We start from the raw sequence: 56,525 nt of genomic DNA, 5'->3' as shown, positions 1-56,525 counted from the left end.
GGAGCAACAGCGCCATGAGCAACAATCTCGTCACCGGCAACGCCAACAGCGTCGTGACCAATACCAGCCCGCTGCCGCCCGGCTCCGCGCAGGACGCCTATCTGAAGGCCGTCACGACGGAGATTGAGGATAAGGGCTTCATCGTCGCCAAGATGGATGATCTGCTGACCTGGGCGCGCACCGGTTCGCTGTGGCCGATGACCTTCGGTCTGGCCTGCTGCGCGGTGGAGATGATCCATTCCTACATGTCGCGGTACGATCTGGACCGGTTTGGCGTGATCCCGCGCCCCAGCCCGCGCCAGTCGGACGTGATGATCGTTGCCGGCACGCTCTGTAACAAGATGGCCCCCGCTCTGCGCAAGGTCTATGACCAGATGGCGGAGCCGCGCTGGGTGATCTCCATGGGTAGCTGCGCCAATGGCGGCGGCTATTACCATTATTCCTATTCCGTCGTGCGCGGCTGCGACCGCATCGTGCCGGTGGATATCTATGTTCCCGGCTGCCCGCCGACCGCCGAGGCGCTGGTCTACGGCATTCTGCAATTGCAGAAGAAGATCAAGGGCGGCAATCGCCTGATCCGCGCCTGAGTTTGGCTTAAGACGGTTTGTAGGACGCTTGGCTATGAGCGATGAGGCCCTGAAGGAACTCGGTGATTACATCAGTGGCGCCCTGGGCGCTGCTGTGTTGAAGGCCGAGGTGGCGCATGGTGAATTGATGGTGACGCTGACGCGCGAAGGTGCGTTGCGCGGCATCCAGTTCCTGCGCGACGACTCGACGACCCGCTGCGAGATGCTGGCCGACATCGCCGGCGTGGATTACCCGAGCCGCCCGGAGCGGTTCGAGGTGGTCTACAACCTGCTGAGCGTCAAGCATAACCACCGTATCCGGGTGAAGGTGTCGACGGATGAGGACACGCCCGTGGCCTCCATCGTGTCGCTCTACCCGGTGGCCGGCTGGTTTGAGCGTGAAGCCTGGGATCTGTACGGCATCTTCTTTGCCGATAATCCGGATCTGCGCCGCATCCTCACCGATTACGGTTTCGAGGGGCATCCGCTGCGCAAGGACTTCCCGCTGACCGGCTATGTCGAGCTGCGCTATGACGAAGAGCAGAAGCGCGTCGTCTATGAGCCGGTGACCCTGCGGCAGGATTTCCGCAGCTTCGATTTCCTCTCTCCCTGGGAAGGCATGACGGACGTGCAGTTGCCGGGTGATGAGAAGGCTGTCATTCCGCTGGGCGCGCCGACGCCCGCGGCCAAGCGTTAAGGGGGCCATCCCAATGGCAACGACCAACGTCGCAACCCAGACGGGCGCCGGGATCGCTGTCGCCGGCCAGCCCGGCGAAGTGCAGATCAAGCCGCTGACGATGAATTTCGGGCCCCAGCACCCGGCAGCGCACGGTGTGCTGCGCCTGGTGATGGAGATGGACGGCGAAATCGTCGAACGCGCCGATCCGCATATCGGGCTGCTGCATCGCGGCACCGAAAAGCTGATCGAATACAAGACCTATACCCAGGCCACGCCTTATTTCGACCGGCTGGACTATGTGTCCCCGATGTCGATGGAGCACACCTGGGTTCTCTCGGTGGAAAAGCTGCTGGGCATCGTCCCGCCCAAGCGGGGCCAGTATATCCGCGTGCTCTATGCCGAGCTGACGCGTGTGCTGAACCATCTGCTGAACCTGACGACCTTCGCTCTGGACGTTGGCGCCCTGACGCCGGCACTTTGGGGCTTTGAAGAGCGCGAAAAGCTGATGGAATTCTACGAGCGCGTCTCCGGCGCCCGTATGCACGCTAATTATTTCCGTCCCGGTGGCGTCAATCTGGACCTGCCGGCCGGTCTGGCCGACGATATCTTCGAATATACGGAGCGGTTCCCCAAGTTCTATAACGACCTGGAGACCCTGCTGACCGAGAACCGCGTGTTCAAGCAGCGCACGGTCGATATCGGCGTCGTCAGCGCCGCCGATGCGCTGGCCTGGGGTTTCAGCGGCCCGATGCTGCGCGGTTCCAATGTGGCGTGGGATTTGCGCAAGGCGCAGCCCTATGACAGCTACGAAGAATTTGATTTCGACATTCCGGTTGGCCTGACCGGCGATTGCTATGCCCGCTATCTGGTGCGTATGGAGGAGATGAAGCAATCCATCTCCATCATGCGTCAGGCGCTGGACAAGCTGTCCAAGACGCCGGGCCCGGTGAAGGTGAATGACCGCAAGGTGACCCCGCCGTCGCGTGGCGAAATGAAGCGGTCGATGGAATCACTGATCCATCATTTCAAGCTGTATACCGAAGGCTATCACGTGCCGGCCGGTGAGACCTATACGGCGACGGAGTCGCCGAAGGGCGAGCTGGGTGTGTATCTGGTGTCCGACGGCACCAACCGCCCGTATCGCTGCAAGATCCGCCCGACCGGCTTCTCGCATCTGCAGGCGATGGATTTCATGTCCAAGGGCCATATGCTCGCCGACGCCGTGGCGATCATCGGTTCCATGGACATCGTGTTCGGAGAGATTGACCGATGAGTGCCGCCCATTCCCATGGTCCCGCCGTGGCGGAGCCGACCAGCTTCGAATTCTCTGCGGAGAATCTGGAGCACGCCAAGCGCATCATCGCCAAATATCCCGAAGGCCGACAACAGAGCGCGGTGATGCCGCTGCTCGATCTGGCGCAACGCCAGTGCGGTGGCTGGTTGCCGAAGGTTGCCATCGATTATGTCGCCCATTTCCTGTCCATGGCGCCGATCCGGGCGCTGGAAGTGGCCAGCTTCTATACGATGTATAATCTGAAGCCGGTGGGTAAGCATTTCGTCCAGGTCTGCACCACCACGCCTTGCTGGCTGCGCGGCTCGGATGAGGTTCTGCACGCTTGTGAGAAAAAGCTGGGCATCAAGGCCGGTCAGACGACGCCGGATGGTCAGTTTACCGTGATCGAGGTGGAATGCCTCGGCGCCTGCGTGAACGCCCCGATGATGCAGATCGGCGACGATTTCTATGAAGACCTGACGGCGGAGACGACGGAAAAGGTTCTCGACGCGCTGGCCCGTGGCGAGAAGCCGACGGTCGGTCCGCAGAATGGTCGTATCCGGTCTTGCCCGGCGGGCGGTCCGACCACGCTCACCCAGTCGGCGTTGGCCGCTGGCGTGAAGCCGCAGAACTGAGGGGGGGGAGAGATCATGCTTCGCGATGAAGACCGTATCTTCACCAACCTTTATGGCTTCGAAAGCCCGTTCCTGGACGGGGCCAAGGTGCGTGGCGACTGGTCCGGCACCAAGGAGATCCTGGATCTCGGCCGTGAGAAGATCATTGAGCTGGTGAAGGAATCAGGCCTGCGTGGTCGTGGCGGCGCTGGCTTCTCCACGGGCATGAAGTGGTCCTTCATGCCCAAGACCAGCAATGGTCCGGTATATCTGGTCGTGAACGCCGACGAAGGCGAGCCCGGTACCTGTAAGGACCGGGAGATCATGCGCCATGATCCGCATAAGCTGATCGAAGGCTGCCTGATCGCCGGTTTCGCCATTGGGGCCACCGCCACCTATATTTATATCCGTGGTGAATTCTACTACGAAGCCGCCAACGTTCAGCGCGCCATCGACGAGGCTTACGCCTCGGGCCTGATCGGCAAGAACGCCTGTGGCTCTGGCTATGATCACGACGTCTATCTGCATCTGGGCGCCGGCGCCTATATTTGCGGTGAAGAGACGGCGCTGATCGAAAGCATCGAGGGCAAGAAGGGGCAGCCGCGTAACAAGCCGCCCTTCCCGGCTATGGCCGGTCTCTATTCCCGTCCGACGACGGTGAATAACGTTGAATCCATCGCCGTGGTTCCCACCATTCTGCGTCGGGGCGCTTCCTGGTTCGCCGGTTTGGGCCGTCCGAAGAACAGCGGCACCAAGCTGTTCTGCATTTCCGGTCACGTCAATCAGCCGGCAACCGTCGAAGAAGAGATGGGTATCCCGCTGAAGGAACTGATCGAAAAGCATTGCGGCGGCGTGCGTGGCGGCTGGGATAATCTGCTGGCCATCATCCCCGGCGGTTCTTCGGTGCCGCTGCTGCCCAAGGAAATCTGCGACACAGTGCTGATGGATTTCGACAGCCTGCGGGAGGTCCGTTCGGGCCTCGGCACGGCGGCCGTCATCGTCATGGACAAGTCGACCGACATTGTCCGTGCCATCGCCCGCCTGTCGAAATTCTACATGCATGAAAGCTGCGGCCAGTGCACGCCGTGCCGCGAAGGGACCGGCTGGATGTGGCGCGTGATGGAGCGTCTGGTGAAGGGCAATGCCCGTGTCGAGGAAATCGACATGCTGCTGGACGTGACCAAGCAGGTGGAAGGTCACACGATCTGCGCGCTGGGTGATGCCGCCGCGTGGCCGATCCAGGGTTTGATGCGTCATTTCCGCCCCGAGGTGGAACGCCGCATTCTTGAATACCGCACGCACGCCGAACGCGGCGCGCGCGTGGCCGCAGAGTAAGTCGGGGCCCGAGAGGATACCATGCCCAAGCTCACCATCGACGGTATCGAGGTCGAAGTCGCCCCCGGCACCTCCGTGCTTCAGGCTTGCGAGCAGCTCGGCATCGAGGTGCCGCGCTTCTGCTACCACGAGCGCCTGTCCGTTCCCGCCAACTGCCGCATGTGCCTCGTCGAGGTGGAGCGCAGCCCCAAGCCGGTGGCATCCTGTGCCATGCCGGCGGGGGAGGGGATGGTCGTCAAGACCAATACCGACACTGTCCATAAGGCCCGCAAGGGCGTGATGGAATTCCTGCTGATCAACCACCCGCTGGATTGCCCAATCTGCGACCAGGGCGGTGAGTGTGATCTGCAGGACCAGGCGGTCTCCTACGGCTATGATCGTGGCCGCTATGAGGAGAACAAGCGGGCGGTGAAGGATAAATATATGGGTCCGCTGATCCGGACCTATATGACCCGCTGTATCCAGTGCACCCGTTGCATCCGCTTCGTGGATGAGATTGCCGGCGTGCCGGCCCTGGGCGGTCTGGCCCGTGGCGAGCATCTGGAAATCACCCCGGCGTTGGAAGCCGGTGTGAATTCGGAAATGTCGGGCAACCTTGTCGATGTCTGCCCGGTTGGCGCGCTGACCTCCAAGCCCTACGCCTACAATGCGCGTCCCTGGGAGCTGCGCAAGACCGAAAGCATCGATGTGATGGATGCTGTCGGTTCCAACATCCGCGTCGATGCTCGTGGCGGCGAGGTGCTGCGTGTGCTGCCCCGCCTGCACGAGGATGTGAACGAGGAATGGATCAGCGACAAGACCCGCTATGCCATTGACGGTCTGAAGCGTCAGCGTCTGGACCGCCCCTATGTGCGCGGCGCCGACGGCAAGCTGAAGCCGGCGACCTGGGCTGAAGCCTTTGCGGCTATCAAGGCCCGCGTGGCCCCGCTGCCGGGCAACAAGGTGGCCGGTATCGCCGGCGATCTGGTTGATGTCGAAAGCGTTGTGGCGCTGAAGGATCTGCTGACCAAGCTGGGTTCGGCGAACATGGATTGCCGTCAGGACGGCGCCCTGTTCGATGCCAGCAACCGCGCCGGCTATATCTTCAATACCGGCATTGCCGGTATTGAGAATGCCGATGTCGTGCTGCTGATCGGCACCAACCCGCGGTGGGAAGCCCCGCTGGTCAATGCCCGCATCCGTAAGACCTACCTGACCGGCAAGCTGAAGAAGGTTGCCGTTGTCGGCCAGAATTTCGATCTGACGTATCCGACCGAATTCCTGGGCAATAGCGGTTCGGTCCTGTCGGCCCTGGCTGACGGCTCGCATCCGTTTGTCGAAACGCTGAAGGCCGCCATGAACCCGCTGATCATTCTGGGTGCCGGCGCGCTGCGCCGTGGCGATGGGCTGGCCGTTCAGGCCGCTGCTCGCGCCATTGCCGAGAATGTTGGTGCTGTACGGGAAGGCTGGAACGGTTTCAACGTGCTGCATCTGGCCGCCGGCCGGGTTGGCGCGCTGGATGCCGGCTTCCTGCCGGGCACCGGTGGGCGCGATCTGGCCGGTATCCTGGCCGGTGCGCAATCGGGTGAGATCGAGGCGGTCTATCTGCTGGGTGCTGACGAGATCGATGGTGCCAAGCTGGGCAAGGCCTTCGTGATCTATCAGGGCCATCATGGCGATCGCGGCGCTCACCGCGCCGACGTGATCCTGCCGGGTGCCGCCTATACCGAGAAGAACGCCACCTACGTCAATACCGAAGGCCGCGTGCAGCACGCCCGCTTCGCCACCTTCCCGCTGGGCGAGGCGCGCGAGGATTGGAAGATCCTGCGCGCCCTGTCGACGGAGTTGGGGCGGCCCTTGCCTTATGACACCTTGGCCCAGTTGCGCCAGCGGCTGGTGCAGGTCAACCCGGTATTCGGTTCACTGGATCGCTTGGTGCCGGCCGTTTGGGCCCCGTTCGGTCAGGCCGGTGTCATTGCCGATGCGCATTTCGCCTCGCCGATCGAGAATTTCTATATGACGGACCCGATCAGCCGCGCCTCGCAGACGATGGCGCAATGTACGGAAGCTTTCCTGAAGCCGGCTCTGCCGGCCGCCGCTGCGGAGTAAGCGACGATGTTCGAGAATGTGGCTCAACTGTGGGATCAGTTGCCGCTGATAATCCGGATCGTCGCATCGATCCTGGTCATCACCGTGCCATTGCTGATCGGCATGGCTATGCTGACCTATTTCGAGCGCAAGGTGATGGCGGCGATGCAGCTTCGCCAAGGTCCGGCCCTGGTCGGTCCCTGGGGGTTGCTGCAGGCATTCGCCGACGGCCTGAAGCTGCTCGGTAAGGAAGTCATCATTCCGGCCGGTGCCAACCGCGTCGTCTTCGTTGCAGCACCGATGCTCACCTTCCTGCTGGCGCTGGTCGCCTGGGCGGTGATCCCGTTCGGCAAGGGGCTGGTGCTGGCAGATATCAATGTCGGCGTCCTCTACCTCTTCGCCATCAGTTCGCTGGGTGTCTATGGCATCATCATGGCGGGCTGGGCGTCGAACTCGAAATACGCTTTCCTGGGTGGTTTGCGCGCCGCGGCGCAGATGGTGTCGTATGAGGTCTCCATCGGCCTCGTCATTATCACCGTGCTGCTCTGTGTCGGTTCGCTGAACCTGTCCAAGATTGTGGAAGCGCAGAAGGGCCTCTGGTTCTTCATCCCGCTGTTCCCGATGTTCATCATCTTCTTCATCTCGGCGCTGGCGGAAACCAACCGCGCACCGTTCGACTTGCCGGAAGGTGAATCTGAACTGTCCGGCGGTTTCAACGTCGAATATTCGTCGATGGCCTTCGCCCTGTTCTTCCTGGGCGAATACATCAACATGATCCTGATGAGCGGGATGACCTCCATCCTGTTCCTGGGGGGCTGGCTTCCGCCGCTGGATATTGCGCCGCTGAACTGGATACCGGGTCCGCTCTGGTTCATCTTGAAGATCTGCTTCTGCCTGTTCTGCTTCATCTGGGTGCGTGCGACGCTGCCGCGTTACCGCTATGACCAGTTGATGCGGCTGGGCTGGAAGGTCTTCCTGCCGTTCTCGTTGATCTGGGTCGTCCTGACCGCCGGTGTCCTGGTCTATTTCGACCTGCTGCCGAAATGATATCGCTTGTAAAGGGTAGGGGGCATCGTTCCCCCGCCCGGTTATGGAGGTGATCATGGCCCTGCTCGACCGTACCGCGCGCGGCCTGTTCCTGGTGGAGCTTGTGAAGGGCATGGCGCTGACATTCAGCTACATGTTCCGCCCACGCGCGACCATCAACTATCCGTATGAGCGCGGGCCGACCAGCCCGCGCTTCCGCGGTGAACATGCCCTGCGCCGTTACCCGAACGGTGAGGAACGCTGCATCGCCTGCAAGCTTTGCGAGGCGATCTGCCCGGCCCTGGCCATCACCATCGAAGCCGAACCGCGTGAGGATGGCAGCCGCCGGACCACGCGTTACGACATCGATATGACGAAGTGCATCTATTGCGGTTTGTGTCAGGAGGCCTGCCCTGTGGATGCCATCGTCGAGGGGCCGAACCTGGAATTTGCCACGGAAACCCGCGAGGAGCTTTTCTATAACAAGGAAAAGCTGCTGGCGAATGGCGACCGCTGGGAAGCCCTGATCGCTGCCAATCTTGCGGCAGATGCGCCGTACCGATAAAAACCCTTGGCGTTCCGGCGATCCCGCCGGAACGTCCGCCTGCCCTTCGCCCGGAGTATCCTCCGTGACCTGTTTCAGCAAACGACCCGCGCCGGAGGCGGCGTAACCATGGTGAATATCGCATTCTTCGTGTTCGCCGCGATCCTGCTGGCTTCGGCCGTGCGGGTGATCACCGCCAAGAACCCCGTTCACTCGGTGTTGTTCCTCATCCTTGCCTTCTTCAGCGCAGCAGCCCTGTTCGTGCTGATCGGCGCCGAATTCGTGGCCATGATCCTGGTCATCGTTTATGTCGGCGCGGTGGCGGTGCTGTTCCTGTTCGTGGTGATGATGCTCGACATCAACTTCCAGGAACTGCGCCAGGGTTTCCTGCGCTATCTGCCGGTCGGCCTTGTGGTCGGCGGCATCCTGGCGGTGGAACTGGGCTTTCTGGCCGCCACGCAGTTGATTGGCCCGGTGGAGGCCGCGGGCGGCCCCACGGCCATCCCGCCGGCGTCGGAACTGACCAATACACAGGCCATCGGCCATATCCTCTATACCGACTACGTATACGCCTTCCAGGCTTCCGGCCTGATCCTGCTGGTCGCGATGATTGGCGCCATCGTGCTGACCCTTCGGTCGCGCAAGGGTGTCCGTCGCCAGCAGATCGGCCAGCAGCTTGACCGCAAACGCGACCAGGTTGTCGCGGTGCGGAAGGTGCCGACGCGGGGGGGCGTCTGATCATGTTGGAAGTTGGACTTTCGCATTACCTGATCCTGTCGGCGGTGCTGTTCACCATCGGCGTGTTCGGCATCTTCCTGAACCGGAAGAACGTGATCATCATCCTGATGTCCGTGGAAATGATCCTGCTGGCGGTCAACATCAATCTGGTGTCCTTCTCGGTCTATCTCAATGACCTGGTGGGCCAGATTTTCACCATGTTCATTCTGACCGTGGCCGCCGCGGAAGCGGCGATCGGTCTGGCGATCCTGGTGGTGTATTTCCGCAACCGCGGCACGATCGCGGTTGAAGACATCAACATGATGAAGGGTTGAGGCGGGCATCATGGAAATCGCTGCCATCTTCCTGCCCCTGTTGGGCGCCTTCATCGCCGGGTTCTTCGGGCGCCTGATCGGCGACCGGGGTGCCCAGATCGTCACCTGCGCCGGCGTGCTGACCGCCGCTGTCCTGTCCGTGCTGCTGTTCACCGAAATCGGTTTCGGCGGTCACGAGGCGGCGCGCACCATTCACCTGTTTACCTGGATCGACAGCGGCACCTTTGAGGTGTCCTGGTCGCTGCGGATTGACACGCTCACGGCCGTCATGCTGGTTGTGGTGAACGGCGTGTCGTCCATGGTGCATGTCTACTCGGTTGGCTATATGAGCCATGACCCGAGCCGGGCGCGCTTCATGGCTTACCTGTCGCTGTTCACCTTCATGATGCTGATGCTGGTGACCGCTGATAACCTGTTGCAGATGTTCTTTGGCTGGGAAGGCGTGGGCGTTGCCTCCTACCTGCTGATCAACTTCTGGTACGAGAAGAAGAGCGCCAACGACGCCTCCATGAAGGCGTTCCTGGTCAACCGCGTGGGTGACTTTGGCTTCGCGCTGGGCATCATGGCGATCTTCGTCATCTTCGGCAGCGTGCAGTTCGATACGATCTTCGCGCAGGCTGCCTCCAAGGCTGATGCCACTTTCAACTTCCTGGGCTTCCAGGTCCATGCGCTGACCTGCGCCTGCCTGCTGCTGTTTGTCGGTGCCATGGGCAAGTCGGCCCAGCTGGGCCTGCACACTTGGCTGCCGGACGCGATGGAAGGCCCGACCCCGGTGTCGGCCCTGATCCACGCGGCCACCATGGTGACCGCCGGCGTCTTCATGCTGTCCCGCATGAGCCCGGTGTTCGAATATGCGCCGGCGGCGCTGGAAGTGGTGACGGTGCTGGGTGCGCTGACGGCGTTCGTCGCAGCCACGATTGGCCTGACCCAGTTCGACATCAAGCGCGTCATCGCCTATTCGACGATGAGCCAGCTTGGTTACATGTTCTTCGCCATCGGTGTCGGCGCGTATCCGGCCGCCGTGTTCCACCTGATGACCCACGCCTTCTTTAAGGCGCTGCTTTTCCTGGGCGCTGGCTCGGTGATCCATGCCATGTCCGATGAACAGGACATGCGCAATATGGGTGGCATCTGGAAGCAGATCCCCGTCACCTATGCGATGATGTGGATCGGTAATCTGGCGCTGGCCGGTATCCCGATTTTCGCCGGCTTCTACTCCAAGGACATGATCCTGGAAGTGGCGTTTGCCAAGCATACCGCCATCGGCACCTTTGCCTTCTGGATGGGTATCGCCGCGGCCTTCATGACCGCCTTCTATAGCTGGCGTCTGCTGATCATGACCTTCCATGGCAAGCCGCGCGCTTCCGAAAAGGTGATGGCGCATGTGCATGAAAGCCCGCTGGTGATGCTGGCGCCGCTGTTCGTGCTGGCTGTCGGTGCGGTTCTGGCCGGTATCGTCGCCAAGGATTGGTTCGTCGGCCATGAGCTGGCGGAATTCTGGTCCGGCAGCATCTTCATGCTGGCGGGTGAGCATGGCACGATCATCGATGCCGCCCACCATGTCCCGAGCTGGGTGCCCTATGCCCCGCTGGCGGCGGGTCTGACCGGTATCGCGCTGGCCTATGTCTTCTACATGTTTGTACCGGGCCTGCCGGGCGCCTTTGTCGGCACCTTCAAGGCCATCCATGCCTTCGTGTTCCGCAAGTACATGTTTGATGAGCTGTACAATGCCCTGTTCGTCCGTCCGGCCATGAAGCTTGGCTTCGGCCTGTGGAAGGTGGGTGATGTGGCCATCATCGACGGTCTGGGCCCCGATGGGGCGGCCAAGGTGACGCGCGGCTTGTCCGTGATCGCCGGTCGGCTGCAGTCCGGTTATGTGTACCATTATGCTTTCGTGATGGTGATCGGCGTGGTCGCGTTGGCCGGCTGGTTCTTCCTGGCGCGCTGAGGTAGGGAGTCTTTCGAAATGGCCGATGTGCCGATCCTTTCGCTGACGACGTTCCTGCCCCTTGTCGGCGCGTTGTTCATCCTGCTGATCCGTGGGGAGGAGCAGAATGTCGCGCGCAACGCCAAGAGTGTGGCGCTGTGGACGTCGATTATCACCTTCATTGTTTCGCTGTTCATCCTGACTGGCTTCGACCCTTCCAATCCGGGCTTCCAGCTCGTGGAGGAGGTGCAGTGGCTGCCGGCCTTCAACATTGCCTATATCAAGGGCATTGACGGCGTGTCGGTCTGGTTTGTTCTGGCCTCCACCCTGTTGACCCCGATCTGCGTGCTGGCCTCCTGGGATGCGGTTGAAAAGCGCGTCAAGGAATTCATGATCGCCCTGCTGGTTCTGGAAACCATGCTGGTCGGCATGTTCACGGCGCTGGACTTCGTGCTGTTCTACTTCTTCTTCGAAGGGGTGCTGCTGCCGATGTTCCTGATGATCGGCGTCTGGGGCGGTCCCAACCGCGTCTATGCTTCCTACAAGTTCTTCATCTACACGTTCGTGGGTTCGGTGCTGATGCTGCTGGCCATCCTGGCCATGTATCTGACCGCCGGCACCATGGATATGCGGGTGATGGTGGACTATCCGTTCAGCAGCAACATGCAGATCTGGCTGTGGTTGGCCTTCTTCATCGCCTTTGCGGTAAAGACGCCGATCTGGCCGGCCCATACCTGGCTGCCGTTCGCCCACGTGGAAGCGCCGACCGCCGGTTCGGTCATGCTGGCCGGCGTGATGCTGAAGATGGGTGGCTATGGTCTGATCCGCGCCAATATCCAGATGCTGCCGGAAGCCAGCTTCTACTTCCAGAATCTGGTCTTCGTGATGTCGATCGGCGCCATCATCTACACCTCCCTGGTGGCGCTGGCGCAGACCGACATGAAGAAGATGATCGCCTACAGCTCTGTGGCCCATATGGGTTACGTGTCGATGGGCATCTTCACCATGAACCAGCAGGGTCTGGACGGCGCGATGTTCCAGATGCTGAGCCACACCTTCGTGTCGGCCGCGCTGTTCCTCTGCATCGGCGTTGCCTATAACCGTCTGCATACCCGTGAAATGGCCGCCTATGGCGGCATGGCCAAGAACATGCCGCGCTATGCGGTGGTGTTCGCCATCTTCATGTTCGCCTCGGTTGGTCTGCCGGGCACCTCTGGTTTCGTCGGTGAATTCCTGACCATGCTGGGTGCGTTTGAAGCGAACACCTGGGTCGGTCTGTTCTCCGCCACCGGTCTGGTGCTGGGTGCCGCCTACATGCTGCTGCTGTTCCGCAAGCTGTTCTTCGGCAAGCTGGACAAGCCGGAAGTGAAGGCGATGCAAGATCTGAACTGGAAGGAAGTCAGCTTCTTCGCCCCGCTGGTCGCCATCGTGATCATCATGGGCGTCTATCCGGCCAGCTTCCAGAATGTCTATAACCCGACGCTGGAGAAGATCCTGGCGGATCATCAGGCGTCCCTGCGTTCGGCCGGGCTGATCGAAGCCCAGCCGACCCAGACCGCACACGTCACCCAAGAGACCGCGTCGACTGCCACCCAAGGGCAGTCGGTGGCCGACAAGGCGAGCGAGAACTGAGCCATGGCAACCTTTCCCGACCTGATCCCTGCCTTGCCGGAGATCTTTCTGGCCGTTGCCGCCATGGCGCTGCTGTTGATCGGCGTCTTCCGGGGTGAAGGCTCCCTGCGTCTGGTCTCCTGGCTGGCCGTGGCGTCCCTCATCGGTGCCGGCTTCCTGGCCGTCACCGGTGTGGGGCTGACCGGCCGCGTCGTCACCTTCAACGGCCTGTTCGTCACCGACCCGTTCGCGGTGTTCGCCAAGCTGCTGATCCTGACGGCCTCTGGCCTGTCGATCATCCTGTCGATCAATTATCTGGAAAAGGAGCGGGTGGCCCGCTTCGAATATCCGGTGCTGGCTGTCCTGGCGACGCTCGGCATGATGGGCATGGTGTCGGCCAACAACCTGATTTCGCTCTATATCGGGTTGGAACTGCAGTCTCTGGCGCTCTATGTGCTAGCGGCCTTCAAGCGTGATACTGCCAAGTCCTCCGAAGCGGGCCTGAAGTATTTCGTGTTGGGGGCGCTGTCATCTGGTCTGCTGCTCTACGGTTCCAGCCTGATCTATGGCTTTACCGGCAGCGTCAGCTTTGAGCGTCTGGCCGAGGTGCTGACCGGTGCCCCGTCGCTGGGCGTGATTGTTGGCATGGTGTTTGTGGCTGCCGGTCTGGCCTTCAAGATTTCCGCCGTGCCGTTCCATATGTGGACGCCGGACGTCTATGAAGGGGCGCCGACGTCGGTGACGTCGTTCTTCGCCGTGGCGCCGAAGGTGGCGGCCATGACCCTGTTCATCCGCGTGCTGGTCGGTCCCTTTGGCGATCTGACGGCGCAGTGGCATCAGGTGATCTGGTTCTGCGCTGCCGCATCGATGATTGTCGGTGCGCTGGGGGCCATTCAGCAGAAGAACATCAAGCGTCTGATGGCCTACAGCTCCATCGGCCATATTGGTTACGCGCTGGTCGGTCTGTCTGCAGGCAGCCAAGAAGGCGTGCGCGGCGTGCTGATTTATCTGGCGATCTATCTCGCCATGAATGTCGGTGTGTTCGCCATCATCCTGTCGATGCGCCAAAATGGCCGCGCCGTGGAAGAAATCGCCGATCTGGCGGGCCTGTCCAAGACCCATCCGCTGCTGGCCTTTGCCATGGCGCTGTTCATGTGGTCCCTGGCCGGTGTACCGCCGGCGGCGGGCTTCTGGGGCAAGTGGGCGGTCTTCCTGCCGGCCATCCAGTCCCAGCTCTATGGGCTGGCCATTGTCGGCGTCGTCGCTTCCGGTATCAGCTGTTACTATTACCTGCGCGTTATCAAGGTGATGTATTTTGATGACGTGACGGAACAGCTCGACCGGCCGGCCCTGTTGACGGGTGTGGTTGCCACCGGAGCCGCCCTGTTCGTCTTCCCGGTCTATATCTTCTTCCTGGCGCCCATCACCTCCGGTGCGGCTGCTGCTGCGGCTTCTCTGTTCGGTGCCCGTTGACGGCATCGGCATGAACCAGCCTGAAGAGATGAGTGAAGCAACGCGGGCAGCTCGGCTGCCCGCGTTCTTTTATTTGGTGGAACTGGAAAGCTGCGGCAGCACCAACGACGAGGCCAAGGAACTGGCGCGCCAAGGTGCCCCGGAAGGCACCATGATCTTTGCCCACCGCCAGACAGGAGGACGGGGGCGCCGGGGCCGCGCCTGGAACTCGCCGGAAGGAAACTTGGCCTGTTCCCTGGTTTTGCGGCCGGCCCTGCCGCCGGCCGATGCGGCTCTGCTTTCCTTCGTGGCGGCCTTGGCTGTGGCGGAGACGGTGGCAGCGTTGACGCCAGCACGCCCGACATTAAAATGGCCCAATGATGTGTTGGCCGGCGGTGCGAAAATTTCCGGCATCCTGCTGGAATCAGAGCCCGGCCCTACGGGACTGGTCGATTGGTTGGTGCTGGGCACTGGCATCAATGTTTCCGCCTTCCCGGATGACACACCCTATCCCGCGACCTGCTTAAGGGCGGTGGGTGCCGTGGCGGATATCACCCCGCGCCTTGTCCTGGCCCATTACAGCCGCCATTTTGAACGATGGTATCAGCATCTGCTGCGCCAGGGCTTCGCCCCCATCCGCGCCGCGTGGTTGAATGCGGCGCAAGGGCTGGGGGCGCCGGTCACGGTGCGGTTGGCGCATGAAAATTTCTCCGGCATCTTGCTGGATCTTGATATGGATGGCGCTCTGCTGGTTGATTGTGACGGGTTCATTCGTCGTGTGACGGCGGGTGACGTGTTTTTCGGTAGGGAAGGGTAGGGCCGATGCTGTTGGCCATTGATGCCGGTAACACCAATGTGGTTTTCGCCGTATTCGAGGGTACGGCGATACGGGGTCATTGGCGCATCTCCACCAACAGCCAGCGTACTGCCGATGAATATGCCGTCTGGTTGATCAGCCTGATGGCAATGAAGGGCCTGAAAGTCGCCGATATCACCGATACCATCCTGTCGTCGGTGGTCCCCGCCCAGACCTATGCCTTGACCAAGCTGTGCGAGGAACATTTCGGTTGCGAACCGAAACGCGTCGGCGACCCGCGTGTCGATCTGGGGATTGAGATCAAGCTGGATAACCCGCGTGAGGCGGGGGCGGATCGGTTGGTGAATGCCATATCCGCCCGTGCCTCCTATCCAGTGCCGCTGGTGGTTATTGATATCGGTACCGGCACTACCTTTGATGTGGTGGATGAGACGGGGGCCTTTTTGGGCGGTGTCATCGCACCGGGCCCGGCGCTTTCCCTGGATGCCCTGCATAAGGTGGCCGCCCAATTGCCCAAGGTGGATATCCTGCGACCCGCCAGCGCCATCGGGCGCGGCACGGTGGGGGCCATGCAATCGGGCATGTTCTGGGGCTATACCGGCCTGATTGAAGGTATTTTGAAACGGATTATCGCGGAACTTTCGCCTGACGGTTCGCGCAAGGTGACGGTCATCGGTACCGGCGGGCTGGTGCGCCTGTTCGCCGAGGAAAGCGACCTGATCCACCATATTGATGGAGACCTGACGTTGCGGGGTCTCCGGTTGATCCATGAACGCAACAGCCCCCGGACTGAAAACAGGACCGAATGAGCGATAGCAAGCACTTGACGACAAAAGATTTCGATCCCGCCGCCCTGTATTTCCTGCCGCTAGGCGGTTCCGGCGAAATCGGCATGAATCTCAATCTCTACCATCATGCCGGGAAATGGCTGATGGTTGATCTGGGGGTCAGTTTCGCTGACGAAACGACCCCCGGTATCGAGATTATTTTGCCCGATACCAGCTTTATCGAGGAGCGTCTGGGCGATCTGGTCGGCATCCTGGTCACCCACGCGCATGAGGATCATCTGGGCGCCATCCCCTATCTATGGGAGGATTTGCGCGTCCCGGTCTGGTGTACCCCCTTTGCCGCCAGCTTCCTGAAGGCGAAGCTGGTGGAGAAGGGATTGCAGAACAAGGTGCCGATCCATGTGCTGCCCCTTGGCGGTCGCAGCCATATCGGTCCTTTCGATATCGAATTGATCAGCCTGACCCATTCCATCCCCGAGCCCAATGCTGTGGTGATCCGCACCCCGGCGGGTACGGTGCTGCATACGGGCGACTGGAAGCTGGACCCCGACCCGGTGATCGGCCTGCTGTCGAACGAGACAGCCTTGCAGAATCTGGGGCGCGAAGGTGTCACCGCCATGGTGTGCGACAGCACCAACGCGCTGATCCCCGGTCGTTCCGGTTCCGAATCAGAAGTCCGCGACAGTTTCATGGACTTGTTCGGGCAATATAAGGACACGCGGATAGCCGTCACCTGCTTTGCCAGCAATGTGGCGCGTCTGCATTCCATCACCCAGGCGGCCCATGCGCATGACCGGCAGGTGGCGCTGGTCGGCCGTTCCCTCTGGCGCATCAATGAGGCCGCGCGAGAGAATGGCTATCTGACCGATCTGCCGCCTTTCCTGACGGAAAAGGAAGCAGGCTTCCTGCCGCGCGAAAAGGTGTTGTTGATCTGCACCGGCAGCCAGGGGGAGGCGCGCGCCGCCTTGTCACGTATGGCCACCGGCGAGCACCCGGATGTGACGCTGGAACGCGGCGATGTGGTGATTTTCTCCGCCCGTGAAATTCCCGGTAATGAGAAGTCGATCGGCAAGATCCAGAATGGCCTGCTGCGGCGGGGCATCAAGATCATCACCGCCGATGACGCCTTCGTGCATGTCTCCGGCCATCCGGCGCGCGAAGAGCTGGTGCAGATGTATCAATGGGTTCGGCCCAAGATCGCCATACCGGTCCATGGCGAAGGGCGCCATCTGGCGGCCCATGCCGAACTGGCGCGGGATTGCCAGGTGCCGGAGGTGCTGGTGCCGGAGGATGGCGGGGCCATCCGCTTGGCCCCCGGACCAGCGGCGCTGGTGGGGCATGTCCATGCCGGCCGGCTATGCATTGATGGCAAGCGCATTGTCCCGATGAATAACCAGGCCCTGCGCGGCCGTACCCGCATGGCCCAGAGCGGGGCGGTGGTGGTGACGCTGGTGATGACGCCGCGTGGCGACCTTCTGGCCGATCCTAAAGTCTCCATCATGGGGCTGCTGGAAGAGGATGAATATGAGGAGGAGACGGCGGATTTGATCAGCCGCATCCGCGGGGCTGTGGACCAGCTGTCGCGTACCGCCCGGCTGGAGGATTCTTCGGTGAAGGAAGCAGCGCGCGTGGCAGTGCGGCGCAATTTCTCCGCCATGCAGGGGCGCAAGCCAATGACGGAAATCCATCTGGTCCGGATTTAGCTTTCCGTGCGCGCCACCATGTCGCAAGGGCCGGGGCTTTCGGTACCCGGCCCTTGTGTCTATCTGTCGATAAAAGAATGAACAGGGGGAAGAAATGATCGGTCGTTTGAACCATGTCGCCATTGTGGTGCCCGATCTGGCGGCGGCCACCGCCACCTATCGGGATACGTTGGGGGCCAAGGTCAGCGCGGCACTGCACCTGCCGGACCATGGCGTGACCACGGTGTTCGTGGAACTGCCCAACACCAAGATTGAATTGCTGCACCCGTTCGGGGAGGGCAGCCCCATTGCCAAGTTCCTGGCCAGCAACCCGTCCGGTGGCATTCACCATGTCTGTTATGAGGTGGAGGATATTCTGGCTGCCCGCGACAAGCTGAAGGCCGACGGGTTGCGCGTGCTGGGGGATGGGGAGCCGAAGATCGGGGCCCATGGCAAACCTGTGCTGTTTCTGCACCCGAAGGATCTCTACGGCACCCTGGTTGAAATCGAACAGGTCTGATGGGGGCACGCGATGGGCTGGGCGACCTGGGCGGCGATCTATTTCACGGTCTGGTGGACGGTTCTGTTCGCCGTGCTGCCGTTCGGCGTGAAGCGCGAGGCGGCTGAACAGGTGGGGCACCAGCCCGGTGCCCCCGCCAACCCGCTGTTGATCAAGAAATTTATCTGGACCAGCCTGATCTCCGCCCTTCTGGTGCTGGCCGCCTGGTCCACCAGTTATTTCGGCTGGATCGACTGGCGGGCGCTGCTGCGCGAGTAACGCTGTGCCCGATTCGCGGCATTTCTATCGTCTTTTGCTACCTTGAGGGGTGGGGTGCGTCTGCAGAGGGTACGGCGCGCCCGCTCTCGTCATTTCCGTACTTTGAGCGTAGATCATTGATTTTTATCGCGTAAAATTCTGCGACAGAAATATTGCAACCCAATTGGGTTGGGAAATATAATTTTTTCCATCAAAAACTGAAAATGTGATGGATAGCAACCAGGAGTCGTGGCCACATATCAACCTGTCGCTGCACAGGAGGTTTTCCATGACGACGCGTCCCAATATCATCTTCATCACCGTCGACGAACTTCGCTTTCCGATGAATTTCCCGAATGGTGTCGTGAACGCTGATGAGTTCATGCGCCGCTTCATGCCTAACACCTTTGAGTTCCTTTGGAATAAAGGTGTAAAATTTTATAATCATCAGATTGCCGCCTGCGACTGTACCCCTTCGCGTGGTGCCTTCGTCACCGGTCTTTATTCTCATCAAACCTACATGATGTTGACACGTGCCAATAAGACGGGCACGGATCTTCCAGCGCCGCAGCCTTCGTTGAATACGGCTTTCCCCACCTATGGTAAGTTGTTGCGCCAGCGCGGCTACCGCACGCCGTACATCGGCAAATGGCATCTCAGCGACGCGCCCCTGGTGCTGAATGCGCCACTGGATTATCTCAATGCCTATGGATTTGAAGGGCTGACGACGCCCGATCCCATTGGGATGCCGGGGGAAGGGCTGGGCGGGCGTCCGCCGGCCATCGCCCATGGTTCGGTCATTCCCAACGATGCCTATATTGCGGCCCAGGCCATCGCCTGGATCGAACAGAATGCCCGGAAAGAGCAGGTTACGGGTAAGGAGCTGCCTCCCTTCTGTCTCTCCGTCGGCTTCGTCAATCCGCACGACAAGCAGTTCTTCTGGGGTGGCATTGAATGGCAGCGCTATTCTGCCCTATTTGATCAGGCGGATCAGAAGCCGAAGCCAAAGCCGATGCAACCGTGGAACACCACGGTGCTGGAACAATGTTTTCCGCCGGAATTGGGCTATGGTGTTCCCGATAATTGGGAAACCAGTGAAGAGCTGGCGAAGAAGCCCAAGCTGCAGACCTATTTCCAATCCTTCACCAACTGCTGGGTCGGCGGTATCAGTGAAGACCCAGCCGAGAAGAAATTCCGCCTGGAGCCTTCCAAGTTACAAGACCAGTATCAGGCGTTGGCACCGTTCCATTACTGGGCCAAGTGCCAGGACATGTATACGCAGGCCATCCGGGAGGTTGACCGCCAGATTGGTCAGTTCCTCTGCAACATCCCGGAAGATGTGGTGAAGGAGACGGTCTTCGTCTTCATGTCCGACCATGGCGAATATGCCGGTTCCCACGGGTTGCAGGGCAAGGGTGCGGCTGTCTATCGGGAAAGTGTGCAGGTGCCGCTGATCGTGGCCGACTATTCCGGCCGCTTTACCGCGGCCACGGACATTCCCCGCCAGCAATTGACCAGCACGGTTGATATCCTGCCGCTGTTCCTGTCGCTGGCGGATGATGGCAATGGCTGGAAGAATGATCCTTGGCTGAATGATCTGTATGGCCACCGGGCCGATCTGCTTGCCATTCTGCGCGACCCAGCGGCCCCCGGTCGGCAGTTCGCCGTGACGGCGACGGATGAGAGCTTCCCCTTGAATGGTGTGCCGGTGCCAGAACATGTGCTGGGCGCCATCGGGCCGGCGGGAAAGCTGGGCGCCTATTCGATTTGGAAGGATGCGTCACAGGAGATCGTCACGGATTCGTTGGAGTATGAATATTACAACTACGCGACCCCGCGCGGCCTGCTGGAGCTGGACAGCACACCAGATACGGCAGAAGCCGACGCCATGAAGGAAGTGCTGTTCAAGGAGCTGATCCCGAATGAGCTGCAAAAGCCGCTGCCGCCGGACCTGCGGGCCGCCCAGCGGGAGGCCGAGCAGGCTTATTGGGCCTATATCGATAATCTCCAGAACCGTCGGGAACTGCCGACGGTGTTTAACGGCTGATCCGGTATAGTTGTTGCTGTGCCCGGCCATTCCCGAGGATGGTCGGGCATTTTATTGCGTACAAAACATGAACATTTTTGGCGACATGGCTGCGTGACTGGGTTACGCTGCGGCACCATCTCAGCAAATGCAGGAACTGCCGCCATGTCCGGCTATTGCGATATTGCCCCCGGCCACGAATGGCACGGCCCTTATCACGACCATGAATATGGCCAGCCCCTGACCGGGGAAGCGGAGCTGTTTGAACGGCTGATCCTTGAGATCAATCAGGCCGGCCTGTCCTGGCTGACCATTCTGAAAAAGCGGGAGAGCTTCCGCGCCGCCTATGATCAGTTCAATGTCGACAAGGTGGCTGCCTATGGGGAGGCGGATGTTGCCCGTCTGCTGGCCGATCCCGGCATCATCCGCAACCGGCTGAAGGTACAGGCTGCCATCCATAATGCCCAGGTGATCCAGCGCCTGCGCGACAGCCATGGCGGGTTCCATGGCTGGATCGCTGCCCATCATCCCCGCGCCAAGGCGGATTGGGTGAAGCTGTTCGCCAAGACTTTCCGTTTCACCGGTGGGGAGATCGTGGGCGAGTTCCTCATGAGCATTGGCTACCTGCCCGGTGCCCACCGGCCGGATTGCCCGGCGCATCTGCGCCTGACGAATCAGGAAATCCCCTGGATCACGGCTCAACAGGCGGGTTTTGCCGGATATGCCGCTTAATAAAGCGGCATTTTTCTGCCCCTGCCTATGCAGTTGCCAAGTGTTTATGCAAAACGGGCAAAAAATGTACAAACAAAAAGGCAAGCCGAATTTTCGGCTTGCCTTCGATCAGTAAAAAGAAAAAACTAAATCTTGTCGAGCGGGGTTGGATCCCTTCTTGACACGCCTGGTGGCGATTCCTCCCTAAACTCAGGCCGCGCTGCCTTTCGGCGCGGTCTTTCTTTTTGTGGGGTGGAGTATAGAGGCGCTCTTCCCGCCCGTCCATCCCCAAAATCATATTTTGTCAAAAAAACGCACAAAAAAGGTGCGAGCCTTGATCGTGGCAGCACCACTGACAGGGGTATACCGTATCAGGGGCGCCGCAACCGATTTCAGCCCAGCAGGACGAATTTCGCAAGGAAAAGAGCCGCTAAGCCGATTACCACCGGCCCCGCCTCCCGCCACTTCCCCGCGAGGATCTTGATGCCAGCATAGGCGATAAAGCCGAAGCCTATTCCGTGTGCAATTGAGTAAGTAAGTGGCATTGTTAGCGCTGACACGACGGCGGGTGCATATTCCGTAACCTCTTCCCAGTCGATTTCCGTCAAGCCGCGGGCCATGACGCAGGCTATATAGAGCAGGGCAGGGGCGGTGGCATAAGTGGGTATGTTGGCGGCGAGTGGTGCCAGGAACAGGCAGGCCAGGAACAGCAGCGCCACGGTCACTGCCGTCAGTCCGGTACGCCCGCCGACATTGGTGCCCGCCGCGCTCTCAATGTAAGAGGTGACGGTGGAGGTGCCGAGGGCGGCCCCCACGGTGGTGGCCGCCGCATCAGCAAACAGGGCGCGTTTCAGCCGGGGCAGGCGGCCCTGTTCATCCAGCAGGCCCGCCCGATGGGCCACGCCCACCAGCGTGCCGGCCGTATCGAACAGATCAACAAAGAAGAAGGCGAAGACCACGGTGATCAGGCCGATATTCAAGGCCCCCTTGATATCCATGGCCAGCAGGGTGGGGGTTGGGTCTGGCGGCAGCGAGAAGATCTGGCCGCTGAAGGGCGTCACCCCCAACGCCATGCCCAGCCCGGCCACCGCCAGAATGGTGATGATCACCGCCCCGGTCACCCGCCGTGCCACCAGGGCGCAGAGCAGCAGGAACCCGACAGCGGCCAGAATGGCTGGCGGCTTCGACATGTCACCCAAGGTCACCAGCGTCACGGGATGCGCCTTGATGATGCCGGCATTTTCCAGCGCAATGATGGCCAGGAACAGGCCGATCCCGGCAGAGATGGCCAGCTTCAGGCTTTTGGGGATGGCGTTCACCACCGCCTCCCGCACCGGCAGCACGGAGAGGATGATGAACAGGATGCCGGAAATGAACACGGCCCCCAGCGCCACCTGCCAGCTGTAGCCCATCTGCCCGACGACGGTGAACGCGAAATAGGCGTTCAGCCCCATGCCGGGTGCCTGGGCGATGGGGTAATTGGCATAAAGCCCCATAATGGCCGAGCCGATGGCGGCGGCGACACAGGTGGCCACGAACACAGCCCCCTGATCCATCCCCGCCGCCGCCAGTACCTGTGGGTTGACGAAGATAATGTAGGCCATGGTTAAAAAGGTGGTGAATCCGGCCAGCAGCTCGGTGCGGACATCGCTGCCCAACGCCTTCAGTTTGAAGTAGGATTCCAGCAAGGTTTCGGCTCCCCAGGGCAGACGGGAAAAGGCGGGATGGATATGCCAGTATTCAACGGAAAATCATGGGGCGCCATAGGTTTGCTGCTGTGCAGCATGCTGGCAGCCCCGGCTTTGGCCCAAACCCCGCCGCAGCCAGCGCCCGGCCGCGAACCCACCATCCGCATTGATCCCGCCGCCTGCCAATGGGTGACGCGCCATCACCCGTCCGCCGATGTGGAGTACAAGCCGGGGGTGGATGTGAATGGGAATGCGGTGGCCCCGGCCGATCTGCCGGGCAGCGGGAGCATCGACCTGCCCCAGGATATCAATATCGCCATTACGGTGAACACGGCCAAGCGCTTAGGTATCCCCGCCAATGACCTCTATAAGGGGGAGGTGCAGGTGGGCATGGTGACGGTGCGCGGCAATCAGGTGCTGTTCAACGGCAAACCCATCCAGCCGGAGGCCGAACAGGAACTGCTGGTCCTGTGTCGGGAGAAGGGGCAGTAACACCGGCTTGTTGCGCCGCATAGCCGGTTCGGCGCAGGATAGGGCATCATTATCGCCCGTACCCGCCGGAGTAGGCTTCATGGACCGCGCCACTGCCAAGACCATCCTGAAACAGCGCATTGATCAGGCCATGGGCCGGTCGCGCGCCGATCTGGTGATCAAGAATGTGCGGCTGCTGAATGTGGCGACGGGTACCATTGCCGAAACCGATATTGCCATCTGCAGCGATACCATCGTCGGCACCTATGACCGCTATGACGGCTTGGTGGAAATCGATGGCAAGGGCCGCTTCGCCGTACCCGGCTTTATCGATACCCATGTGCATTGTGAAAGCACGCTGGTGGCCCCCAGCGAATTTGACCGCTGCGTCCTGCCGCGTGGCACCACCACGGCCATTTGCGACCCGCATGAAATCTGCAATGTGCTGGGGGAGACGGGGCTTAAATATTTCCTCGACAGCTCCCTGTCGACGGCGATGGATTTGCGGGTGCAGCTATCGTCCTGCGTGCCGGCCACGCATCTGGAAACGGCGGGCGCGCGGCTGAGTGCCGACGATCTGGCCCGCCATCGCCACCATCCCAAGGTGATCGGTCTGGCGGAGTTCATGAACTTCCCCGGCGTGCTGTGGAAGGATGAGGAGACGCTGGACAAGCTGGCGGAATTCTATGGCGCGCATATTGATGGCCATTCCCCGCTGGTGACGGGCAAGGAATTGAACGCCTATCTCTCCTGCGGTATCCGCAACTGCCATGAATGTACCAGTCAGGCGGAGGCACGGGAGAAGATTGCCAAAGGGATGCAGGTGCTGATCCGCGATGGCTCCGTCTCCAAGGATGTGGATTCGCTGGCGGGGCTGATTGATCCGCTGACCAGTCCTTTCCTGGCCTTCTGCACCGATGACCGCAACCCGCTGGATATTGCCGAGGAAGGGCACCTGGATCACCTGATCCGCCGGGCCATTGGGCATGGGGCCGATATTGCCGCCACATACCGCACGGCCACCTGGTCGGCAGCGCGCGGCTTTGGCCTGAAGGATCGCGGGCTGGTGGCACCGGGATATCTGGCGGATATCGTGCTGCTGGACGATCTGGCGCAATGCACGGTCAGCCAGGTGATCCGCGCCGGCAAGCCGGTGAATGCTGAGACTTTTGCCGGTCGCCGTTCCCCGCCGCCGGTGGGGTTGGGGTCGATCAAGCGGGCGCGGATTGTTGCCGAAGACTTGGCTATCCCCGCGAGCAGCCCCGGCACGCCGGTGATCGGCGTGCTGCCCAACAAGATCATTACCGAGGCGTTGCAGGCCTCTGTGCCCTATCGCGGTGGTCGCCGCCATGCCGATCCGGAGAATGACATTCTGAAGATCGTGGTGGTGGAACGCCACGGCTTCACCCGCAATATCGGCAAGGGCTTTGTGAAGGGCTTCGGCATCCAGTCCGGGGCGCTGGCCAGTTCCGTCGGCCATGACAGCCATAATATCTGTGCCGTCGGCTCCAGCGACGCCGACATGGTGGTGGCCATCAACCGGCTGATCGAAATCGGCGGCGGCTTCGTGGCGGTGAAGGATGGGGCCGTGGTCGGCGAACTGGCCTTGCCGGTGGCGGGATTGATGAGCCTGAAACCGTTCGAGAATGTGGAACATGAGTTGGAAGCCCTGCGGGCGTCGGTAAGGGCGCTGGGCTGCCCCCTGGCGGAACCCTTCCTGCAACTGGCCTTCCTGCCCCTGCCGGTGATCCCGCACCTGAAGATCACTGATATGGGGCTGGTGGATGTGGATAAGTTTGAACTGGTGGCGGCGTGATGAAAGACTGGCTGATCAACTTTGGCAAGTGAATAGGGTTGCCCCGACCTTTGCAAGACCGGACGGGCCGCGTGCTACCGGTTGCGGATATCGGTGATCGCCAATCCCACCTGATCGGCGATCCGAACCCATGCCGCATCGGCGGTCAATACCGCCAGACCCGAGGCCAAGCCCAAGGCGAGGCACGCCCGATCCCCCAGGGACAGGCCGGCTTGTCGTGAAACTGAGCGCAAACGTCCTGCAGCCTCCGCCTGGGCGATATTGAAGTCCACCACTTCAAATCCCAATGAACGAACGGCATTTGCCGCCACGTCATGCGGCCAGCCGTCATCGCTCAGCTTACCAAGCACTTCTGCGTAATTGACGGTGCTCATCATTGAATCGGGAAGGGCGGCTGCCACAAGGGGGGCCCCGGGCTCATTCTTGATCAGGGCCAGCAGGGCGGAGGCGTCAAGAACCACCCGATTACTCATTGGCTGCTTCCCGGCGACGATCAGCGATCAGTTCATCCGCCAGACTGCTGCCAGGGGTGCCGAATTGTCGGGCCAGCGCCTGGACGCGGGCCACGGCTGTATCCACCGTCTCCATGATAAGGCGGCCGTCCTCCACTCGCAGGATAACCCGCCCCCCCTTATCCAGGCCCATCGCACGGCGCATATCCAGCGGCACGACCAGCCGGCCATTTTCTGCCATGGATGTTGTTTTTGCTTCCGATGTCATCATCCGGCTCCAGTGCCATTTAATTTGATGATGGCTTTTGTGGCGGGTTAAGACAAGTGATCCCAAATGCGTCTGCTCGTATCCACCTTGCCGCCGCGCGCTTGTGCGCCTAAAGTCCGGCCTTCCGAACGACCTTCATTCCAGCCCTTGAGTTCGCCACCATGCGCATGTCCACCTATTTCCTGCCCACGCTGAAGGAAACGCCGTCTGAGGCGCAGATTGTCAGCCATCGTCTGATGCTGCGCGCCGGCATGATCCGGCAGACCTCTGCCGGTATCTATGCCTGGCTGCCGCTGGGCTGGAAGGTGCTGCAGAAGGTGGCGCAGATCGTGCGGGAGGAGCAGGACCGCGCCGGGGCGCAGGAACTGCTGATGCCGACCATTCAGTCGGCGGAACTGTGGAAGCAGTCGGGCCGGTATGAGGCCTATGGCAAGGAGATGCTGCGCATCACCGACCGGCATGACCGCGAGATGCTGTTCGGCCCCACGAATGAGGAGATGATCACCGATATCGTCAAGACCTTCGTGAAGTCCTACAAGGATCTGCCGAAGAACCTGTACCATATCCAGTGGAAATTCCGCGACGAGGTGCGTCCCCGCTTCGGCGTGATGCGCGGCCGCGAATTCCTGATGAAGGACAATTACTCCTTCGATCTGGATGCCGAAGGCGCGCGCCTGTCCTATCGCCGGATGTTCCTGGCCTACCTGCGCACCTTCGCCCGCATGGGCATCAAGGCCATTCCGATGCGTGCCGATACCGGCCCCATCGGTGGTGATCTGTCCCACGAATTCATCATCCTGGCGGAAACCGGTGAAAGCCAGGTCTTCTGCGACAAACAGTGGCTGGAATTGGATGTGCTGGCCGATAACCCGGACGCCAATGGCGATCTGAAGGATTTCTTCGCCAAATACACCTCCGTCTATGCCGCGACGGAAGAAATGCACGACGCCGCCAACTGCCCGGTCCCGGCTGAGCAGCTGGAAACCGCGCGCGGCATCGAAGTCGGCCATATCTTCTATTTCGGCACCAAATATTCCGCCCCCATGGGTGCCGTCGTCACCGGGCCGGATGGCCAGCCGGTGACGGTGGAGATGGGTTCCTATGGTATCGGCGTTTCCCGCGTCGTCGCGGCCCTGATCGAGGCCAGCCATGACGATGCCGGCATCATCTGGCCGGATCAGGTGGCCCCGTTCAAGGTGGCGCTGATCAACCTGAAGGCCGATGACGAGGCCTGCCGCAGCACCTGCGATGACCTCTATGCCAAGCTGAACGCGGCGGGCGTTGAGGTGATCTATGATGACCGTAACGAGCGTCCGGGTGCCAAGTTCGCCGATATGGACCTGATCGGCATTCCCTGGCAGCTGACCGTCGGCCCGCGCGGCCTGAAGGCCGGCACGGTTGAACTGAAGCGCCGCGCCAGTGGCGAGAAGCTGGAACTGCCGCTGGAAGAAGCGCTGGCCAAACTGATGGGCTGACATTGAGCATGACCAGCGGGGCGCCTGATTTGGCGCCCCGCTGATGTTGCGGGCCGTGCCCGTCCGGTATTGTTGAGTATTTATAATGTTTTGTGTCGGGCATGGTGATGGCTACATCACTTTCGCCAAGCAGGGGCCGGTTTTGATTGCTCGTCTATGCTTGGATGCGTCATCCCGTGACATTGTTGTCGCCTTCAAAATTGCCCAGAAACGCGGATGGTTGTCGCCAGAGCATTCTCTGCTTGTCGATTTACGCCGTTTCATCGGTTCGGTCGATTGGGCTTGTATTCGGGAACTGCGTGCGTTAGCGCCCTGGATCGATAAGCCCAGCAATCGCAACTGCTGCGCCTATCTTCTGGAGGCCGGCGATATGCGGAACTATCTGATCAGTGTTGTCTCCGCGCTTTATCCAGCGGTTCACCATCGCAGTTTTACGCAGGAGACAGCCGCCTGGGATTGGCTGGCGGATCAGGCTGCATCAGATGAACCATCATCATGCCGGCGCCGGGCCTGATTTTCAGAAGTGCCATCGCCAGCAGGCAGGCTGATCAGACCAGAACAAGACTGGTGGTGGGGCGTGACAGCGGCTAAAACCGCAGGCGCTTTTCCTTATCGCTGGATTGTTCCGATGGCCCTGATCACCCCCCGCACCCCGCCCGGCACGATGGAACTGCTGCCGCGCCGGCAGATCACCTTCCAGCGGATGCTGGACACCATCCGCCGCACTTATGAGCGGTTCGGCTTTCTGCCGCTGGAAACCCCGGTGTTCGAAGTGGCGGATGTGCTGCTGTCCAAATCCGGCGGGGAGACGGAAAAGCAGGTCTATTTCGTGCAGTCCACCGGGGCCATTGAACAGGGTCACAAGCCTGATCTGGCGCTGCGCTTTGACCTGACGGTGCCAACCGCCCGCTATGTCGCCCAGCATGAGCGGGAACTGGCCTTCCCCTTCCGCCGCTATCAGATGCAGCGCGTCTATCGCGGCGAGCGGGCGCAGAAGGGGCGGTATCGGGAATTTTATCAGTGCGATATCGATGTGATCGGCAAGGACAGCCTGTCGGTTGTCTATGATGCGGAAATGCCGGCGGTGATCTATGCCGTGTTCACCGAACTGGCGGTGGGGCCGTTCCAGATCAATTTCAACAACCGCAAGATCCTGCTGGGCATGTTCGAGGCGCTGGGCATCACCGATCCCGGCGTGCGGGTGCTGGTGCTGCGGCAGGTGGACAAGCTGGACAAGCTGTCGCGCGAGGAGGTGCTGAGCCTGCTGCAGGGCGATGGCATCGGCCTGTCGGCGGAGAATGCTGGCCGCGTGCTGGACATGATCGGCTTCTCCGGCCCGGCGGCGGATACGCTGGCCCATCTGGACCGGCTGGGGCTGGATAATGCCACCTTCCTGGAAGGTGTCGGCGAACTGCGCCAGGTGGTGGGCGCGCTCACAGCGTTCGGCGTGCCGGAAACGCATTGGCGGGTCAATCTCGCCATCGCCCGTGGCCTGGATTACTATACCGGTACGGTGTACGAGACGTTCCTGACCGATCATCCGGGCCTGGGGTCGGTCTGTTCCGGCGGGCGGTATGAGAATCTGGCCGGGCTTTACACCAAATCCAAGCTGCCGGGCGTGGGGATCTCCATCGGGCTGACGCGCCTGTTCTATGCGTTGGAACAGGCGGGCATTGTGGCCGATGGTCCGTCCACCGTGCAGGCCCTTGTGACGCAGTTTGATGCTGACCTGCTGCCCGACTATCTGGCCATCGGGGCGGAATTGCGGGCCGCCGGCATCAATACCGAAATCCAGCTGGAACCGGCCAAGCCCAAGAAGCAGTTCACCTACGCCGACAAGGCCGGCATCCGCTATGCCATCATCATGGGCACGGATGAAAAGGCCAAGGGCGAGGTGCTGGTGAAGGACATGGTTTCCGGCGAACAGGCCAGCGTGCCGCGCGCCGATCTGGCTGGCTGGCTGAAGCGGGCCGTCTGAGCCCAAGGGGGCGGGGCGGCCGACGGGAAGGCCGCCCCAGCCCAGCCTCCTTGTGAAAGAAGTCGCAGCCTCCCATCCTTCTGAAGAAGCCCTCCCAGCACTGCATTATTATGATACAGTACTGTTATGCCGCCATGGCGACCTTGGCCGGTAAAGGGCGATAATGTCCTGATCACCCTCCTGGGACGGGCCGACCATCGGCACGGGTATCAAAAATGCTGCCCGATAAAGAAAAATACAGGGGAGGGTGATATGCAGGAGATGTTGCTGAATATCTATGCGTGTCCATCAGCGCCAGACCGCTGGCGCACGGTGCTGGATCAGGTTTGTGATTTCATGTCGGTGCGCAGTGCCGTGATCCAGGTACTGGATTACAGGGGCGGGCGCTTCACCCCGGTATGGGATGTGCGGGATTCCTATTCCCACGCGCATCGGCACGAACATGACCGGGTGTTGAATAATGATGACAATCCCCGTCTGCGCATCCGCCCCAGCGGAGATGTTGCCGGCCAGGCGGTGGTGATGCGGGATGAGGATGCGTTTCCCCCCGGATCGCCGGAGCTGCGGGAGCTTAAGCAACGCTGCCAGATGTTGCAGTTGGGCAGCAATCTCTGCGGCCTTACAGAATTGTCGCCCGGTCGCTTTCTGGCTTTGGAACTGCACCGTTCTACCATGATGGATCAGCCTTTGGGAGCGGCGGAGGAGCAATTGACCAAGCAATTGCTGCCGCATCTGCGGCAGGCGATTGATCTGGGGGATCAGTTGCAATCCACCCGCCTGCAGGCCGATCTGCTGGCAGAGGCGGGGGAGGTGCTGGGGGCCGCCCTTGTGCTGTGTGACACGGCCGGCCGGATCATCTGGATGAACAGCCCCGCCCGCACCATCCTGCACCGCTCCCCGGCCATCCGGGAGATGGGGGGGTATATCCGGGCGGTGCAGCCGGCCGACGCCGGGTCGTTGCGGACCCTGCTGTCGCAGGCCGGGGCCGGTGGGCCGGTGCAATCCACGCAATTGACCCTGGGCCGGATGGACGGGGAAGGGGGGATGCAGGTCATGGCCACCGGCCTGCAAGCCGGCCCGATGCTGTGGGGGCGGGAAACATCGCGCACCGTGGCCCTGGTGTTGCGCGAACCGGGCCGCCCGATGAATATTTCCCCTGCTGCGGTGGCGGCCCTGTTTGGCATGTCCACAGCGGAAGCGCGGCTGACGGTCGGGCTCTGCGATGGGCTGTCGCTGCGTGATTATGCCCAGCAGCGCGGCATTACGGAGGGAACCGCCCGCATCCAGTTGAAGCGCGCCCTGGCCAAGACCGGCTCTCCCCGTCAGGCCGAACTGGTGCGGCGCGTCTGCACCTCCCTGGCGGTCAGCATGATGCAATAGGCGGGTGGGCGGCCGTTCAGAACGGCCGCCACCGATTTTCCGGAATATCATCGCGATAGTATCCCATATGGGAGCCGCGACCGATCCGTAACACCCCCAACAATACAGGCACCGAAGCAGGGCCGGCACGCTGGAAGCGCCGGCCCTGGCTTTCCGTCAAACCTGTTGCCGCCAATCAAGGGGGAGTTATGAGAGCTGGTCGAATTCTGCGTCGGGGTGCCGTGGCGCTGGCAGTCGCCTGTGTGCCTTACCTGGCCCTGGCCTATCCCGCACCGGCCCCGGACCCGTCGCTGCCGCCCTCCACCGTGCCCGGCCCGGTGCAGGATCTGCGGCGCAAGATGAATGATGCGGATGTCAACGCCCTGACATTCCATTCCATGGACCAGCTGTTCACCACCCGCACGGTGGCGCGGTCGGGTGCGGTTTGGGAACTGCCCAAGGCGGACCATCCGCTGGATCTCAGCTATTCCTACAAGGGCCAGCAATATACGGCGGAACAGTTCCTGGACCGCACCTACACCAACGCGCTGCTGGTGATGAAGGATGGGCGCATCGTCTCTGAAATCTACCGCAACAATACCAATCAGCAGACGCGCTTCATGGCCTGGTCGGTGACCAAATCCATCACGGCGATCCTGATCGGCTGTGCGGTGCAGGAAGGGCGCATCAAGTCGCTGGATGACCGCATCACCACCTATCTGCCCGAGCTGAAGGGCGGCGGCTATGATGGTGTCACCGTCCGGCAGATTTTGCAGATGCGTTCCGGCGTGGAGTACGAAGAACGCTACGACTTCGCCAATCCGGGGGCGGCCGCCCGCAACCATGAACAGGCGCTGGTGCGCAATGTCGTCCGCTTTGCCGATGCGGCGCGTACCATCAAGCGCCAGCACAAGCCGGGCGAGGTCTGGGCCTATAAGACAATTGATACGGCCGTGCTGGGCTGGCTGCTGGAACGGGTCAGCGGCGGCAGCACCGTTGCCGCCTATGCCGCCCAGCGCCTGTGGGAGCCGCTGGGGGCGGAGCGCGACGGATTCTTCATCATGGATGGCCAGCCCGGTGTGGGGCGCGAATTCAATGGGGCGGGTTTCAACGCCACGGCGCGGGATTTCGCCCGTATCGGCCAGATGATGCTGCAGGACGGGCAGGCGAACGGCCATCAGATCGTCTCCCCCGAATGGGTGCGCGAATCCACCAAGGCCACCGGCGGGCCGGGGCCGGGCTATGGCTATCAATGGTGGATTCCTAATGATCATGCCTTCCAGGCCATCGGGCTGCAGGGCCAGTATATCTTCGTCGACCGGGCGACCCGCACCGTTGTGGTGAAGCTCAGCTACTTCCCCAATGACGATATGGGCCCGCATGAGGAGACCAGCGCCTTCCTGGAGGCGGTGTCGGCCTGGAAACCGCGCTGAGCGGGAGGGTTTTGTCAAGCGGGGGCTGCTCCAGAAAGGAGCGCCCCTACGGGGCGAAAAGCCCAAATAAATCAAGATAAAATCAAGAAGACAGGGAGTGCGGGACCATGAAACGCATCAATGGAAAGGTTCTTGTTCTGGGTTTGCTGGCCACGACGGCCATCAATACCGGGGCGCTGGCGCAGACGGCGGCACCGGCCAGTGCCGAACCGGAAGCGTTCGCGCTGGAAGAAATTGTGGTGACCGCCCAGCGGCGGTCGGAAAACCTGCAAAAGGTGGCCATCGCCATCACGGCGCTGGACCCCGGGCAACTGGAGGCCAAGGCCGTTGTCCAGATGGCCGATCTGCAAAGTGCTTCGCCTTCCTTGTCCATCACCAATGCCGGGCAGACCCAGTCGGTGAATATCCGTGGCATCGGGCTGGCCAGTAACTCCCCCAATGCCACGGCCGGCGTTGCCACCTATGTCGACGGGCTGTTCCAGCCGCCCATCGTGCAGTTCAACAGCTTCTATGATCTGGCGGGGGTGGAGGTGCTGCGCGGGCCCCAGGGTACCCTGGTCGGGTCCAATTCCACCGGTGGGGCCATCTTCCTCACCTCCCGCAGTCCTGAACTGGGCAGCCGGAGCGGCTATGCCACCGCCTCCTATGGCACCGACAATAATTATGCGGTGGAGGCGGCCACCGGCGCGCCGATCAGCGACACCATGGCGCTGCGTGTCGCCGGCTTCATGCGGGGCCATGACAGCTATTACAAGGATACCGGCCCCTTCCATAACAAGGCCGGCAAGCTGGATGAAAAGGGCGGGCGTGTCGGGCTGCTGCACCAGACGGACGGTTTCCAGGCCCTGCTGAAGGTGCAGTTCAATGATATGCAGACGGGCGGCTATGCCTATCAGCCCATCCCCGGCACCTATTTCGCCTCCTATGCGCCGCGCGACCGCGACACCTTGAGCTTTGATACCCCGACCTCGCACCGCGAACGGGCCTTCATCACCAGCCTGGAACTGAAGAAGACCTTCGCCAACGATATCCTGCTGCGTTCGGTTTCTGGCTATCAGAGCAAGACCGTCAACAGCCTGGATGACATTGACGGTTCGCAGGCGCCGGCCCGTCTTGGGGGCGAAATCGTCTGGGACTATTACGCCAATGAAAAGCAATATAGCCAAGAATTGAACCTGATCTCCCCAGAGGAGGACCGGTTCAACTGGATCCTCGGCGGGTATTTCCAGCGCAATGATATTGATGTCCGTATCCACGAGACAGCGGGCGGCTTTCCCACCCACATCACGCCGCAGAACAAGCGCACCACCACCGGCCTGTTCGCCCAGGGCAATTATCGCCTGACCGAGAAGGTGGAGCTGCAACTGGGTGGGCGCTATTCCCACTATAAAACGGATGGCAAGGGCGATGTTGTCATTGGCGCCGGCATTCCAGGATTTCCCCCCGGTGGCCTGCCGGTGACCGACCTGTCGGGCTCCTATAAGGAGACGGTCTATACCGGCAAGGCCAATGTGAATTTCTATTTGGATGACGATAATCTGCTCTATGTCTTCGCCGCCCGTGGCTACAAGCCCGGCGGCTTCAATTCGACGGAATCGACCTTCAGCCCGGAAACCGTGTGGGATTACGAGGCGGGCTGGAAATCCACCCTGTTCGCCGGGCATATCCGTACCCAGTTGGCCGCCTTCTATAATGATTATTCGAACTTCCAGTTCGATATCCTGAATACGGCCACGGGTCAGGCCGGCATCGAGAATATCACCGACGCCACCATCAAGGGGTTTGAAGCCCAGGTGGAAGGCCAGTTTGGTGGCTTCAAATTCGATGGCGGGCTTTCCTTTGTGGATTCCGAACTCAAAGGCGGGGTCGGCTATGTCAATACACGGCCCTTGCCGCCCGGCACGCTGGGGGCGCAATGCCCGCCGGGTGCCCCCTCCGCCCCGCCCGTCTGCTTCAATTACACGCCCTTCCAGGCTGTGACCAAGGCGGGCCCCAACCTCTATTCCCCGCGTTGGAGCGGCAATATCGGCGCGCAATATACGTTCAAGCTGGATGAGCGGACCACCCTGGTGCCGCGCCTGAACTATGCCTATCTCGGCTCCCGCTACACCTATATCGGCTATTCGCCGATCTCCGACCGGTTGTCGGCCTATGGTCTGCTGTCTGGTCGCATCACGCTCAACCGGGATAGCTGGCGGGTGGAACTCTATGCCACCAACCTGACCGACAAATCCTATGTCTCCGGCATGGCCTCTTCCTCCAGCAACCAGTTCTATGGCCCCCCGCGGGAAGTCGGCATCCGCGTCGGGGTGGAGTTCTGAGACAGCCCGACCAGCCGCGTGACGCCGCCCCAACGATATCCTGCGCAACACTACGCAACAGATTTGCATGAAATGTTGCGCAGGGTCGCTCCCGGTTGGGCTGGTCTGCGCAACACTACGCAACAGTTTTCGACAAACTGTTGCGTAGGCGGGGCGCTGGGCTGTGGTGGGGGCCTTTCCGAGCTTGCGGGCATATTTATAGGAATATCGGCCCATTTATATCATGGGCAGGCGGCAATGGGTAGCCTTGCCGCCTCTGCCAACCTGAAAGAACCTCAGATCAATTCCACCCGGAGCCGTTTGCCAACAGCCTTGGCCGCCCGATCCAGCAGTTCCAGGGAGATGGCAACATTTTCCGGGTCTAGTACCCGGTTAACCTGTGTGCGGCTGGTTTCCATGGTCTGCGCCATGGCGGTTTTGGAGATATCGGCGGCATCGCGTGCCGCTTCCAGTTGATAGGCAATGACGCGCTTGATGGCGGCACCATAGACCTCTTCCTTGATGCCCTCGCTCTCAAGAAAAGACTCGAAGCTGTCACCCAGCGGATCATGGTTGGTGTCGATCATGGCCGTTTCCTTTTTCTTATAATCAGCCAGCCGGTCCCTGGCACGAATTATATCATCCGGTTGGCTGTCTTTTCCGGTCGCGCTAGGTAGCAAGACGGCGTTATCAGGTTGGCCAGTTCAATATCCCCGATCCACATGGTCAGGACCATATGGATTATGAGTCGATCCGCAAATTTTTAAACTGCTCTCTGTAGTGAAAATAAAGCTCGGATGTAGAATTTGATCTTAGGTCTTCGTTGAAAAGTTTTATAGCGTTAAGCATAAATAAATCTTTTCTTGTGTTTGGGATATTCAGTTTGTCCCGCATTATTTTGCAATAAATCATAAAATAGAACTCCATTAAAAAGTGACCACATACATCTTTATTATGAATAAGATTTTTAGCTTGAAAGTTTCGAGAGTTAACTATAGAGAACTTCAGATTTCTTCTCTCATCTTTGTATTTTTTGAACGCTAACTTATAATTGCAGAAAATGCCGATGTGTGACTCCACTATATATTTTCTAGGCTTTTCTCTGGGAATCAAGTGTATGCCAGCGCATAACAATACGTAATCCATGAACATTATTTTTCTTATAGAATTCTTTTCTTTTTCTAAAATTTTAGAATAAAAATTTATAATATCTGTTTTCTCATTTTGTTTTTGGGAAAAATGTGATAACTCTCTAAACATCTTGTCTGAGCTACACACATCATTTTCCCAACTATATCCCCAGGTTGTAATGCATCCAGAAATCTGTTTTCCAGACCAGAAATAATTATCGTAGTCCCTATCTGTTGCACAGACTACGCCAGTAATATTTTCTTCTAATATTTTTCTTGCCAACCGTCGAACAGTATAGCAACTGCCCAAAGCACGAAATTCTACCCTTTTACGAGGGGCGAATATTGAAAATAGGCCTTCCCAAAATTTTATGTCCATAGCCTCGTCGTTAAATTTCCCCGACATTGCTTCATCTAAAGAATAGCTATGCGTGCCTCCTTCAACAAAAACTATAATATCAACTTCCAAAAATTTATTTAAATTGCTTAAACCTTGTGGTGTTCGAATAAACATTGTAAAATCCTCCGAATCAGTTTTTCTTTAAAATGTCACGCATATTAAATATTTTGTTACTGAACCGCCCTACTATGTCGGGTGAATGTGTGGCACATATAATTTGGCAATTAGGGTTCAGAAGCAAGATATTGCCCATAAGCTCAGATTGCCATCGAACATGCAGAGATAACTCTGGTTCATCTGTAATATATACCCATGGTGTTGATTTCTGTAACAAGGCCTCTGACAGTAGGATCAGTAATTGTTTCTCCCCTGAGGATAATTCATATATGGATAGGTTTGCTTTAGAGCCGCGAGACTTACTTTTAGCATAAATCTCGTTTTTTTCATTGATTTTTAGTTCTTTTCCAGCAAGCATTTCGTTAACAACGTTTAGAAATTTGTCCCGGAAAGAAAAAATATTATTCTGCCTCTCTAATGAACGCCTCCAATCTTTCAGCACAGATTGAATTCTCAGCCTATTCGTTACTGATATAATGTCCTCAAGCTTCAAATCAGACTGACCTTGAGCCGATTTCAATTTATCAAAATGGCTGTTAATTTTCCTTGAATACTGATTTTCAGATATATGAAATTTTTTAAATATTTCGATGAGTGTATGACGCTCTGCATCCAAGTCAACATTTCTTACAGAACTCCGTAAATCATCTGAATGTGGCTCCATCAGAAGAGACAGAAAAATAATTTCCTGAAATTTTGTCATTTCCTCATTTGAGAGTTTTTCCAGTGAACTAAAATAACGCACCAAATTTTCAGAAATCTCGCTTATCTTTTTGTCTACACTATTTTCAAATGATTTATCATCTATGTTCCTTTGCATTGATGTTCTGTTAATGGTGAGCCAAGTCGTATTTATAAGTTCATATATTTTTTCATTAACCAAATATTGGTGCCGGCGAAAATTTTTTCTATATAATTCTGGAGGATAGTGACGCATAATACGGTCATCCTCAATTAATTTATTTAAATTAAAATCAATTAGATCAGAGTTATCTGATAGCTGTATTTGAAAATTAATAGAAGTATATGGCTCCATTTCTTTATTGTTTTTTGAGACAATTATCTTTGGAGAATTTTTTGAATCCTTTCTTTTTAAGTAAATAGTGATTTTTGAAAATTCAAGCCTGTCCAGTGTGGCAAAGTCGGAATTAAGTGATGCCGCTACCATATTTATAAAGTTAGTTTTTCCGCTGCCATTTTCCCCAATAAAAAAATTCACATCAGAGTGCAGATCAACATCTATACTCCATTCATTCCAAAAACCTTCCACCTGGACGCGATCAATGTAATGCATAATAATATAATCTCCAGTTTTACCCAGACCTAAGATACCTCACCGCCGCATCCCGCTCAAACAGATAAAGCAGCGTCCGCAGCGCCACCCCGCGTTCGGATGCCAGTTCCGGGTCGCGCTCGATGATCAGCTTGGCGTCATCGCGCGCGACCGCCAGCAAGTCCCCATGCACGGCGACATCGGCCAGCCGGAATTCCGGGATGCCGGATTGCTTGGTGCCCAGCATTTCGCCGGCACCGCGCAGTTCCAGGTCTTTTTCGGCGATCAGGAAGCCGTCTTCGGTTTCCTTCATTACCTGCAGGCGCTGGCGGGCGACCTCCCCCAGCGGCTGGTAATAGAGCAGCAGGCAGGTGGAGGCACCGGAACCACGGCCCACCCGGCCGCGCAACTGGTGCAATTGGGCCAGGCCGAACCGTTCGGCATGTTCGATGATCATGATGGTGGCTTCCGGCACATTCACGCCGACCTCAATCACCGTGGTGGCCACCAGAATATCCAGGTGCCCCTCGGCAAAGGCGGCCATCACGGCATCCTTTTCCGGCCCCTTCATCTTGCCATGGATCAGGCCCACCCGGTCGCCGAACCGTTCCAGCAGGGTGGCGTGGCGGTGGGTGGCGGCGGCCAGATCGACCTGTTCGCTTTCATCCACCAGCGGGCACACCCAATAGATGCGCTGGCCGGAACCGATGGCGCGGGGCAGGCCGGATACCACCTCTTCCAACCGATCCGAATGCATCACCACGGTTTTCACCGGCTGGCGGCCTGGCGGCTTCTCATCCAGGCGGGAGACATCCATATCGCCATAGGCGGTCAGGGTCAGGGTGCGGGGGATCGGTGTCGCCGTCATCACCAGCGTATCCACCCCGCGCCCCTTGGCCGCCAGTTGCAGGCGCTGGTGAACGCCGAACTTGTGCTGTTCGTCGATCACCGCCAGCGCCAGATCGGCAAAGGCCACCTCCTCCTGAAACAAAGCATGGGTGCCGATCAGGATGTCGATCTCCCCCGCCGCCAGCTTTTCCAGCAAGGCCGCCCGCGCCTTGCCCTTGTCGCGCCCGGTCAGCACGGCCAGCCGAACGCCGGCTGTATCGCACAAGGGGGCCAGGGTTTCGGCGTGCTGGCGGGCCAGGATTTCGGTGGGGGCCATCAGCGCCCCCTGCGCCCCGGTTTCCACCGCGTTCAACAGCGCCATCAGCGCCACCACGGTTTTGCCGCTGCCCACATCGCCCTGCAACAGCCGTAACATGCGCGACGGCTGGGCCATGTCGGCGTAAATCTCCGCCAGGGAGCGGGCCTGGGCATGGGTCAGTTGATAGGGCAGGGCGGCTGTGATCTGGGCGCGCAGGCGACCATCACCTTCCACCACGCGGCCGGCCAGCTTCTTCTGCGCGGCGCGCACCAGGGTCAGCGCCAACTGGTTGGCCAGCAACTCATCATAGGCCAGACGCTGGCGCACGGGGCCGAGCGGGTTGATATCCGCCTCATCCACCGGGTTGTGCAGGCGGGTCAGCGCACTGTGCCAATCCGGCCAGTCGCGCCGCTTCAGCCAGGCGGCATCCTGCCATTCCGGCAGTTGTGGGGCGCGGGACAGCGCCGCCTGGATGGCGTTGCGCAGCGGCTTGGGGTTCAGGCCGCCGGTCAGGGGATATGTCGGCTCCACGGCAGAGGTGGCGGGGGCGCCATCCTCCACCGGGGCGGCATGGTCCGGGTGGGCGATCTGCAACTGGTTGTTATAATATTCCGCCTTGCCGGAAACGGTGATCAGGCTGCCGACAGGCAGCTTTTCCTTCAGCCAGTCGCCCTTGATGTGGAAATAAACCAGATCCATCAGGCCAGTATGGTCCATGCAGCGGATGCGGTAGGGCCGGTTGGGGGCCAGCGGCGGCATATGCCCATCCACCCGCACGGTCAGCACCACATTGCGCCCCTCCGGCGCCTCGCTGATCGACGGCACGGCGATGCGGTCGACGATGCCCACCGGCTTGTGCCACAGCAAATCCACCACATGCGGGCCGGCCAGCCGCTCCGCCAGCTTGCCAAGACGCGGCCCCAGGCCCGGCAGGCTGGTGATGGGGGCGAAAAGGGGGAACAGGATGACGGGGCGCAAAGGGCGGGCTCCGGTAGGGCGAAACGAAGCGGGGTGGCTGACCATAGCGTCTATATCGCAGGCAGCGGTCAGAAGCCCAGATTGATTGTTCGTATCGGGGTGGCGGGGGTGTTCCGGGCGGGACCGCAGACCCAGGACAGCCGTGTTGAAATGGTCGACGGGCTGTTGGTCCTGTCCGATGGCGGCGCGGCTCAGCAATGCGCTCGAATGGAAGATACCGATAGGCTGAATTCATTGGATCGGGCGCATCTGCATCCATGGACCATCGCCGGCCGCGCCCCCCGCCCCACGCATAATGTGAAAAATATAAAACTTAAAGTCGTTAAATGCCGTAACTGCATGTAAATATTGGGGTTTCCAATTGAAAATGGACGGTTTGCGCTGGCTCCTGCATGGCGATGGATGACAATTTTGAATTGTATGACTCTTCGCCCGCATTACAAGTTTAACAAAAAAATCAATCTTAATATTAAAATGTAGGTTGACGTTACAATTTTTCATTGCTACGCATATTACCAGCGCATCGATTTCGGTGTGTTAATGCTCATTAACGGAGATCAAAATGGCTTTGACGAACCTCACTGTACAGGTTGATAGCGAGCGCGGCCCCTTCTATCAGCCGGGCTGGGATTTTTATCTGACGGACCTGAACAGCACCGTTGGTGGGAAGTATATCTATGTCGGCTATCAGACCAATGGTAAACAGCCGATCACCAATGTGAACTTCATCGCCTACAGTTCTGCACAGGCGAACAGCATTCCAGGCTGGAACTGGTCTCCGGCGGATCTGAATAGCGGGGCTGGTGGGAAATACATTTACATGTATTGGAATTATGATGCTGGTCGGCAGCCGATCCAGTCTCTGGCCTTCGTCGTGACCAATCAGTCCGTACCCCCGCAGATCCCCGGCTTTCAGCATGTTGGTTGTGATCTCAATGAAGGTGCGGGCGGCGACTATATCTGGGCCTATTACTCGACCACGGAAACGAGGGTGGCTCAGGTAAAGGAACTGTTCACCCGGCCCGAATAATCAGCACAAGGGCTGGTCGCGGGACTTTACCGCAAGGGGGCCGTTCTGCGGCCCCCTTTTTCATGGTGCATAGTGGAAAGGTGGAAAGCAAGTACGGTATTCATGTGATCAAAACAGTAAAACATAAAAAACTTGCTATCGGAAACCATCCATAACCTCGTGGGGTTAGGGCACGTTGTTGGGTGCTTTTGCCGACGCGACGGGCTCAGCCGGTGCTGGTTGGGCGTTACTGACGCGAGAGGCGTTCAAGGAACATCTGGCTTCGTGGGGCGAAACGAAGCGGGGTGGCTGACAGAAAGCCGTTGGGGCTCTATATCCTACCATCAATTGGAACATGATCCCCGATGATGGCAGAGATGAGCGAGATGGAACTGGATAATCGTCGCAAGCGCCTGATTTTCCGCAGCGAACATCGCGGCACCAAGGAAATGGACCTGCTGATGGGCAGCTTCGCCCGGCAATATCTGGCCGGGATGAGCGAGGCGGAAGTGGATGCCTATGAGGCGCTGATGGAGAATCCGGACCCCGACATTTATAACTGGATCACCAAAGCCGAGCCGGTGCCGGCGGAATGGCAGGGGCCGTTGATGGAGAAGCTGCAGGCCCATCAGGTGGTGTGAAGATCAGCGCCTGTCGCGGAAGAAGCTGCGGAGCTGATCGGCTGCCCGGCGCTCCTGGAAACCGCCATAGGTTTCCGGGGCGTGGTGGCAGGTGGGCTGCTGGAAGAAGCGGGGGCCGTGATCCACGGCCCCGCCCTTGGGATCATAAGCGCCGAAATAGACCCGACGCAGACGGGCGAAGCTGATCGCCGCCGCGCACATGGCACAGGGTTCCAGCGTCACATACAGGTCCAGGCCGGGCAGGCGGGCGCTGCCCAGGCTGGCCGCCGCCGCCCGGATGGCCAGGATTTCGGCATGGGCGGTGGGGTCGGCCAGCTCCTCCGTCCGGTTGCCGGCGCGGGCCAGGATGCGACCGTCGCGCGGGTCCAGGATCACCGCACCCACCGGCACCTCCCCGCGGGTGGCGGCGGCGGCGGCCTCGGCGAAGGCGAGGTCCATGGGGCTGGCGGACAGGGGGGCGGGGTGCTGCTGTGACATGATGCGGGCAAGGCTGCCCCGGCGGGGGCCGGCCCGTCAAGCGGGGGGAACCGGCGGGCGGGCAGGGCGTTGGCAAAGGGACGATCCCCGAAAGCCAGAAACAGGTAAATCCCCATGAGCGATTATCTGCACCAGACCCCGCGCCCCGCCGCCCCCATCACCCCCGGTGCCGACCCCAAGGCCGACAAACTGTGGAGCATGATCAAGGATATCGATGTGGCGATGATGACCACATTCGATGGCGATCAGCTTCGCGCCCGGCCGATGTGGTGTAGCAATGACCGGTTCGATGGCAGCCTGTATTTCTTCACCCGCCGCTCCTCGCCGAAAGTGGGGGAAATCGTGCAGGACAGTCATGTCGGCCTGGCCTTCGCCAAGCCGGGGGACCAGAATTATGTCTCTGTCTCTGGTCACGCCCGGGTGGTGACCGATCGCGGGCTGATGAAGCAATTATGGCGGGAACCGATGCGCACCTGGTTCCCCAAGGGCACCGACGATCCCGACATGGCGCTGATCGCCGTGACCGTGGAAGCGGCGGAATATTGGGACAGCCCGTCCGCCGGCATGGTGTTCCTCTATGGCTATGCCAAGGCGCTGCTGACGGGGGAGCCGCCGCAGGGGGGCGAGAATGAGAAGCTGGGCAGCACCGGCGTCGTTGGAACGCCAGACCTGTGAGGGGGTGGGGCTGGCGGCGCTTTACCTGCGGCGTGTGGCCGCGTAAAGTCCGCCACCATGTCCCGTATTCCGTATGATCCCTTGCATCAGGTGGCCGTCGAAGACGTCGCCGATGATGCCGAAACGACCGATGCCGCCCCCCTGCCGGGGGGCGAGCGCGTTGCCAAACGTCTTGCCCGCGCCGGCGTCTGCTCCAGGCGCGACGCTGAAAAGCTGATCGCCGACCGCCGCGTGTCGGTGAATGGGCGGGTGCTGGACAGCCCCGCCTTTCTGGTGCGCGATGGCGACCGCATTGTGGTGGATGGCAAGGCCGTGGCTGAGCCGGAGCCGACGCGCCTGTGGCGTTACCACAAGCCCGAGGGGCTGGTGACGACGGCCCGCGACGAACAGGGCCGCGCCACCGTGTTCGACAATCTGCCGGGCGACCTGCCGCGCGTGGTGTCGGTGGGCCGGCTGGATCTGTCGTCGGAAGGGCTGCTGCTGCTGACCAATGATGGGGAGCTGGCCCGTTTCCTGGAATTGCCCAGCACCGGCTGGCTGCGCCGTTACCGCATCCGCGTGCATGGCACGCCGACGCCGGAAACCATGCGCCGGCTGGCCGAAGGGGTGGTGGTGGATGGCATCGCCTATGGCCCCATCGAAACGGTGATCGACCGCACGGTCGGCTATAATTCCTGGCTGACCGTGGGCCTACGCGAAGGCAAGAACCGGGAGGTTCGCCGCGTCTTCGATTATCTGGGCCTGCCGGTCAGCCGGCTGATCCGTGTCGCCTATGGCCCCTTCCAGTTGGGCAAGCTGGATCGCGGCCAGGTGGAGGAAGTGCCGCGCCGCGTGCTGCGCGAGCAGATCCCCGATTTCTTCCCCGCCGATGCGGTGGAACCGCCGCCTGCCCCCGGTGCGGCGCCAAAGCCTGCGCCGCGTATGCGCTATGACCGCTTGCCCAAGGCCATGGCGGAACAGGCCCCGGCCGCCGCCACCAAGGGCGGGCCCAGGCAAGCCGCCCGCCCGTCGGCGGCCAAGGCGCGCGATAATGTGGAACGGATGCTGGGCGGCAAGCCCAAGCCGGCCCGCACGACGTCAGCGACCGCAGCCAAGCCGGCGGCGGAAGCCCGCCCGGCCAATGCCGCCGAGCGCCGGGCTGCAGCGGCAGGGTTGAGCGAATCTGCCCGCAAGGCGGTGGCGGCGATGGACCGGGCCCTGTCCAAGGGCGACATCCCGGCAGAGGGTGCCACGGCCCCGCGTCGGGCGGCAAAACCGGCAGCGGCGGCGCCCAAGCCCGCCAGTGATAAACCCACCCCGGCCAAGGGGCCGCGCGGTGATGCAGGGGGCAAGGGTGCGAATCGTCGGCGGTGAGTTGCGCGGCCGGCGGCTGGAGGCACCGACGGGGCGCGATGTACGCCCCACCAGCGACCGGACCCGGCAATCCCTGTTCAACATTCTGGCCCATGGCGATTGGGCGGCCGATGGCGGCGATGTGCTGGACGGCGCCGTGGTGCTGGATGCCTTTTGCGGCACCGGTGCCCTGGCGCTGGAGGCCTTGTCGCGCGGCGGCGCCAGCGCCCTGCTGCTGGACAAAGCGCGCCCCTCGCTGGAGATGGCGCGGCGCAATGCCGAAAGCCTGGGGGTGACGGCGCGTTGCCGCTTCATCCTGGGGGATGCGGGCAAGCCGCCGGCGGCCCCGGCGGCGGCAACCCTGGCCTTTCTGGACCCGCCCTATGGGCAGGATCTGGCCCCGCCAGCACTGACCGCCCTGTCGGCGGCGGGCTGGCTGGCCCCCGGCGCGCTGGTCTGTGTGGAGGTGGGGGAGCGTGATCCGCTGACCGCCCCGCCGGGCTTTGTGATGCTGGATGAACGCGCTTACACCCAGGCGCGCATCCTGTTCCTACGCCACGTCCCGCGTGTTGTCTGATACTTTAATTTCCCTCAGGCGCCGGGCGGGCGCATCCGCGCCCTTGGCTTGCGGCACCACGCGGTGCCGGGCCGGCGGTCGCCGGCCTCCAAGCCGCCTAAAGCGCAACCTTTAGGCGGCTTGGTAGGAATCATTGGCCTTGGGCTGGACAAAAGGGCTGATGGTCACCCGGTTGCGGCCGGCCTGCTTGGAGCGGTACAGCGCCTTGTCGGCCAGCCGCACCAGTTCTTCGGGCGGCAGATCGTTCAGGTTGCCGGTACCGGCCAGCCCGATGCTGACGGTGACATTGTGGAACGGGCTGGTTGCGTGGGGGATTTGCAAGGCGGCCACCCGCGCCCGCAAATGTTCCGCCACGGTCTGGGCATTGCCGATATTGCTGCCAGGCAGCAGGATGATGAATTCCTCCCCGCCATAGCGGGCAACGAGATCATGGTCGCCCGGCAGGGAATCGGCCAGGGTCTGGGCAACCTGATGCAGGGCCTTGTCCCCCGCCTCATGCCCGTACTGATCGTTGAAATGTTTGAACAGGTCGATATCCAGCATCAGCACGCTGAAATCCTTCGACCCGGCCTTGCCATATTGGGCAAGAAGCCGTTCTACCCGGCGGCGATTGGCAATACCGGTCAGGGCATCGGTTTCTGCGGCCTGATGCAATTGCCGGTTGGCCTCCGCCAGCTGCATCTGCACCTCCCCCCGCCGGCCATTTTCACAATAGAACAGGCAGACCAGCAGGATCATTCCCCCCACCAGCAGGGCGGTGGTGAAACCGATGGTGATGGTCTTGGCGGTCCAATGCGCAAAAATCGTGTCGGTTGACTGGGCAACGTTGATGAAGAGCGGGTAACCGCCGATCGGCGTGGAAACATAAAGCCGTTCAACATTGTCGATGGCGGCCACATCTTCAAATGTCCGCTCCCCCGCCAGGGCGCGCTTGACCCCCGGGAATTTCGAAAGGTCGCGCCCGATCACCTGGGGATCATAGGGGCGGCGCCCGATGACAACCCCCTTGTCGGTGAACAGGGTCATGGACCCGCCGGATTCCACCGCGATACGGTCAAACAGCTTGTTGAAATAGCTCAGCTGGATGCCGGCAACCAGCACCCCGGCAAACTGCCCCTGCGCATCATCCAGCCGCAGGCTGGCCACGATCATCGGGGTGCCGTCGGACAGTGCGGCATAGGGGCCGGAAATATAGAGCCCGCGATCCGGATTCGCCTGATGGCGGATGAAATAGGGGCGCCAGTTAAGGCTCTGCTGTTCGTAGTCACTGCCGGCATTACCCAGCACGATATGGCCACCGGCATCGGTGGCCCCGCTCAGCTTCACCGCGTCGGGCATGGCCAGCAGCAACATATCCAGCCGTTCACGCGCCAGCCTGGCATCACCGGCAGTGATGGCACCGCGCACGCCCAACAGCATCCGTTCCAGCGTGGCGATGGAACCGGCAATATCGGTGGCCAGGGCATTGCCGACATTACTGGCGGATGCCACGGCGGCAGCGCGGGTCTTCCCCCGATCCTCGACCAGCTGGCCCAGAATGATGGATAACAGACCCACGGCAAGAAACGTGGCGAGCCAGATATATAGCCTGGCTGCGAAATTTCCGGTTCTGATCGGCATCCTGCGCCTGACGCTCAAGGAGAAGCGATGTTGGCCGGAGCTTACCATGTCTGTTTGCACCGCACAGCGGGGGAAGGCCACCCTTTGGGTTAGGTTGCTGTGACGGGGCGTTTTGCCCGTGCGAGGATGAATTGGTCAGAACAGGCTGCCCTGTTCTTTGGCGGAGCGGGTGCTGCGCCTGCGGGCGGGTACGCGTTGGTCTCCCTCCGCCTCGGCTGGCGGTGGGGTGGTGCCGGCTTCGCCGATCAGTGCCGCCACCTTGGCATCCGTAAAGGCGATCGTCACCGCCATGCCGGGACGGGTAGCATCCGCCCTGGTCACGGGCGCGCCATCGCCATCGGTGACCAGGGCGAATCCGCGCGCCAGCACCCCGCGATAGGAATAGCTTTCCAGCAATTGCGACAGGCTGGCCAGCTTGTCCCCGGCCGCGCGCAGCCGGGCGGCATAGGCGCGGTCCAGCCGGGGTGGCAGGTCGGCCAGCCGGTCAGCCCCCTTGCCCAGATCGCGGCGCAGATAATCCGGGTTCAGCCGCTGGGCCAGCGCCTGATAACGGCCATCGGCCAGCCGTGTGGCCGTGGCCAGCCCGGCGCGCAACCCACGCCCGCCGGTTTCCAACCGCAGCCGCGCCATCTGCAGTACCTCACGCGGGTGGCGAAGCTTCAGCGCCAGTTGGCGCACGGCCACGCCCCGGCGTTCCAGCCCGCCGCGCATGGCCAGTTCCAGCCGTTCGGCCCGATCATCCAGCCGTTGCACCAGCCCTTCCAGCAGGGCCTGCGGATCGCCCAGACCCCGCGCCAGCCCCGCCACATGCTGGCGGCGCAATTCCAGCGCGCGGGTCATGCAGCCATGCAGGCGGCGGCTGTCATCCAGCACCTGGGCCAGCAATTCGCTGCGCACCGGTACGGCCATTTCGGCGGCAGCCGTGGGCGTGGGGGCGCGGCGGTCGGCCGCGAAATCGATCAGGGTGGTATCGGTTTCATGGCCCACGGCGGAAATCAGCGGAATCTGGCTGGCGGCTGCCGCCCGCACCACGATTTCCTCGTTAAAGGCCATCAGATCTTCCAGGCTGCCGCCCCCGCGCGCCACGATCAGCAGATCGGGCCGGGGCACGCGGCCCCCCGCCTCCAGGCTGTTGAAGCCTTGGATGGCACGGGCCACCTGGGCCGCCGCCCCGTCACCCTGGACGGCCACGGGCCAGAGCAGGACATGACGGGGAAAACGGTCGGACAGCCGGTGCAGAATATCGCGGATCACCGCCCCGGTCGGGCTGGTGATGACGCCGATGGTACGCGGCAGGAAGGGCAGGGGCTTTTTACGCTCCGGTGCGAACAGCCCCTCAGCGGCCAGCCGGCGCTTGCGCTCCTCCAGCATTTTCAGCAGGGCGCCTTCGCCCGCCAGATCCATGCTGTCGATGACCAGCTGGTACTGGCTGCGGCCGGGATATGTGGTCAGCTTGCCGGTGCAAATGACCTCCATCCCCTCTTCCGGGCGGATGGCCAGCCGGGCGACCACGCCCTTCCAACAGACGGCCTCGATCACCGCCGCATCATCCTTCAGCCGCAGATAGAGATGGCCGGAGGTGTGGCGCTTGGGCTGGCTGATTTCGCCACGCACCCTGACATAGCCGAACGCATCCTCCACCGTGCGCTTGAGGGCGCGCGACAGGTCGCTGACGGAAAGCTCGGGCAAGTTGCTGCCGGGGCGCGGGGGATCGGGAAGAAAATCGCTCATGATGACCTGATCATAAGGTTATGGGTGCAGCAGGCCAAGGGGCGGTATGCATGAAGTCATTTATCCTTTTGTGGTATTTCTATAATGTCCGGATATCGAACAGGTGGGAATGGAGCGGTCATGCGCGCAGGTACACTGGAAGCCCTTTGGTATGCGGGCTATGGCCCCCGTACCCTGCTGGATGTTGGGGCGCATATGGGTGCCTTCACGGCGTCCTTCATGCAGGTCTTTCCGCATGTTCAGCCGGTGCTGGTGGAGCCCAATCCCCATTGCCAGGAAGCACTGGCCCAGCTTCCATTCGAACGTCACGCCGTGGCGGCCGCAGCGGAGAATGGGGAGCGCGAGCTTTTTCTTACCAGTGAATGGCTGCAATCCACCGGTACCTCGCTGTATCGGGAAAACACGGCATTTTTCCGGGATGAGGTTGTGGTAAAGCACCCGGTGCAGGCCGTCCGATTGGATGATCTTTTCGCCGGTCGCCGCTTCGATTTCGTGAAAATCGATGTGCAGGGGGCTGAGCTGGAGGTCCTGCAGGGCGGACAGCACCTGATAAGGCAGGCGGATTATGTCCTGCTGGAAGTGTCGCTGGTGGAGTATAATCTGGGGGGCGCGCTGGCAGAGCAGATTTTTGCCGCCATGGCGGAACTGGGTTTTCGCTGTGCCGATGCGCTGGAGTTCCATCGTTTGCAGGGAACGTTTGACGGCAATCTGCTGCAGATCGATTTCTTGTTTGAACGGGGGGTACGGCGCCCCTCACAGACGCATCGTTATGCCGCCATGCATGATCACGGCCCCCTGCTGGCCCATCTGGCGGCCCTGAAGGCGCGCCATCCTGATTTTACCGTGATCGATGTCGGTGCCGCTGCCAATCCCTGGTCGGCGCCGGTGCTTGATGCCACGCTGGATTTCAACGCCTGCGCCGCAGCACCGCTGAATTTCCATGGTAATATCAATGATCCGCGCGCCTGGGAACCGGTTCTGTCCCATGTTGCCCGCCATGGCCGTTTTTCCTTCTGCATCTGCTCCCATACGTTGGAAGATCTCGCCTATCCTGCCGTCGCGCTGGAAATGATGCCCCGGATCGCCGAGGCCGGTTACATTGCCGTGCCTTCGCGGTATGTGGAATTGGTGCGGCCCGAGGGGCCCTGGCGGGGCTATATCCATCATCGCTGGATATTGGATATGGTTGATCACCGGCTGGTGATCGCGCCCAAACTGCCGATTTGGGAATACTTGCCGATTGAGAAGGAGACGGAGTGGGCGGCTGATCCCTCAAGGTTTGAGCTTCAGATGACCTGGCGGGGCGGTATCAACTTTACCCCGCTAAATGGCGATTATATGGGCCCGTCCTCCGCAGCGGTTATCCAGATGATGAGCAACTTCGGCAATCGGGCCTGAGAGAAGATCCCCCCGGTGGCTGGATCTGGTCACCGGGGGGGGAATTTTACCCTATGCTGGAGAGTGACATTATACCAATCTCCCTTGATCGTGACCGATCCAGGGAGATTTTTCGTTCTCTCATGCGCCGGGCGGGCGCATCCGCGCCCTTGGCTTGACAGCGGGCACGTGCCCGCGGGCCGGCAGTCGCCGGCCTCCAATCCGCCGAGGGTCAAACCCTCGGCGGATTGGCATTACTTCTTTTCTGCCAGCAGCTTCTCCACCTCATCCATGATCTTGTCCATGCGATGGATCAGGGCCTGATAGGGCACCGGGGTGGCCAGATCGACGCCCGCCTGCTTCAGCAGCTGATAGGGATATTGCGAACCGCCGGCCTTCAGCACTGACAGGTAACGATCCCGCTCCTTCTCCCCGCCCTTGCCGATCTGTTCGCCAAAATAGGCCGCCGCCGCCATGGAGGTGGCGTACTGGTAGACATAGAAGGGACGGTAGAAATGGTTCACCATCTGCCATTCGGCACAATAGGCCGGGTCGATCTTCATCACCCCTTCCTTGTCGCCGTGATAGCGCTTCAGCAGGTCGCAATAGATTTCGTTCATCTTGCGACCTGACAGGGCTTCCCCGCGTTCCATCGCGTCATGGGTGGCCAGTTCGAATTCGGCGAACATGGTCTGACGGAAGAAGGTGCTGCGGATGCTGTCCAGCTCATGGCCCAGGAAGAACAGCTTTTCTTCCCGCGTCTTGGCCCGGCCTTGCATGTAGTCGGCCAGCAGCACCTCGTTGGTGATGGAGGCAACTTCGGCCACGAACAGGGAATAGTCGGAGGTTTCATAGGGCTGGGCGGCATCGGCCAGCTTGGTGTGCATCCCATGGCCCCATTCATGGGCGAAGGTCGACACGCTGTCGAACGTATCCTGATGGTTCAGGAACACGAACGGATGCACGCCGTAAACACCGGTCTGATAGGCGCCGGGGCGCTTGGTGTCCGACGGGTAGACATGCATCCAGCGGCCCTTCAGCGCCTCTTCCAGATTGCGGGCATATTCCTTGCCCAGCGGCTTGGTGGCGGCCAGGGTCAGGCTCTTGGCCTCTTCAATCGGGAACTTGCGGTCCAGTTCCACGATGGGCGGATAGATGTCGTAATAGTTCAGATCGGGCAGGTTCAGCATCTTCTGCCGGATCTTCAGATAGCGGTGCAGGGTCGGCAGGCCCTTGTTTGCCTCTGCCACCAGGGTGCGATAGACGCTTTCCGGGATGTCGTTGGCGGCCAGGGAGGCAGCGACGGCACTGGGATAGTTGCGCAGCTTGGCCATGGCCACGCCGGCCTGGATGCGGTTGGCCAGCAGGCTGCCATCGGTGTTGGTGTATTGGCCGAACTTGCCCCAGAACGTGTCAAAGGCCAGCTTGCGCACGGCCCGGTCGGGGTTTTCCCGCAGCTTGGAATAGCCCACCTGATTGACCTTCACCTTCGACCCGTCAGGCAGGGTGACGCTGGGCCAGTCAATATCGGAGCTGGTGAGCAGCTGATAGGTGGAGCCGGCATTGTACATGGCAGGGCCCACGGCGGCCAGGGCGGCCTCTGTCTCGTGGCCCAGCGTATGGGCCTTCATGCGCAGCGTGTCGCGCAGGCCGACTGCGTGTTTTTCCAGCCCCTTGTCGGCCTTGATGAAGGCCTCCACCTTCTCGGCCCCCAGTTCCTGGATTTCCGGGTCCAGCCAGGCGGTGGCGGCACCGATATCAGCGTTCAGCTGACGCACGAGATTGCTGCCCTCTTGGGCGGCCTGATCGCGGGCATCGGTGCTGAACTGGGTGGACATATAGACCGACAGCCGGTTCATGCGCAGCCGGATGGCGGACAGTTTGTCCAGGGCGGTGCGCAGGCTGGCGGCATCCTTGCCCAGCGTGCCCTGCAGCGCTGCCAGCGAGGGCAGTTCGGCGGCAATGGCCTTGCGCTCCGCATCCCAGGCGGCGCGGTCCTTATAGAGCGTCGTCAAATCCCAGACATAGCGTTCATCCACCTTGGCCGCAGCGGCGGCAGCGGGGGCCTGCTGGGCCTGGACGAAGCTGAGGGGGGCACATGCCGCAAACAGGGCAATGGCGGCGGCCCCGGCCAGACGGGTCTGCAAACGGGTGTGACTGTGCATGGGATTGCTCTTTTTCTGGTTGTCGGCAGGAAGGGCTGAACGAAAAGCGGGGCCGCGTTTGCCGCAGCCCCTTATGGTTTCGGGTGATGTCAGGCGGTGGCGCCGTGCGGGGGCAGGGCCTTGGCCCGGCGCAGCAACAGAATCTGGCGGGTGAAGACGGTGCCCATGGCCAGCGCGAACAGGCTGTCCGACAGCAGGCCGAAGCCATGTTCATCCGGGCTTTCCAGCCCCAGATGCCGCGCCCCCTGTTTCACCACCACCAGAGCGACGATGAACAGCAGGCCGGTGACGGTCAGCCGCGACATGGGCTGGCCGGTTTCCGGGTCGCGGAACAGGTGAATATGCCGGACGGCATAAAGGCCGCAGCCGATGCCGGCCAGCAGGGCGGCGATAATCGCCAGCCCGCCCAGGCCGCTGACATGCGGCCCGACCATGATATGGCCGTAGACATAGAAGGCGGTGGCAAGGGTCAGCAGGCCCAGCACCAGCAAAATGGCCCAGCCGCGCACCCGGCGCGCGCTGCGGGTGCGGCGGGCCAGCAATAAAATGGCCAGACCAATGGCGAGATAGGGAATGAAAGGCTTCAGGTCCATGGCGTATCATCCCGCGTGGTGACAATCCTGGATATCGCGCCCTATTGGAAGTACCAAGTAAACAGTTTGCAACAGCCATTCGATGGGTCCGCCCGCCATGCCGTTGATCCGTGCCGCCGCCGCCGCAAAGCTTAATCTCTATCTCCATGTGCTGGGGCGTAACGCCGATGGCTATCACCGGCTGGACAGTCTGGTGGCCTTTGCCAGCGCGCATGACGTGGTGGAAGTGGCCCCATCCGGCTATTTCAGCCTGTCCATCCAGGGGCCCTTTGCCTTGCCCCTGTTGATGGAGGATACGGACAGCAATCTGGTGGCGCGCGCGGTCAAGGCGCTGGCGGCGGAACTGGGCCGGGCCCCCGATGTGGCGGTGACGCTGGTGAAAAACCTGCCGGTGGCATCGGGTATCGGCGGCGGGTCGGCCGATGCCGCCGCCGCCCTGCGCGCCCTGGCGGCCCTGTGGGAATTGCCCGCTGATCATCCGGCCCTGGCGGCGGTGGCGCCGAAACTGGGGGCCGATGTGCCGGTCTGTCTGGCCGGGCGCACCGCCTATTTCGCGGAGACCGGCACGCTGCTGACCCCGGCACCCGACCTGCCGGAAGCCTGGGTGGTGCTGGTCAATCCCGGCACCGGGCTGCATACGGCCAAGGTGTTCGGGGCCCGCACCGGGGCCTATTCCAATGCCGACCGGCTGGACCCGATGCCGGATGATGTGGTTGAACTGGCCCGCGCGCTGCAGCAACGCCGCAACGACCTGACCCTGGCCGCCCAAAGCCTGTGCCCGGCGGTGGCGGAGGTGCTGGCAGCCCTGGATGCCACGCCGGGCAGCCTGCTGGCCCGCATGTCGGGCAGCGGGGCTACCTGCTTCGGGCTTTATGCCGATGCGGAAACGGCCATGCTGGCCGCGCAGTTGATCACCCGCGCCCGCCCGCATTGGTGGGTGCAGGCGGCGGGGCTGGTGAATGATATTTCTGATGTGGAGCGGGTGGAAGTCTGATCCTGCCCCTGTCCGCCCGAATGACCGGAGGTGCCGTGATGGCCCGTATTGATGAAAGCCGCCCCTTCCTGCCCGTGAATATCGCCGTGCTGACCGTGTCGGACACGCGCGACCTGACGACCGATAAATCCGGCGACACGCTGGCGGAGCGGCTGACGGCCGATGGGCATAATCTGGCCGACCGCGCCATTGTGCGCGACGATGTGCGCGCCATTGTCGACCAGCTCCGCCGCTGGATCGCCGATCCGCAGATCGATGTCGTCATCTCCACCGGCGGCACCGGCCTGACCGGCCGCGACGTGACGCCGGAGGCCTTTGAAAGCCTGTTTGAGAAGAAGATCGACGGGTTTGGCGAGATGTTCCGCTGGCTGTCTTTTGAGAAGATCGGCACCTCGGCCCTGCAATCGCGCGCCACCGGCGGGCTGGCCGGCGGTACCTATCTGTTTGCCCTGCCGGGCAGCCCCAGCGCCTGCCGCGATGGCTGGGACCTGATTTTGAAATGGCAGTTGGACAATCGGCATCGTCCCTGCAACCTTGTGGAGCTGATGCCGCGCCTGACGGAAGTGTGAAAGCGGGAGTAGCTGTGGCAAAAACGGGCAAGCGACGGCCACCGCCATTGAAGGGGCCGCTGAAAACGGGTAACGATTCCGCGCTCGCGGGCCGCACCCCGCCAGGGGGACCGGAACCGGGGTGCGATCTGCAACAAGATCAAGGCTGGGCGCAGGAGATTACTGGAATGACGCGGACCTTCATCTCGATGGCGAAGACGGGTGGTCAGGGCAAGACCCTGACGGCGCAACTGCTTGTGCTGCAGCACGAGCAGAAGGGCGTGCCGGTCAAGCTCGCCGCCGCGGATAGCGACAGCCTGAACAACCGGTCCAAGTTCGGCCGCCTGTTCCACCATGTGAAGGAACTGGGAATCGGCGAAGACCTGACCAAGGTGAAAAGCTCCACCGACCCGAATCTGGCCATCAAATATTGGGATGAGTTCGGCCGCACCGTGCTGGAAGGCGGCTACATCATCGATGTCGGCGCCAATGTGGCCGCCGAACTGTTCGCCTGGGCAGAGGCGCGCAACGCCGGTTCCCTGCTGCGCCGCCGCAATTCCCCGCCCATCGATCTGGTGGTGACCACCAAGGCCGAGGGGCAGGCGATCGAGGATGCGCGCGCCCTGATCCAGTACAGCTTCGACAAGAATGAGTGGCTGCCCATCGGCCGCCGCTATGTGGTGCTGAACGAGGTGGCAGGCGGCTTCGGCGCCTATGAAAATGACAGCGCCTTCAAGCGGTTGAAGGCATTCCAGAACATGGGCGTGCATATCGTCACCATGAAGCGCTGCGAAAGCGACATCTGGACCCTGCTGGAACGCGAACTGATCTCCGTCCGCGACGCGCTGAAGCTGACCGAGAATGATCTGGAAAAGCGCTTCGGCATTGATGTCTGGACCGGCCATAGCGGCCTGACCGACCTGAAATCCTGGGCCGACGAGACGCTGGCTTCGTTCGAGCGGGTGGGGCTGGTGCCGCTGCGCGAAAGCGTTCACGCTGGCTCGCCGGTTGAAGCGGTCGGCGCAGGGTGTGTGTAATATTCGCCCTGCTTGATCGGAACCGATCAAGCAGGGCTTCTTGTTCCCTCAGGCGCCGGGCGCCCGCCTCCGCGGGCTTGGCTTGCGCGCACATGGGTGCGCGGGCTGGCGGTCGCCAGCCTCCACCCTTGTCGAAGGCCATGCCTTCAACAAGGGTGGCTGTTCAGCAGGGTTGAAGCAAGGGAGCGTGCCGGGTGGTCCGTTTCGAGAATGTGGGATTGCGCTACGGCAATGGGCCGGAGGTGTTGCGCGACCTGAGTTTTGAGCTGGCCCCCGGTTCATTCCAGTTCCTGACCGGCCCCACCGGGGCCGGCAAATCCAGCCTGTTGAAGCTGCTCTACCTGTCGGAACGCCCGTCGCGCGGGTTGATCACCCTGTTCGGCGAGCAGCTTTCCAAGCTGCCGCGCGCCAAGCTGCCGGACCTGCGGCGCCGCATCGGCGTGGTGTTCCAGGATTTCCGCCTGCTGGACCATATGACCGTGTTCGACAATGTGGCGCTGCCGCTGCGCATTGCCGGGCATGATGAAAAACATGTGCGGGAAGGGGTGGGCGACCTGCTGGCCTGGGTCGGGCTGGCCGACAAGCTGCACGCCCTGCCGCCCACCCTGTCGGGCGGTCAAAAACAGTTAGTCGCGGTGGCCCGCGCTGTCATCAACAGCCCGCAACTGATTGTCGCGGACGAGCCGACCGGCAATATCGACCGCGACATGTCGCTGAAAATCATGCGGCTGTTCATTGAGTTGAACAAGCAGGGCACCACGGTGGTGGTCGCCACCCACGATTGGGGCCTGATCGACCGCATGAAACGCCCCATGCTGGAGCTGTTCGAAGGCAAGCTGGCGGAGGCCTCCTGGTGGCTGAAACCGGGCGAAGCGCTGGAGCCGGCCCCGGTTTGAGGGGAGGGCTGGCGCAGATACAGCGCTTCATACTGGCACACACCTGTCCCCATCCCTATACTGCCTCCCCCGCGAAAGCGGGGGTCTAGGAGCCAAGGGCACCGGAGCGTCGTTCTTCGTGGCCCCTGGACCCCCGCTTTCGCGGGGGAAGCAACAGGGGGCGTTGCCGCTCCCACATCACCCCCAAGGAATACCCCTATGCGTCTCGTCCGGCTGATCGCCAATCTGGGCTATGGCAGCCAGCGCGATGTGAAAATGCTGTTGCGGGAGGGGCGTGTCACCCGGCGCGACGGCACCGCACTGGCCGCCGATGACAAGGTCGACCATGGCGACATCCTGATTGACGATGAACCGCTGGACCCGCCGCAGGGCACGGTGCTGATGCTGCACAAACCGGCCGGCTATACGTGTTCCACCAGCGATCCGGGCCGCGTCGTCTATGAATTGTTGCCGGAGCGGTTTGAATATCGCAACCCGATCATGGCCCCTGTCGGCCGGCTGGACCGCGACACGACGGGCCTGTTGCTGCTGACCGATGATGGCCAGTTGCTGCACCGCATCATCTCGCCCAAGGCCAATGTGCCCAAGGTCTATGAGGCGGAACTGGCCCGCCCGCTGACGGGGGAGGAGGCGGCGGTGTTTGCCAGCGGCACGCTGATGCTGAAATCGGAGAAGACGCCCCTGCTGCCAGCCAGCCTGGAAGTGCTGGGGGAGAAGCGGGCGCGGCTGACCATTCAGGAGGGGCGTTACCACCAGATCCGCCGCATGTTCGCCGCTGTCGGCAACCATGTGGAAAGCCTGCACCGCCACGCTATTGGCGGGCTGGTTCTGGGCGATCTGGCTGAAGGCGAATGGCGCGAGCTGGCGGCGGATGAGGTAGCGAAAATCTTCACCGCCTCATCCCCGGTCCTCACGGTGTAAGGGCCTTACTTCGCCCCGTTGGCGCCACTTTCGATGGCCTTGCCGGCGCTTTTGATGTCCTTGCCCACGCCTTCCACGGTATTGCAGCCGGAAAGGGAAAGGGCGGCGATGGTCAGAGATGCGAAGAGAATGACGCGCTTCATGTGGCTTATCCAGCTCGATAAGACTATTCCTGTGGCAGAATGATTACCACGAAGTCCAAGCCTATGTCCAAAGTGCCAAAAGTGAGGGTCGATCAGGCTTTGGTTGATCGCGGATTAGCCGAAAGCCGGTCCAAGGCCCAGGCCCTGATCCTGGCCGGGCTGGTCTATGCCGATACGCGCCGCATCGACAAGGCCGGCGATCAGGTGCCCGAAGATCAGGCCCTGCATGTCAAGGGCCAGGACCATCCCTGGGTCAGCCGGGGCGGGTTGAAGCTGGTGAAGGGGCTGGACCAGTTCGGCATCGATCCGACCGGCATGGTGGCCATGGATGTCGGCGCCTCCACCGGCGGCTTCACCGATGTGCTGCTGACGCGCGGGGCTGCCAAGGTCTATGCCGTCGATGTCGGCCATGGCCAATTGGCCTGGAAGCTGCGCGAAGATGCCCGCGTGGTGGTGATGGAGAAAACCAACGCCCGCCATCTGACCGCCGAACAGGTGCCCGACCCGCTGGATATCGTGGTCTGCGATGCCAGCTTCATCGGGCTGGAAACCGTGCTGCCGGCAGCGATGGCGCTGA

At 61.0% G+C, this 56,525-nt stretch carries 54 protein-coding genes (1 of these 54 running past the window's edge); 41 read left to right on the top strand and 13 right to left on the bottom strand.

The window, feature by feature from the left end; all coding sequences use genetic code 11:
• The first annotated feature begins 14 nt into the window (after positions 1 to 14).
• The 20 genes from CHB97_RS11215 (at position 15) to CHB97_RS11120 (ending at position 20,948) form a co-directional block, all read left to right on the top strand.
• Complete coding sequence (locus tag CHB97_RS11215) at positions 15 to 587, top strand: NADH-quinone oxidoreductase subunit B family protein (RefSeq protein ID WP_089288041.1); 573 nt, start codon at positions 15 to 17, stop codon at positions 585 to 587.
• A gap of 34 nt (positions 588 to 621) precedes the next feature.
• Positions 622 to 1,263 carry an NADH-quinone oxidoreductase subunit C gene (locus CHB97_RS11210; protein ID WP_089288040.1) on the top strand — a complete coding sequence of 214 codons (642 nt, stop codon included), beginning with the start codon at positions 622 to 624 and terminating at the stop codon, positions 1,261 to 1,263.
• A gap of 100 nt (positions 1,264 to 1,363) precedes the next feature.
• On the top strand, positions 1,364 to 2,518 hold the full coding sequence (locus CHB97_RS11205; protein ID WP_244559508.1) for an NADH-quinone oxidoreductase subunit D: 1,155 nt from the start codon (positions 1,364 to 1,366) through the stop codon (positions 2,516 to 2,518).
• Positions 2,515 to 3,153, top strand: coding sequence for an NADH-quinone oxidoreductase subunit NuoE (nuoE, locus tag CHB97_RS11200; RefSeq protein WP_089288038.1), 639 nt, complete (start codon positions 2,515 to 2,517; stop codon positions 3,151 to 3,153). Before CHB97_RS11205 ends, nuoE begins: the two co-directional genes overlap by 4 nt.
• Before the next feature lie 15 nt (positions 3,154 to 3,168).
• Complete coding sequence (gene nuoF, locus CHB97_RS11195) at positions 3,169 to 4,467, top strand: NADH-quinone oxidoreductase subunit NuoF (RefSeq protein WP_089288037.1); 1,299 nt, start codon at positions 3,169 to 3,171, stop codon at positions 4,465 to 4,467.
• A gap of 21 nt (positions 4,468 to 4,488) precedes the next feature.
• Positions 4,489 to 6,555, top strand: coding sequence for an NADH-quinone oxidoreductase subunit NuoG (nuoG, locus tag CHB97_RS11190; RefSeq protein WP_089288036.1), 2,067 nt, complete (start codon positions 4,489 to 4,491; stop codon positions 6,553 to 6,555).
• A gap of 6 nt (positions 6,556 to 6,561) precedes the next feature.
• Complete coding sequence (nuoH, locus tag CHB97_RS11185) at positions 6,562 to 7,581, top strand: NADH-quinone oxidoreductase subunit NuoH (protein ID WP_089288035.1); 1,020 nt, start codon at positions 6,562 to 6,564, stop codon at positions 7,579 to 7,581.
• A 55-nt stretch (positions 7,582 to 7,636) separates the two neighbouring features.
• Entirely contained in the window at positions 7,637 to 8,125 is a 489-nt protein-coding gene (gene nuoI / locus CHB97_RS11180; RefSeq protein ID WP_089288128.1) for an NADH-quinone oxidoreductase subunit NuoI, read from the top strand.
• Positions 8,126 to 8,233: 108 nt separating this feature from the next.
• The gene (locus CHB97_RS11175; protein ID WP_089288034.1) at positions 8,234 to 8,842 is read left to right on the top strand and encodes an NADH-quinone oxidoreductase subunit J; all 609 of its coding nucleotides are present in this window, start codon (positions 8,234 to 8,236) and stop codon (positions 8,840 to 8,842) included.
• A gap of 5 nt (positions 8,843 to 8,847) precedes the next feature.
• Positions 8,848 to 9,156: an NADH-quinone oxidoreductase subunit NuoK gene (gene nuoK, locus CHB97_RS11170; RefSeq protein ID WP_089288127.1), complete on the top strand. Its 309-nt coding sequence runs from the start codon at positions 8,848 to 8,850 to the stop codon at positions 9,154 to 9,156.
• Positions 9,157 to 9,166: 10 nt separating this feature from the next.
• Complete coding sequence (gene nuoL / locus CHB97_RS11165) at positions 9,167 to 11,104, top strand: NADH-quinone oxidoreductase subunit L (RefSeq protein WP_089288033.1); 1,938 nt, start codon at positions 9,167 to 9,169, stop codon at positions 11,102 to 11,104.
• A gap of 18 nt (positions 11,105 to 11,122) precedes the next feature.
• Positions 11,123 to 12,715, top strand: coding sequence for an NADH-quinone oxidoreductase subunit M (locus CHB97_RS11160; RefSeq protein ID WP_089288032.1), 1,593 nt, complete (start codon positions 11,123 to 11,125; stop codon positions 12,713 to 12,715).
• Positions 12,716 to 12,718: 3 nt separating this feature from the next.
• The gene (gene nuoN, locus CHB97_RS11155) at positions 12,719 to 14,167 is read left to right on the top strand and encodes an NADH-quinone oxidoreductase subunit NuoN (RefSeq protein ID WP_089288031.1); all 1,449 of its coding nucleotides are present in this window, start codon (positions 12,719 to 12,721) and stop codon (positions 14,165 to 14,167) included.
• 10 nt (positions 14,168 to 14,177) lie between these two features.
• On the top strand, positions 14,178 to 14,963 hold the full coding sequence (locus CHB97_RS11150; RefSeq protein ID WP_089288126.1) for a biotin--[acetyl-CoA-carboxylase] ligase: 786 nt from the start codon (positions 14,178 to 14,180) through the stop codon (positions 14,961 to 14,963).
• Between the two features lie 5 nt (positions 14,964 to 14,968).
• Positions 14,969 to 15,772: a type III pantothenate kinase gene (locus tag CHB97_RS11145; RefSeq protein WP_089288030.1), complete on the top strand. Its 804-nt coding sequence runs from the start codon at positions 14,969 to 14,971 to the stop codon at positions 15,770 to 15,772.
• Positions 15,769 to 17,454: a ribonuclease J gene (locus CHB97_RS11140; RefSeq protein ID WP_089288029.1), complete on the top strand. Its 1,686-nt coding sequence runs from the start codon at positions 15,769 to 15,771 to the stop codon at positions 17,452 to 17,454. Before CHB97_RS11145 ends, CHB97_RS11140 begins: the two co-directional genes overlap by 4 nt.
• A gap of 94 nt (positions 17,455 to 17,548) precedes the next feature.
• Complete coding sequence (gene mce, locus CHB97_RS11135) at positions 17,549 to 17,953, top strand: methylmalonyl-CoA epimerase (RefSeq protein WP_089288028.1); 405 nt, start codon at positions 17,549 to 17,551, stop codon at positions 17,951 to 17,953.
• A 12-nt stretch (positions 17,954 to 17,965) separates the two neighbouring features.
• A complete protein-coding gene (locus tag CHB97_RS11130) occupies positions 17,966 to 18,211 on the top strand; it encodes a DUF1467 family protein (RefSeq protein WP_089288027.1) in 246 nt (81 codons plus the stop codon).
• Between the two features lie 208 nt (positions 18,212 to 18,419).
• Positions 18,420 to 20,237, top strand: coding sequence for a sulfatase-like hydrolase/transferase (locus CHB97_RS11125; protein WP_089288026.1), 1,818 nt, complete (start codon positions 18,420 to 18,422; stop codon positions 20,235 to 20,237).
• Between the two features lie 144 nt (positions 20,238 to 20,381).
• Positions 20,382 to 20,948, top strand: coding sequence for a DNA-3-methyladenine glycosylase I (locus tag CHB97_RS11120; RefSeq protein WP_089288025.1), 567 nt, complete (start codon positions 20,382 to 20,384; stop codon positions 20,946 to 20,948).
• 371 nt (positions 20,949 to 21,319) lie between these two features.
• Here CHB97_RS11120 and CHB97_RS11115 read toward each other — a convergent pair whose 3' ends face one another.
• Positions 21,320 to 22,615 (bottom strand): NCS2 family permease, encoded by a 1,296-nt coding sequence (locus tag CHB97_RS11115; RefSeq protein ID WP_089288024.1) that lies wholly within the window; start codon positions 22,613 to 22,615, stop codon positions 21,320 to 21,322.
• A gap of 81 nt (positions 22,616 to 22,696) precedes the next feature.
• On the opposite strand from CHB97_RS11115, the gene CHB97_RS11110 reads away from it, so the two are divergent.
• Positions 22,697 to 23,107, top strand: a complete 411-nt coding sequence (locus tag CHB97_RS11110) for a hypothetical protein (RefSeq protein ID WP_089288023.1) — start codon at positions 22,697 to 22,699, stop codon at positions 23,105 to 23,107.
• Between the two features lie 79 nt (positions 23,108 to 23,186).
• On the top strand, positions 23,187 to 24,902 hold the full coding sequence (gene ade / locus CHB97_RS11105) for an adenine deaminase (RefSeq protein WP_089288022.1): 1,716 nt from the start codon (positions 23,187 to 23,189) through the stop codon (positions 24,900 to 24,902).
• Between the two features lie 74 nt (positions 24,903 to 24,976).
• Here the strand turns inward: ade and CHB97_RS11100 are convergent, their stop codons facing one another.
• The gene (locus tag CHB97_RS11100; RefSeq protein ID WP_089288021.1) at positions 24,977 to 25,375 is read right to left on the bottom strand and encodes a type II toxin-antitoxin system VapC family toxin; all 399 of its coding nucleotides are present in this window, start codon (positions 25,373 to 25,375) and stop codon (positions 24,977 to 24,979) included.
• Positions 25,368 to 25,595, bottom strand: a complete 228-nt coding sequence (locus CHB97_RS11095; protein ID WP_089288020.1) for an AbrB/MazE/SpoVT family DNA-binding domain-containing protein — start codon at positions 25,593 to 25,595, stop codon at positions 25,368 to 25,370. Before CHB97_RS11095 ends, CHB97_RS11100 begins: the two co-directional genes overlap by 8 nt.
• Positions 25,596 to 25,783: 188 nt before the next feature.
• On the opposite strand from CHB97_RS11095, the gene proS reads away from it, so the two are divergent.
• The 6 genes from proS to CHB97_RS11065 all read left to right on the top strand — a co-directional run bounded on the left by proS (position 25,784) and on the right by CHB97_RS11065 (position 34,188).
• Entirely contained in the window at positions 25,784 to 27,097 is a 1,314-nt protein-coding gene (gene proS / locus CHB97_RS11090; RefSeq protein ID WP_089288019.1) for a proline--tRNA ligase, read from the top strand.
• An 85-nt stretch (positions 27,098 to 27,182) separates the two neighbouring features.
• The gene (locus CHB97_RS11085; protein WP_089288018.1) at positions 27,183 to 27,611 is read left to right on the top strand and encodes a hypothetical protein; all 429 of its coding nucleotides are present in this window, start codon (positions 27,183 to 27,185) and stop codon (positions 27,609 to 27,611) included.
• A 114-nt stretch (positions 27,612 to 27,725) separates the two neighbouring features.
• A complete protein-coding gene (gene hisS, locus CHB97_RS11080; protein WP_089288017.1) occupies positions 27,726 to 29,075 on the top strand; it encodes a histidine--tRNA ligase in 1,350 nt (449 codons plus the stop codon).
• Positions 29,076 to 29,327: 252 nt separating this feature from the next.
• Positions 29,328 to 30,455 (top strand): helix-turn-helix transcriptional regulator, encoded by a 1,128-nt coding sequence (locus tag CHB97_RS11075; RefSeq protein WP_089288016.1) that lies wholly within the window; start codon positions 29,328 to 29,330, stop codon positions 30,453 to 30,455.
• A gap of 188 nt (positions 30,456 to 30,643) precedes the next feature.
• Entirely contained in the window at positions 30,644 to 31,867 is a 1,224-nt protein-coding gene (locus tag CHB97_RS11070) for a serine hydrolase (protein WP_089288015.1), read from the top strand.
• Positions 31,868 to 31,974: 107 nt separating this feature from the next.
• Positions 31,975 to 34,188, top strand: coding sequence for a TonB-dependent receptor (locus tag CHB97_RS11065; protein WP_089288014.1), 2,214 nt, complete (start codon positions 31,975 to 31,977; stop codon positions 34,186 to 34,188).
• Between the two features lie 275 nt (positions 34,189 to 34,463).
• Here CHB97_RS11065 and CHB97_RS11060 read toward each other — a convergent pair whose 3' ends face one another.
• The 4 genes from CHB97_RS11060 to recG form a co-directional block, all read right to left on the bottom strand.
• Entirely contained in the window at positions 34,464 to 34,754 is a 291-nt protein-coding gene (locus CHB97_RS11060) for an XRE family transcriptional regulator (protein WP_089288013.1), read from the bottom strand.
• 154 nt (positions 34,755 to 34,908) lie between these two features.
• Positions 34,909 to 35,811, bottom strand: a complete 903-nt coding sequence (locus CHB97_RS25915; protein WP_143270843.1) for a hypothetical protein — start codon at positions 35,809 to 35,811, stop codon at positions 34,909 to 34,911.
• Positions 35,812 to 35,827: 16 nt separating this feature from the next.
• Complete coding sequence (locus CHB97_RS11055; protein WP_089288012.1) at positions 35,828 to 37,108, bottom strand: AAA family ATPase; 1,281 nt, start codon at positions 37,106 to 37,108, stop codon at positions 35,828 to 35,830.
• A 19-nt stretch (positions 37,109 to 37,127) separates the two neighbouring features.
• Positions 37,128 to 39,212, bottom strand: coding sequence for an ATP-dependent DNA helicase RecG (gene recG, locus CHB97_RS11050; RefSeq protein ID WP_089288011.1), 2,085 nt, complete (start codon positions 39,210 to 39,212; stop codon positions 37,128 to 37,130).
• A gap of 33 nt (positions 39,213 to 39,245) precedes the next feature.
• Between recG and CHB97_RS25910 the strand changes: the two genes are divergently transcribed.
• The 3 genes from CHB97_RS25910 (at position 39,246) to CHB97_RS11040 (ending at position 40,862) form a co-directional block, all read left to right on the top strand.
• A complete protein-coding gene (locus tag CHB97_RS25910; RefSeq protein ID WP_143270841.1) occupies positions 39,246 to 39,557 on the top strand; it encodes a hypothetical protein in 312 nt (103 codons plus the stop codon).
• 217 nt (positions 39,558 to 39,774) lie between these two features.
• A complete protein-coding gene (locus tag CHB97_RS11045) occupies positions 39,775 to 40,242 on the top strand; it encodes a hypothetical protein (RefSeq protein ID WP_089288010.1) in 468 nt (155 codons plus the stop codon).
• Between the two features lie 356 nt (positions 40,243 to 40,598).
• Positions 40,599 to 40,862 (top strand): succinate dehydrogenase assembly factor 2, encoded by a 264-nt coding sequence (locus tag CHB97_RS11040; RefSeq protein WP_244559498.1) that lies wholly within the window; start codon positions 40,599 to 40,601, stop codon positions 40,860 to 40,862.
• 3 nt (positions 40,863 to 40,865) lie between these two features.
• Here CHB97_RS11040 and CHB97_RS11035 read toward each other — a convergent pair whose 3' ends face one another.
• A complete protein-coding gene (locus CHB97_RS11035; protein ID WP_089288124.1) occupies positions 40,866 to 41,300 on the bottom strand; it encodes a nucleoside deaminase in 435 nt (144 codons plus the stop codon).
• A 153-nt stretch (positions 41,301 to 41,453) separates the two neighbouring features.
• Between CHB97_RS11035 and CHB97_RS11030 the strand changes: the two genes are divergently transcribed.
• The 3 genes from CHB97_RS11030 to CHB97_RS11020 are packed head-to-tail and all read left to right on the top strand — an operon-like array spanning position 41,454 to position 43,923.
• Positions 41,454 to 42,014, top strand: a complete 561-nt coding sequence (locus tag CHB97_RS11030; RefSeq protein ID WP_089288009.1) for a pyridoxamine 5'-phosphate oxidase family protein — start codon at positions 41,454 to 41,456, stop codon at positions 42,012 to 42,014.
• Positions 42,015 to 42,071: 57 nt separating this feature from the next.
• Entirely contained in the window at positions 42,072 to 43,367 is a 1,296-nt protein-coding gene (locus CHB97_RS11025) for a pseudouridine synthase (protein WP_089288008.1), read from the top strand.
• Positions 43,348 to 43,923, top strand: a complete 576-nt coding sequence (locus tag CHB97_RS11020; RefSeq protein ID WP_089288007.1) for an RsmD family RNA methyltransferase — start codon at positions 43,348 to 43,350, stop codon at positions 43,921 to 43,923. Before CHB97_RS11025 ends, CHB97_RS11020 begins: the two co-directional genes overlap by 20 nt.
• A 111-nt stretch (positions 43,924 to 44,034) precedes the next feature.
• Here CHB97_RS11020 and CHB97_RS11015 read toward each other — a convergent pair whose 3' ends face one another.
• Positions 44,035 to 45,480: a diguanylate cyclase gene (locus CHB97_RS11015; RefSeq protein ID WP_160105764.1), complete on the bottom strand. Its 1,446-nt coding sequence runs from the start codon at positions 45,478 to 45,480 to the stop codon at positions 44,035 to 44,037.
• A 198-nt stretch (positions 45,481 to 45,678) separates the two neighbouring features.
• Positions 45,679 to 47,274, bottom strand: coding sequence for an exodeoxyribonuclease VII large subunit (gene xseA, locus CHB97_RS11010; protein WP_089288005.1), 1,596 nt, complete (start codon positions 47,272 to 47,274; stop codon positions 45,679 to 45,681).
• 120 nt (positions 47,275 to 47,394) lie between these two features.
• Here xseA and CHB97_RS11005 point away from each other — a divergent pair, with 120 nt between their 5' ends.
• Positions 47,395 to 48,672, top strand: a complete 1,278-nt coding sequence (locus tag CHB97_RS11005) for an FkbM family methyltransferase (RefSeq protein WP_160105762.1) — start codon at positions 47,395 to 47,397, stop codon at positions 48,670 to 48,672.
• Between the two features lie 233 nt (positions 48,673 to 48,905).
• Here CHB97_RS11005 and pepF read toward each other — a convergent pair whose 3' ends face one another.
• A complete protein-coding gene (pepF, locus tag CHB97_RS11000; RefSeq protein WP_089288003.1) occupies positions 48,906 to 50,816 on the bottom strand; it encodes an oligoendopeptidase F in 1,911 nt (636 codons plus the stop codon).
• An 89-nt stretch (positions 50,817 to 50,905) separates the two neighbouring features.
• The gene (locus tag CHB97_RS10995) at positions 50,906 to 51,409 is read right to left on the bottom strand and encodes a hypothetical protein (protein WP_089288002.1); all 504 of its coding nucleotides are present in this window, start codon (positions 51,407 to 51,409) and stop codon (positions 50,906 to 50,908) included.
• A 97-nt stretch (positions 51,410 to 51,506) separates the two neighbouring features.
• Here CHB97_RS10995 and CHB97_RS10990 point away from each other — a divergent pair, with 97 nt between their 5' ends.
• The 5 genes from CHB97_RS10990 (at position 51,507) to CHB97_RS10970 (ending at position 55,805) form a co-directional block, all read left to right on the top strand.
• Positions 51,507 to 52,403, top strand: a complete 897-nt coding sequence (locus CHB97_RS10990; protein ID WP_089288123.1) for a 4-(cytidine 5'-diphospho)-2-C-methyl-D-erythritol kinase — start codon at positions 51,507 to 51,509, stop codon at positions 52,401 to 52,403.
• 38 nt (positions 52,404 to 52,441) lie between these two features.
• Positions 52,442 to 52,972 (top strand): molybdenum cofactor biosynthesis protein B, encoded by a 531-nt coding sequence (moaB, locus tag CHB97_RS10985; RefSeq protein ID WP_089288001.1) that lies wholly within the window; start codon positions 52,442 to 52,444, stop codon positions 52,970 to 52,972.
• Positions 52,973 to 53,139: 167 nt separating this feature from the next.
• Positions 53,140 to 53,988 (top strand): hypothetical protein, encoded by an 849-nt coding sequence (locus CHB97_RS10980; protein WP_089288000.1) that lies wholly within the window; start codon positions 53,140 to 53,142, stop codon positions 53,986 to 53,988.
• 194 nt (positions 53,989 to 54,182) lie between these two features.
• Positions 54,183 to 54,884: a cell division ATP-binding protein FtsE gene (gene ftsE / locus CHB97_RS10975; protein ID WP_089287999.1), complete on the top strand. Its 702-nt coding sequence runs from the start codon at positions 54,183 to 54,185 to the stop codon at positions 54,882 to 54,884.
• Between the two features lie 198 nt (positions 54,885 to 55,082).
• The gene (locus CHB97_RS10970) at positions 55,083 to 55,805 is read left to right on the top strand and encodes a pseudouridine synthase (RefSeq protein ID WP_089287998.1); all 723 of its coding nucleotides are present in this window, start codon (positions 55,083 to 55,085) and stop codon (positions 55,803 to 55,805) included.
• Positions 55,806 to 55,810: 5 nt separating this feature from the next.
• Here the strand turns inward: CHB97_RS10970 and CHB97_RS10965 are convergent, their stop codons facing one another.
• The gene (locus CHB97_RS10965) at positions 55,811 to 55,948 is read right to left on the bottom strand and encodes an entericidin A/B family lipoprotein (protein ID WP_089287997.1); all 138 of its coding nucleotides are present in this window, start codon (positions 55,946 to 55,948) and stop codon (positions 55,811 to 55,813) included.
• A gap of 72 nt (positions 55,949 to 56,020) precedes the next feature.
• On the opposite strand from CHB97_RS10965, the gene CHB97_RS10960 reads away from it, so the two are divergent.
• Positions 56,021 to 56,525 carry the 5' portion of a TlyA family RNA methyltransferase gene (locus CHB97_RS10960; protein WP_089288122.1) on the top strand. It continues 251 nt past the right edge of the window, so 505 of the gene's 756 nt are visible here — the first part of the coding sequence; it begins with the start codon at positions 56,021 to 56,023; the stop codon falls past the right edge of the window.

Origin of the sequence: Azospirillum sp. RU38E (genome assembly GCF_900188385.1) — a bacterium.
In the GTDB taxonomy this organism is placed as follows: Bacteria; Pseudomonadota; Alphaproteobacteria; order Azospirillales; family Azospirillaceae; genus Niveispirillum.
This window is presented reverse-complemented; position numbering and strand designations above follow the sequence as displayed.

Bases quoted from the DNA above. Each gene is read 5' to 3' on its own strand.
- CHB97_RS11215 (WP_089288041.1), top strand. From the start codon at position 15: ATGAGCAACAATCTCGTCACCGGCAACGCCAACAGCGTCGTGACCAAT.
- CHB97_RS11210 (WP_089288040.1), top strand. From the start codon at position 622: ATGAGCGATGAGGCCCTGAAGGAACTCGGTGATTACATCAGTGGCGCC.
- CHB97_RS11205 (WP_244559508.1), top strand. From the start codon at position 1,364: ATGAATTTCGGGCCCCAGCACCCGGCAGCGCACGGTGTGCTGCGCCTG.
- nuoE (WP_089288038.1), top strand. From the start codon at position 2,515: ATGAGTGCCGCCCATTCCCATGGTCCCGCCGTGGCGGAGCCGACCAGC.
- nuoF (WP_089288037.1), top strand. From the start codon at position 3,169: ATGCTTCGCGATGAAGACCGTATCTTCACCAACCTTTATGGCTTCGAA.
- nuoG (WP_089288036.1), top strand. From the start codon at position 4,489: ATGCCCAAGCTCACCATCGACGGTATCGAGGTCGAAGTCGCCCCCGGC.
- nuoH (WP_089288035.1), top strand. From the start codon at position 6,562: ATGTTCGAGAATGTGGCTCAACTGTGGGATCAGTTGCCGCTGATAATC.
- nuoI (WP_089288128.1), top strand. From the start codon at position 7,637: ATGGCCCTGCTCGACCGTACCGCGCGCGGCCTGTTCCTGGTGGAGCTT.
- CHB97_RS11175 (WP_089288034.1), top strand. From the start codon at position 8,234: ATGGTGAATATCGCATTCTTCGTGTTCGCCGCGATCCTGCTGGCTTCG.
- nuoL (WP_089288033.1), top strand. From the start codon at position 9,167: ATGGAAATCGCTGCCATCTTCCTGCCCCTGTTGGGCGCCTTCATCGCC.
- CHB97_RS11160 (WP_089288032.1), top strand. From the start codon at position 11,123: ATGGCCGATGTGCCGATCCTTTCGCTGACGACGTTCCTGCCCCTTGTC.
- nuoN (WP_089288031.1), top strand. From the start codon at position 12,719: ATGGCAACCTTTCCCGACCTGATCCCTGCCTTGCCGGAGATCTTTCTG.
- CHB97_RS11150 (WP_089288126.1), top strand. From the start codon at position 14,178: ATGAACCAGCCTGAAGAGATGAGTGAAGCAACGCGGGCAGCTCGGCTG.
- CHB97_RS11145 (WP_089288030.1), top strand. From the start codon at position 14,969: ATGCTGTTGGCCATTGATGCCGGTAACACCAATGTGGTTTTCGCCGTA.
- CHB97_RS11140 (WP_089288029.1), top strand. From the start codon at position 15,769: ATGAGCGATAGCAAGCACTTGACGACAAAAGATTTCGATCCCGCCGCC.
- mce (WP_089288028.1), top strand. From the start codon at position 17,549: ATGATCGGTCGTTTGAACCATGTCGCCATTGTGGTGCCCGATCTGGCG.
- CHB97_RS11130 (WP_089288027.1), top strand. From the start codon at position 17,966: ATGGGCTGGGCGACCTGGGCGGCGATCTATTTCACGGTCTGGTGGACG.
- CHB97_RS11125 (WP_089288026.1), top strand. From the start codon at position 18,420: ATGGATAGCAACCAGGAGTCGTGGCCACATATCAACCTGTCGCTGCAC.
- CHB97_RS11120 (WP_089288025.1), top strand. From the start codon at position 20,382: ATGTCCGGCTATTGCGATATTGCCCCCGGCCACGAATGGCACGGCCCT.
- ade (WP_089288022.1), top strand. From the start codon at position 23,187: ATGGACCGCGCCACTGCCAAGACCATCCTGAAACAGCGCATTGATCAG.
- CHB97_RS11100 (WP_089288021.1), bottom strand. From the start codon at position 25,375: ATGAGTAATCGGGTGGTTCTTGACGCCTCCGCCCTGCTGGCCCTGATC.
- CHB97_RS11095 (WP_089288020.1), bottom strand. From the start codon at position 25,595: ATGGCAGAAAATGGCCGGCTGGTCGTGCCGCTGGATATGCGCCGTGCG.
- proS (WP_089288019.1), top strand. From the start codon at position 25,784: ATGCGCATGTCCACCTATTTCCTGCCCACGCTGAAGGAAACGCCGTCT.
- CHB97_RS11085 (WP_089288018.1), top strand. From the start codon at position 27,183: ATGTTTTGTGTCGGGCATGGTGATGGCTACATCACTTTCGCCAAGCAG.
- hisS (WP_089288017.1), top strand. From the start codon at position 27,726: ATGGCCCTGATCACCCCCCGCACCCCGCCCGGCACGATGGAACTGCTG.
- CHB97_RS11075 (WP_089288016.1), top strand. From the start codon at position 29,328: ATGCAGGAGATGTTGCTGAATATCTATGCGTGTCCATCAGCGCCAGAC.
- CHB97_RS11070 (WP_089288015.1), top strand. From the start codon at position 30,644: ATGAGAGCTGGTCGAATTCTGCGTCGGGGTGCCGTGGCGCTGGCAGTC.
- CHB97_RS11065 (WP_089288014.1), top strand. From the start codon at position 31,975: ATGAAACGCATCAATGGAAAGGTTCTTGTTCTGGGTTTGCTGGCCACG.
- CHB97_RS11060 (WP_089288013.1), bottom strand. From the start codon at position 34,754: ATGATCGACACCAACCATGATCCGCTGGGTGACAGCTTCGAGTCTTTT.
- CHB97_RS25915 (WP_143270843.1), bottom strand. From the start codon at position 35,811: ATGTTTATTCGAACACCACAAGGTTTAAGCAATTTAAATAAATTTTTG.
- CHB97_RS11055 (WP_089288012.1), bottom strand. From the start codon at position 37,108: ATGCATTACATTGATCGCGTCCAGGTGGAAGGTTTTTGGAATGAATGG.
- CHB97_RS11045 (WP_089288010.1), top strand. From the start codon at position 39,775: ATGGCTTTGACGAACCTCACTGTACAGGTTGATAGCGAGCGCGGCCCC.
- CHB97_RS11040 (WP_244559498.1), top strand. From the start codon at position 40,599: ATGAGCGAGATGGAACTGGATAATCGTCGCAAGCGCCTGATTTTCCGC.
- CHB97_RS11035 (WP_089288124.1), bottom strand. From the start codon at position 41,300: ATGGACCTCGCCTTCGCCGAGGCCGCCGCCGCCGCCACCCGCGGGGAG.
- CHB97_RS11030 (WP_089288009.1), top strand. From the start codon at position 41,454: ATGAGCGATTATCTGCACCAGACCCCGCGCCCCGCCGCCCCCATCACC.
- CHB97_RS11025 (WP_089288008.1), top strand. From the start codon at position 42,072: ATGTCCCGTATTCCGTATGATCCCTTGCATCAGGTGGCCGTCGAAGAC.
- xseA (WP_089288005.1), bottom strand. From the start codon at position 47,274: ATGAGCGATTTTCTTCCCGATCCCCCGCGCCCCGGCAGCAACTTGCCC.
- CHB97_RS11005 (WP_160105762.1), top strand. From the start codon at position 47,395: ATGCGCGCAGGTACACTGGAAGCCCTTTGGTATGCGGGCTATGGCCCC.
- pepF (WP_089288003.1), bottom strand. From the start codon at position 50,816: ATGCACAGTCACACCCGTTTGCAGACCCGTCTGGCCGGGGCCGCCGCC.
- CHB97_RS10995 (WP_089288002.1), bottom strand. From the start codon at position 51,409: ATGGACCTGAAGCCTTTCATTCCCTATCTCGCCATTGGTCTGGCCATT.
- CHB97_RS10990 (WP_089288123.1), top strand. From the start codon at position 51,507: ATGCCGTTGATCCGTGCCGCCGCCGCCGCAAAGCTTAATCTCTATCTC.
- moaB (WP_089288001.1), top strand. From the start codon at position 52,442: ATGGCCCGTATTGATGAAAGCCGCCCCTTCCTGCCCGTGAATATCGCC.
- CHB97_RS10980 (WP_089288000.1), top strand. From the start codon at position 53,140: ATGACGCGGACCTTCATCTCGATGGCGAAGACGGGTGGTCAGGGCAAG.
- CHB97_RS10970 (WP_089287998.1), top strand. From the start codon at position 55,083: ATGCGTCTCGTCCGGCTGATCGCCAATCTGGGCTATGGCAGCCAGCGC.
- CHB97_RS10965 (WP_089287997.1), bottom strand. From the start codon at position 55,948: ATGAAGCGCGTCATTCTCTTCGCATCTCTGACCATCGCCGCCCTTTCC.